Genomic DNA, 40,775 nt, shown 5'->3' with positions numbered 1-40,775 from the left:
AAGAGGACCTAGCCGCCTTCGCCCTGGCCCTCGAACTTTTTGATCATGCCATGGCGGCGAGGCGCGCGGAATTGCAGACAGGCCTAATGGACCCGGCGCGGGGCCCTGCCACCCTGGCCACCCGCCGATAAGAAAGCCGCGCCATGGTCGCGGGCGGCGCCTTCACCCATCTGCCCGCGGACGCGCGCGATTATAGGTGCAGCCCTCAATATCGCGCTGCCGCCGTCACCACGCCTCAGAACGTCAGGCCCTCGCGGCACCCGAGAGCAATTAATAGCGAGCTCGAGCGTTGACAGGCGTCTACCCAGCTGAACGTCAGCCGCAATCTACCAGTTCTATTCGGTATAGGCACGCGGTGGCCGGTTTTCCGCACTTTCGTTTGACGCCAAGCAACGTCGCGCCCGCTCGATCTGTGCGTCGGTAGCCCCGTGATTACGGGCGTATATCTCAGCCACTGACGCTGAATATTTCGCGACGTAGTATCGGACCTCGCTGCAAGAGATGCGCGCTGTGGGTCTGTGGTGTCGCGATGCGAGGGCTTCGGACCCCAGCGGAATCAACAAGAAGGCAACAGAGACCCCCGCCCGTACGATCATCCTCGCTGCCCCCTACATTCTGTCTCGTAAAGAGAGCAGGCCTTCGTGCAAACGACGCAAATTAACAATCGAGCGCCGGTGCAAAGTGCTGTGAGACTGTTGCTCGAATGCTTCGGTGCTGCACAGGCCAAGCCTGAACAAGAGCGTGAGCTCCTGAAGACATCGGTCGTTCGCGGCTATTAGGCACGTTGCCGCATATGCTACTAACTGTTCAGGAAGAGATTCACCTATGAGCTGGCTGGAACAAGAACAATGGGGAAAAGTGGCTGCCAAATCCGACGCCCTGAAATCCATTTGGTCAGCCATTGCCCTCCAACCTCAAAGCGCTTGTCTCTCTTCATGTGCGCTTGAAAAACCGGCGGGCGCTGGAAAGTATGAGAGAATTTCGGCGCACATTGCTTGAAAGCCTCCAGTCCCCGTCCTCCATCGATTCGCGCACCGCTCTAAATCATGTTTGTGAGGATCTGCGGATTATCGATGACGGACTGGAGCAACTCTCCTGAGGACTCGACAGGGCCGGCGTTCTTCCCTAAGTACGGCCGGGGGAGATTAAGGCCATGCTCAGTGTTGATAGTTACAGGGTAAAGGCGGTCGAATTCGATTATCTCGCGGCCGCGGCACGAGAGAATTCCCTTAAACGTCGGTTTATACTTCTTGCGGAGCAGCACCGCCTTTTGGCTGTCGTACGCCAGCGGATAGAAGAGACCGACGATAACGAGCAACGCTGATAGTTTCGGTCACACCACTATCGGGCTCCGGCTTTGATCACTTCACGCGCCCCCCCTCGCGGGGGTGCTGCGGTTCTTCAATCGCGGCACTTGTAGCACCTTGCCCTCCAGGCGCTTGGCGGTAGAGGTCGGGCAACCGCTGACGATGCGGAAATCGCCCTCACAACGCATTCAAAGGGGAAATCAATCTGATACCGCTGCTGCGGGTTTCGTGCCGAGCTTTTAGGAAGCTGCCCAAAGATGAATTAGAGGCGGCCAATCTTGGCGATTCCTTAGCCATTGGCACATCCTTTGCTGATGCTGCAGCGCTGGGAATTTAAGAACCCAGATTGAGACAGGGCGCCGTCGGGACACCTTCATTTCGAGCCCGGCGGCGTATCTTTTTGAGACTACCCCCGACAGCTCGTTCCCAGTCGTACGTCTACGCGATCGCGCAGGACCGGTTTGAGCCGATTCATAAAGCGGCATCAAAAATTCCTGCTGGCGGCACCGAGCCTAGGTTGATGAACATAACCCAAAGCGACTACCTCAAATGGGTTACTCGGACCCTTGTTGAAGCCACAATGCTCGCGGGCTAGCATTTGGTGTTTCTAAAGATCACGAATTTTCGCCATGCAGACAGCATTGATCATTGCACTGATCTCGACCGCCGTTCTCGGCCTGTTGGTCCTGACATTACGATTTGGATTGAGCTGGGCATTCTCGCGCACGCTAAAGAAGCGTTGAGACGATCGTTGGTCTCTGAGTCTCAAGGCGAAGAGTTGATTGGATTTTGTGTATGAGCTTCCAACGAATTTCAGATGAGAGCTTGGCGCTCTATTACGAAAGCATCCGCCGTCAGGCCGACGCCGACCGAGGTCTTAGGCACCACTTTACGGCCAGCCCAAGTGTCCGCGATCGGGCGGAAAAGCTGCGCGAGGAACTGGACAGGCGAAAGCTTCAATACTCGCCTATTCGATGGCCCACCTAGCCAGCTGATTGTTATTTCCGAAGCGAATAGACCTGAGGGTGGGACAGGATGTCCGTCTATGACCCGTTGCGCCAGAAGCTGGAGACCATCCAAGGGGCAAGCCTCCGCCTATCTTTCGCCGATCTCGAAGCCATCCTCGGAAAGCCCCTTCCCGTCTCGGCCTACAAATTTACGGCCTGGTGGGGAAACAATTGCAAGGTCGGGCATGCGCAAACTCTAGCTTGGTTAAGGGCTGGATTTAAGGCTCGTAGCGTTTCCTTGAAGAACCACACCGTCGAATTTCACCGCGTCGACAAGTCCCGGTCCGGTAATCGCCAGTCCGGCACCGTCTAGTTCCCCTCAGCTTTCACCGCTGGTCACATGCACTTCGAGACGTGTCGGCGGATCGATCGAGACGACCTGCTGATATTTAGCCGGGTCAAGCGAGCGCGCGAGCCGGCCGCCAGAGCTGCGAAAGCTAAGAAGCCGGCGGCGGCCAAGTCGCGCCAAGGCAAGTTAAACCGGTCACTCGAATGCGTCTTTTGCCAGCATCCGCGATGGGTTGCTTAGGTGAAGTCTTACGGCTGCCCTGATCCCCCGGCAGCGCCATAGACTTGGCCTGTCGCAAAACTCGCATCTGCTGCGGCGAGTTGCACGTAGATCGAGGCAAGTTCGGCCGGCTGACCGGGGCGGCCAAGCGGCGTCAAGCCGCCGAATTTTTCGAGCTTCTCCATCGAGGCGCCCCCAGACACTTGGAGAGGCGTCCAAATCGGTCCCGGCGCGACGCCGTTGACGCGGATGCCTTTCGGACCCAGCTGCTTAGCCAGCGACTTAACGTAGTTCATGGTCGCGGCCTTCGTCTGCGCGTAATCGTAGAGTTCTGGAGACGGGTCGTAAGCCTGCTCGGAAGTCGTGCCGATGATGCACGAGCCCGGCTTGAGATGCGGCAGCGCTGCCTTGATAATCCAGAAGGGAGCATAAACGTTAGTTTTCATGGTCGCGTCGAAGTCCTCGGACGACACGTCAAGGATCGACTCACGGCTTTGCTGCCGCGCGGCATTGCAGACGATGATGTCGAGGCCGCCAAGTCCCCAAAGGGCCTGTTCGACCAGATTTTTGCAGAACACCTCGTCACGCAGGTCGCCGGGAAGAGAGAGCCCGGTGCGCCCTTCCTTCTTGATGAGGGCGATTACCTCCTGTGCATCAGGTTCCTCGTTAGGAAGGTAGTTGATCGCTACGTCGGCACCTTCACGCGCATACGCGATTGCAGCGGCGCGGCCCATGCCTGAATCGCCGCCGGTGACCAGCGCCTTCCGGCCGGCCAGCCGGCCGGAGCCATTGTAGCTGGTCTCTCCATGGTCCGGACGTGGCTCCATGCTACCAGCGAGGCCCGGCCAGGACTGCGATTGTTTCTTGAACGGCGGCCTCGGATATCGGGTTACGGGATTGATGAGATCCTGCTCGGCCATGTCTGTAGTTCCTTTCGCTGTCGAAAATGCCGGTGAAGCCGCGACAAGCGCTGCGCTCGCAGAGTGAACGACATGCCGGCGAGATACTGTCTGTCCTGATGCGCCATGACCTCGCCGCGACTTCGGGCTTTGCTGTCTAAACGAGCCGAGCGGACCATGGTTGCTAAGACGAGAAGAAGCGTCTGCGACCTGCCATCGCAGAACAACCCACCCTAGGGTGCGTCTCGTGAAGGGCCTCGAGCGACATCGCATGGATCGCTGGAAGGCTCCTGCTAGCAGCAGAAGCGCGGTCGCGCGCTTTCCACAAGCATGCCTTCGAGACCAATGGATGGGAATACTTTCGCTACCGCGTCATCGTCGTGAAGAAGGCCCGTGCTCCTCATCCGATACTGCGCATGAGGCCTCTCCTCATCTCTATGCGCAGCGCTTCGATGTTCGGATAGAGGTCGCGGGAGCCGGCGCAGTGCGGATACATGGCGGCCATGATCCTCTGCGACACCTTTTCAGTGCTAGGAACGAGCTCGTTAGACCGGCGTTTGACCTCCTAACCATGCAACCCCAGGAGAGAGCAATGGCAGAACGTGAGACAGGAAGTCTTATCGCCAGTGACAAGGTCGAAGGCACCGCCGTCTATGGAGCCGATCAGCAGAAGATTGGCAGTGTCGAGCGCGTCATGATCGATAAGGTGTCGGGCAAGGTCGCCTACGCGGTCCTGAGCTATGGCGGCTTCCTCGGCATCGGCGATGATCACTATCCGACGCCGTGGTCAAGTTTAACCTATGATACCAATCTCGGCGGTTACCGAACCAACATCACCCGAGCCCAGTTGGACAAAGCGCCGCGCTATACCAATGACAATGACTGGAGCTGGAATCGCGAGAACGACCGCCGCGTCTACGACTACTATCAGGCCTCGCCCTATTGGTAGCAAGGCGAGATCAACTGTACTGATCAGGCCCGTATACTGGTCAAGCCCGGCGCCTCACGCGCCGGGCTTTTGCGTAGGAACCGGACGGGCCCCCGCGGTTTGTCGTGTCGATTTCGACATCTGGAGGCGCGCCATCAGCAAAACCAAAATCCTGCAAAACCTTTTTCCATGACACCCTCAAGGACATCAGCCTATATCGGCGTTCGCTGATTTCCGTTTCGCTTTTTTCTTGATTGCATCAATTGCATCGGGAGCGCTGGCCCGCTTAACCGATCTTCTCTTCCTCGTCCGCAAGCATGTGCCAGCGCTTCGCGACCTCGAGCAGTGTTTGTTTGGCAATTTGATCCTGAGCGGCTTCCGCCATAGCTTCGGCCTCTCGTGCTTTCCGTCGATATTCCTCAGACCTTATGGACATTTCGCAGCAACGTAGCGGCTGCAAAATGGTTTCCCTTCAAAAAAATAACCCCGCCGAGGCAGGACAGTCGGTTCTTCCTTAACGCCCACCGTGGACGCAATCGCCGCGGTGATCGGGTCGGACGCCCGGATGATAGTCTCTGCATACTGTGTCAAAACTTATCCATCGCATTTTTAAGGCAGTACCTGCCCTTTAATGCCAACCGGACACAAGCTGAATACAGAGATTCACCCGCAGAGCGCACCGCGCGAAGATACCGGCAGCTCTTCATCATACATGTGCTTGTTTCTGCTTCGCATCACCGCGTAACATTCGCACGCGATCTTCTCAAGTTTCCTTCGGTCGATCTCCAGCATTCCACGTCGGTCAAATAAGATGCCGCCCGCGGCTCGAAGCTTGCGTATCGTCAGGGTCACCGTTGTACGGCGCACTCCGAGAAGTTGTGCTAGCGCTCCGTGCGTGAGCTGTATTTCGCTGTGCCCGACACGGTCGTGAATCTCAAGCAACCATCGAGCCGTGCGGCATTCCACCGGATGCACCGCATTACAAGCCGCCACGGTATTGAGCTGTATCAGTTGTGTGCGGAGATGAAGGCGGAGGACGTGCCTAATCGTGGCGCTTTTCTCAAAGGCAAGCTTCATCTGGGTGACAGGGACCTGGAGCGCGGTCACGGGCACATAAGCAGTTGCCGTGACTGGCGATCGCGAGGGACTAAGAAGCGCGAGAGCGCCAACCGCTCCTTCCGCGCCCATGAGAGTTGACGCGACTATGTGTCCGTCGGTCATTTCAACCAGGAACGCGATGACCCCGCTGAGAGGAAAACAGACGTGCTTGAACTCATCTCCCGTTCGCACCAGAACAGCATCAAAGTCGAACGACGTCTTCTGAATGTGGGGAGCAAGCAAGTTCAGGTCCGCGGGCGAAAACGCCGCTAAAAGCCTATTCCCAAGGCCAACCTGGAGCGCCATCGCGGACGTTCCCTTAGAACAACCGTAGTTAAAACCCCCAGTTCAGGGGGCACGTTCCTATTACTGGCCAACTTTCTGTGTGCGTGGGGCCCAATTGCCTCGGGTCAGGGCTGCCCTCGGCCGCCGACAGACCCGGTCGCGCAGGTCAGCCGCCGGGCTCGAACCGCTTCGGCGCTGATGCCGCTAGCAAGGAAGCTTCTAGTGGCGCGGGAGCTCCGTGGTGACAGCCCATCGTCTCTTACCCGCGCACTGGGCCACCTTGGAATACGCCTTCGCCTGCTTGGTCAGTTCGTTCAGCCTTGAGACCTAGCTCCGCCCGCTTCACTGGCTCTAGTCACAACGAAGGGCCGCTGCGAGCGGCCCTTCCTGTTCGTCAGCTTTCCCTTAATAATCAATCGATCTCTTCAATGATGCGACGCTCATGGGGCTCGACGATGTAGGTACGGCTGTCCCGATTGATGTACTGGTACTCGCGAAGAGACGGCGCATCCCGATAGACCTCTTCCGGGAACGTCTCGATTTCCACGCCCTCGGGCACGCGCTCGCCGGTCCGGATTTCGGTGCGGACCGTGCTGCCGGTTGTGCGACGCTCGCGTTCGACCGGCCGCGCCTTAGCGTGCTTGCGGATCACCTCGCGATCGCGATCGCTAAACGTCGTCTTGCGCTGCTCGGTGCGCGCCGGGGCGGACGCGGTCGAGCGGCCCGAGTACGGCAGGACGGTCACGATCTTGTAGCTGGACGGCTCCACAATCACGATCTCGTCCTTCACGAGAATGAAGTTGTAGCCGCGATACTGCGGCACGATTTCCGCGATATCGGCTGGCAGTGGCTGCAGGCGGACGTCGCGCGGCACGATAGTGCCCACAGACAGCGAGAAGTTCACGTTGGTCAGCGGCTGCACGTTCAGGTGCGAAATCGACGCACTAATGCGCGTCCGCTGCTGATCGTTGATGTTGACCGACGCATTCACGTTGGTGTTCGAACCGCGATCGGCCGCATTCTGCTGATTGTTCGGCTGCTGGGCCGTGTTAGCTGAACCGCTAGCCGCGGGCGACTGCGCCTGGTTGCCGCCCGAGGCGGGCGGGTTCGCGCTCTGCGTCTGGTTGTTCGAGTTCGGAGGAGGATTGGTCTGCGCCTGATTGGAAGGCGTCGTGGTCTGGTTAGAGGGCTGACCGGTCTGCGCCTGGCTGGCGGAGGTGTTCGACGATGGCGCCTGTGTGGTATTGCTGCCCGTGCCGGAGTTGGACGTCTGGCCTGCAGCGGTCTGACCGGTCGAGGACGGAGACTGCGTCTGGGCCGAATTCGTCGGAGAATTGGTCTGCGCGGATCCCGCAGACGAGCTGGACGGGGTTGTAGACGTGGAAGACGACGGCGACGAGGTGGATGTGGAGCTTTGCTGAGGCTGCGTTGTGCGCTGATTGGAGCTCGACGTTGTCGAAGAAGACTGTGCCAGAGCCGAAGTCGCGATGGCGACGGCCGCCGTTGTGACGAAGAATGTACGCTTGTTCATCTGAAACCTCCAAAATGCGGACGTCGATCAACCCTCGAACCAGGGGTGCGGTTCCTGTTCGGGAAATCGCGGTAAAGCGGGCCAGCATATCTCCCGAAACCACGTGAAATCCCCGCTGTAGCGAAATGGCACGGCTCATTTAGCGTCGGGAACAATCGGAACTTCACTCGCGCCTCTTCGTTGGCAGTCGCTACTTTTGAAACCGTTGGAGATGACACCATGAAGAAACTGATCATGTGCGGCGCTCTCGCCGCTTTCGCCCTCGGCACGCAGGCCGCCAGCGCAGCCGAGTTCTACATTGTTCGCGACGCGACCACGAAGAAATGTACCGTCGTCGACACCAAGCCTACGACGACGACCACGACAGTCGTGGGCGATGGCGTCTACAAGACCAAGACGGAAGCCGAGTCTGCTGTGAAGACCACCAAGGTCTGCACCGAGTAGTCCCGCATCAGCAATTGGCTATTTCCTGGTTCACATGCCTGAGCGATTGAAGCTCCCACGAACGGCCCGCCCGGCACTCTAGGCGGGCCGTTTTTTCAAAGGCAGCTTCAGCACCTCCTCAACGAAAAGGGCCTCCTGATGGAGGCCCTCAACGTTGCGTTTTGTTAATTGTAGTCTGAGTACTTGAACTGTGGGAGTGCCTTCAACTGCTCCTTGTTGCCGCTCATAACGGCGTGATCCGGTACCCAATCGTTCGTGCTACGGTTCGTGGTAGTCGTCGAGGCGGCGCCGGTGGTCGTCTCGCGGGTCGTCGTCGAGGTGCCGGTTGAACTGGTTCGGACGGGCTCTTCGACGAACTTCAGCTTATCCATCGAGACCGCGATGTCGTGTTCGCCCATACCGAGGAAGCCGCCGATGCCGATGACTACCGCGTTGATCTTGCCGCTCTTGTCGACGAGCAACTCGTTGATGTCGCCGAGCTTCTCGTTGGCTTCGTTGTAGACGTTCAGGCCCATGAGCTTTGAGGCTCGCCAGTTATCCTTGAGAACCATCTTCGCATCGACCGGTTGAGCAGTGGCAGCCGGCGCAGCGCGATCGGCCGGTTGAGCGGATTGCGCAAACGCAGCGCCGCCGATCACGGCAGTGCCGAGCAGAGCGACGGCAAGAAAGCTTTTCATAGATTTTCTCCTCCAGGTGTAATGCGCACCTATACAGATGCCGGCCCTAACGCCCGGATTTGCCACTCGTTCCCGAATTCCGAACGGGCATGGCTTCGATCCATCGGAATCAGCAGCCCTTATCGACGTTCGGTGGTCACGACCCGAACGGAGATCCCCTTACCTTGGGAGCGGAGGCAGTCCTGCGAAAAATGTGGCCAAACTTGCTTTGCGCAGTCTGCCGTTTCCGCGGGGGATTCGCGGACCGGCCGGATCTGCGGCTGCGGAGAAGGTACTTCGTCCGCGAGAGCTGGCATCGCGAGAAGGACAAAAGCTGCCGTCCCGGAAAGGATCAGTTTCATGAGGCCTCCTGATGTACGATGAACGACTTGAGCCCGTAGCCGTTCCGGTCGTGATCAAAACGAGACGCTTTTCGACTCCTTCGCGCCCACCCGAGTAGTTTGCTCACGCGTGGCGTCATCGCGAACGACCAGCTCGCGATACTGGCGTTCGTATTCACGTGCCATTCTGCTCGCGATGAAACGCTCTTCGAACCGAGCGCGAACCATTCTTCGGTCGAGCCGGCCCACTTCGCTTACCGCTCGGATCGCCTGCTCCTCGCCGTCCACGATGAAGCCGGTCACGCCATCCTCCACCACCTCTGGCACCGATCCAGAGCGGTAAGCGATCACGGGCGTCCCGCACGCCATTGACTCGATCATGACAAGCCCGAAAGGCTCGGGCCAATCGATCGGAAACAGCAGGGCGGCGGCATCCGCGAGGAACGGCTGCTTCCGGATTTCGTCCACCTCGCCCACGAGCTGGATCGCCTCGCCGTCGATTTCGGGTTCAAGCTTCTTCTTGAAGTAGGCCGTCTCCGCGCGAGGTATCTTGGCCGCAATCCGCAGCGGCATCCGCACAGCGCGTGCGATACGAATTGCGACTTCAGGCCCCTTCTCGGCCGTCAGCCGCCCTAGAAAGGCCAGGTACGAACCCGGTTCGTAGGATGGCCGAAACTGGTCCTTGGGCAGACCGTGCGGAATCGTGGCCATCCAATTCGCATCTGCAGCGGACGCCGCTGGTTATTGGAGATGGAGACGAAGGGGGCCTGCGGAAAAGCCCCGATCACTTCGGATAGCCCTACAAGGTCGAGCCGGCCGTGCATGGTCGTTAAAAACGGCACGCCGATCCGGCTCAGGACCGGCAGCGGCAGCCAGTCGATATGGGAGTGGATCACGTCGAATTCGCGTGCGCGCTCCGCGATCGCTTCGATCATCAGCGCGCTGGCGGCGTTCGGATCGACGCCCCTCCGTCCCAGGCGGAGCGCGCGCGGCCACACTGCGTGGAGCTTTGCCTTCGTATTTGAATCCCCGCTTGCGAACAGGGTGACGTCGTGTCCGAGATCAACCAGTTCGTCCACCAGCCAGGCGATCACCCGTTCGGTACCACCGTACAGCTTCGGAGGAACGCTCTCGGCCAATGGGGCAACCTGAGCGATCCGCATCGAATTAAATCCCGAATATGGTCCGCAGGCCCAACACAATGCCCGCGGAAATGAGAAACGAAATCGCGAGCAGCGTCCAAATGGGCCTTGTGCTTCCGCGGGCTACGCAGGCGACGAGCATTTTCATACTCATCAACATTCGTCCTCATCAACATTCGTCGCCGGTTGCTGGTTCAGGTAAGCTATCCCGAAGCTGGCGAGTTCTTCGGTATCGCCCTTCCCCTCCTCCCATCTCCCGTGCAGATGGCGCCGCAGCAGGCACCGCCGGCTGTCGCGAGTGTCGACCTCTGGATGCCTCGCTCGGTAGACTGCCCAAGCTGTCTCCGTGGCGTTCTTCAAGACGACTTCGTCGACCATGCTCACTCTCCGGAGATCGAACCCAGTCGCTAACCAACTTGATGCACTCCGGAAAGTTTCCGGTTTTTCCCGACCCTAGACGAAGAGAGGATTACGAACGCCCTCGCACGCCCCGACCAAGGCATCTCGGCGCTCGCCTGCGCAACAGAACACTTACCTAGATTTCCCGGTCAGCGGGCGCGAGCAATTCATAAGTGCAAAAGTGAACACAAGCTTCTGAGCCAGCGAACACAGTCTTGGTCCTTCCGGAGCGGCCTTAACTGTCCGAAGGCAAATCTTTCAATTGAGCTTCCAGCTCTTCGATTAGGCGCCGGATGGCATCCAAGGTCTGCGGGTCGGTGATCCGTTCGGCAAGAAGTCGGTAGCCTAGGATCCGTTCAATTACTTCCCTCCGCCTCTCGCCCATTGCCGCCAAGCGGTCCGGATTGATTGTGTTCATAACGACCTCAATAGCAATCTCATACTCGATGGATGCCTAGGGCAGTGCAGTGATGGCAGCCGTCAAGTGATGCTGCCTGGTGCAGATCTCGGCCTCTACCCTAGTGAGATGCTGGGCATGCAAAGCTCCGCAAAACGCAAAACGCCCGCATTGCAATCCAAGTTCCTCTGCCCTCTCCTCCGCTACTCCATGATGAAGGGAAAATTTGCGAACCGGATGACGCGACGTGATGCACGACCGGCTGCGGCTAGGAACCGGCACGGCATGGGGGGCGGGTCACCGTCGTGTCCACCATCGCCAGCCGTCCACCGATGATCGCTGACGAACTTCGCCGGCAGGCAAACGTTTTCGTCGACCTGGCCGCACTGAGAGCAAGGATTGCCCGGCAATCGTCCTTGCGGCGCCGCTCGATGCCAGAACGACCCGGCGCGACTTTGGACTCCCGGAGGAGGTGCGAACATGCAGTCGACCTGGACGATACTGAAGCGCGCGGTGAGCGGATACATCGCGCACGAGGCTCTGAGCCGCGGCGCGGCCATCGCCTTCTACGTCGTGACCTCGCTAGCACCCGTCCTGCTCATCGTCGTCGCCATCGCGGGTCTCGTCTTTGGCGATGATGCGGTACGAGGCAGCCTCGTAAAGGAATTGGGCGGACTGTTCGGGCTGCAGGGCGCCGAGTTCATCCAAACAATGCTGGCCAAGTCGAGCGACAAGACCTCGGGCGCGACGGCGTCCATCGTCGGCGTCCTCGCCGTGCTCGTCACGGCCTCCGGCGTGTTCAGCGAGATGCAGGCCGGCCTGAATAGGACCTGGGACGTCGAAGCCCGCGATCTGCCGTGGTTGTCCTTGCTCCGGGCCCGCGCCGCAAGCCTTGGTTTGGTGGCCGCCCTCGGCTTCCTGCTGATGGTCTCGCTTGCCGCAAGCGCGATGTTGTCGGCGTTCGGCACCTACCTCGGGGATAGGAGCGCTCTCGCTCCCCTGCTCTTGGCAGCGCTCAACACCATCGTGTCCCTCGGCCTGTTCAGCGTACTGTTCGGAGCGATATTCAAGGTACTTCCCGACATCGATCTCGGGTGGCGCGACGTCGCCGTAGGAGCGCTTGCGACCGCGGTGCTGTTCGTGGTCGGCAAGTCGCTGATCGGGTGGTATCTCGGCACGACGGCGGCGAGCTCGGCTTACGGCGCCGCCGGCGCCCTTTTGCTGGTGCTGCTGTGGTCGTACTACTCCGCTCAGATCCTTCTGTTCGGCGCTGAGATCACGCGCGCCATCTCAGGGCCACCGCTTCGGCTGGAAGAGGACGACCGAAAAATACCTAACGGAGCAGCGGTGCCCGACCTTCCGCCACCTGACCAGTCCGAGGGCTGGCGGCCCGCATAGGTTGGGTCGCAATCTCTAGTCGGCACCGCCTTTCTTGCGGAAGGGGCTTCGGCCCAGTTGGTTCGGAAGTGACCACTCAACCAAGCATGTTGGTCACCTTCGAGACTAGTCGTCGACGACTTACGTTGGATTCGCTAATCCATTGCTATGGACTAAGTCAGCTAGTGACTGAGCAGCGATACAGGTCCCGCCAAAACTCAAGGAATTGCGTAGCTCATCCCACGAGCTTGTGTCGCGATCGAATTAGAACTTCAGCGTCGTACGCAGGCCAAGGACAGTCGCGTTATGAAGAACCTTGCCGGGCACAGCGCTCGATGGGCTGGTGGCACCTCCGCCCGGATGGATGATGTACTGGAGATTGGGCTGCAACGTCCATCCATCTCTGATCTGGTATTGATACACGGCTGTGAGCAGCCCCTCGAAACTTCGCATCGGCCAATTAGGACTAACAAGCGCGCGATAATCGGCATCCAGCGCTTGTGCGCGTTTTGACACGTGCGCGTAGCCGGCCGCAATGCCGAACTTGTCATCGGGGCGCTGGTCGCTGAGTCCAATGAATTCGATGCCGGCGTCGACATAGCGATCGATCAGATTGCGGTCCGCTGGCGCGCCCGAGACGCGCGCAAAAATGCCGATGCCGCGATCATCGCTGTTCGGCACACGATAGAGTTTCTGCTCAAACACCATCCAGCCACCGATATCGCCCGCTAGGAGCAAGGGTTCGCCGCTGCTGGTTGGCGACGCTAACGAGACACCATTGGACGAAAATCTCTGATCGGCGAAAGACCCAAAATGTCGCCAGCCGCCGAACTTGATTTGGCCAGCGGGATTCGGATCGCCCTTTGTGTTGTTCCAGGCATACTGGATCTGACCGAGCAGGAGGGGCGGATCGTTGACGCGGAAATTGACGCCATACCGGTTGCGCTCCTGCGGATCGCCAAGGCCGGGCCCAGCCTGGTCGCCATCGAAGATGCCACCGAGCACAGACAACTGATCAGTGACGTTGACGAGAAGCCGGGCTCCCATCGCGGCCAAGGGAGGGGATGGACCGCCGCTCGGCAGATCCAGCGAGGTGATTGCCGGCCAGCCCATCGAGGCGTTCGTCAGCACGTCGGTATATTTGGTGTTGAAGAACTCGCTGTCGGCAGCAAGCTGACCGGCCTTGAGCGAGACCTTCTTGTTGCCCCACTGCTTTTCGAAATAGGCCTCGTAGAGACGCGTGGACGGCAACGCCTCGATGCCGCTGACCACGAAATAATTCTGCAGGCTCCCGCGAGATAGCCCACCGCCATGAATCTGGAACATGTTGGCATGGAATGTCAATTGGTCGAGACTAGCGAGCTTTTGAAGGTCTACGTCAACGGCCAGATTCAGGCGGCCTTCATACACAGATCCCTGTTTCAGCCCGCCCGTGGGGTTGCCCAGAACTTCGCCAATGTAGGTCGCCGCAAACTTGACGCCATATTTTTGCAGGGGATTGGGGAGGAGACCAAGCGTCTTTTCCTCCACGGTACTTTCGCCCGTGTCGGGATCGGCCGGTTTGTCGTCGTCGGTCTTCTTGTTTTCCTGACCGGACGCCGTCGCCGCCGTAAACAGCGTGGCGGCGAGAAGCAATTGCCCAAGGCTTCTTTTCGTGCGGCTCACAGCTTCGATCCTGATGGGCGGGACGCCCGCCCATGGGGCCATGTGATCCGGCTTAATTCAAGCCTGTTGATCTAAATGGAGAATTCGCCTGGAAGATCGAAAGTCTAACCTAAGTTAAACGCGTCAAAAAGTTCCAATACCGCAACAACCGGGCAACTCAGTCATAGACCGGCCAGCTTGCGAGGATACATTCAACCGGCGCCACCTCGATCTGCAGGCTGAAGCGCTTGGTGTAGAGATCGAGCAACGCATCATGACTTTCATCGGATGAGCTACAGAGCGCGTCCTCGGCGAGGATCACGCGATAGCCGATATCGACCGCCGCTAGCACGGTAGCTAGCACACAAACATCGGTCTCGCCGCCGGATACGATCAGCGTGTTGACCTGATGCTCATCCAGAAATGCTTGCAGCTTTCCTAGGGCAAAAGCGCAATAGGCCTGCCTGTCGATTATCACCCCTGGCGGCACGAAGCGGGCCAAGGCGGGCATCAATTCGAGCAATTTCGGATCAAGCTTGTCGCGCGTGACGCATTCCCATTTCTCGTAATAGGCCTTCCATACGCCGCGCGCTTCGGCTTGGTTGCGGACCGGAATGAAGCGCGTAAAAACGGTGCGCTGCGGTGCATGGGCGATCAGCCTGACCGCCTCGGGTAGCATCCGCTCCATCCAGGGAGTTGCCCATGGAGCGCCGGGTGCGAACAGTCGCTGCATGTCGATGCAAAGATGGACAGCGTGTGAACCGAGCGGTGCAAGCAGCTGCCCCATGACTAGCGCGTCCTACCGAAGCCGCTCAGCCGCCGCATCACGCGCTCGAGGAGCGCGCCGATCGCCAAACCTGCGACCACGTCGCTCGCCCAGTGAGCCAGCAAAATGATGCCTGTCGAGACAAGCACGGCACTCAGGGCCCAGACGAGGTTTCTCTTCGCGCGCGGCAATTCGGTGGCGGCGGAAGCAAGGGCTCCAACATGCAGGGCGTGGCCTGAAGGAAACGCATCCAGCGCCTTGCCCGAGAGTGGAATGCCATGCAGATGGCCGCGCACCGTGCAGCGATCGGGCCGGACCTGATCGAACTGAGTTTTCAAAAGGTGCGGCAACGCGATCGCGGCAAGCGTCGTCAGCAGAACATGATCGCTTGCCCGTCGCTGCCCGGGTGGCTTAAAACGCGACCAGAGCCACCATCCGACAGCAAGCGCCGTCAGGAAATGTCCATCGGCTCCCCACGTGATGATCGAAGACAAGTTTTCAGGCAGGGGCCGAGTATTGCGCGTTATCGCACGCGCGAGTTCGATATCGGCGGACAAAGGATGGACGCGTATAGCCATCGATCGCACTGGCCTCCTGTCGTAAAATGCCACTATCGCCCTGCACCAATCCACCTAACGAAAACGATTGGAAGCAGAGGCGGTGCCGGTCTTTCAATCAAACGCCGCGAAAACCGTTCCTGGGAAGGAACGGTCCCACGGACGAATGCGTTGGACGCGCGGGACAGATGATGGAGGAGAAAGCCATGGGCTTTGGACGAGGCGCATTGTTGTGGCTGCTAGGCATACCGCTACCGATCATTCTGCTGTTGGCGATCTTCTGGCACCACTAAGCCGGCGTGCGAAGAAGCGTCGCGGATGAGAAACCAGGTCACGTGAAATCGCAGCTCAAGCGGCGCGGGCGTCCGCGCCGCGCGTGAACTCTGACCGTAGAGCCCTCATTGGCTTCTTGACGAGGCGAACAGGGCGCTTGGCGAGCCGTCCCACTCCCGAGGAACGCATGACAAGGGCTGACGCCAAAGAGCCCGATAAAAGTACAAGTCTGCTTAAGCGACTTGGACCTGGACTGATCACCGGTGCATCGGACGATGATCCCTCTGGCATTGGCACTTATAGTCAGGCCGGCGCACAGCTTGGTTTTGGCATCGGATGGACGATGCTTCTCAGCTATCCCCTGATGGTGGCGATCCAGGAGATTTCCGGGCGCATCGGCCGCGTGACCGGTCACGGCATTGCCGGAAATGTCTGCCGCAACTTTCCTAACTGGGTAATCTGGTCTCTGGTTGGTCTTCTCTTTATCGCGAACACGATCAATGTCGCAGCCGATCTCGGCGCCATGGCGGATGCGGCGAAGCTGGTGATTGGTGGCTCGTCGATCGTCTATGTTGTTTCCTTCGCGATCATCTCGGTGCTGGCGCACATTTTTCATCGCTTATCAGCGTTATGTCGCGATCCTCAAATGGCTGACCCTGGTGCTTTTTGCTTATGTAATCGCGCTGGCGGTCGTCAAGGTGCCCTGGACTGATGCCCTCAAGGGACTATTCATCCCGAAGATCGAATGGAGTGGCGCCTTCCTGACGACGCTGGTCGCCATCCTTGGCACCACGATCTCGCCCTATCTATTTATCTGGCAATCTTCGCAAGAAGCCGAGGAGCAGCGCATCGATCCCAAGAAAAAGCCGCTGAAGGAAGACGCGCGTTCTGAAGAGCGCGAACTTTGGAGAATTCGCCTCGATACGATGATCGGCATGGCTTTCTCGAACATCATTGCTATCGCGATTATCATCATGACGGCCGCCACCCTGCATCAGCAGGGAGTAACCGATGTCGAGTCATCGGCTCAGGCCGCCGCGGCTTTGAAGCCCATTGCGGGTCCTCTTGCCGAACTAGTTTTTGCGCTCGGCATCATTGGAACGGGGATGCTCGCTGTTCCGGTGCTCGCGGGATCAACGGCCTATGCCATTGGAGAAGGGCGCAAATGGCCAGTTGGTCTTGCCCGCAAGCCGAAGCAGGCTGTGGCATTTTACTCGGTGCTTGCCCTCTCGGTCGGTCTCGGCGTTGCGCTTAATTTCACTCCCATCGATCCGATCAAGGCGCTTTACTGGAGCGCGGTTATCAACGGGGTGCTGGCGGCGCCGGTAATGACCTTGCTGATGCTGCTGGTCCGGCGCCGCGAGGTAATGGGGAAGCTTGTGATCGAGGGCTGGCTATACTGGCTCGGCTGGGCGTCGACAGCCGCAATGGCTCTCTGCATCGTCGGCATGGCAATTAGCATGCTGATGCCGACAGCGTCCTAGAAGCAGCGTGCGAGGGGACGTGGCGATGGCTAATGGGTTGCGGCTCCTGATCGGCGGCTTGTCATTTCCCTGTTTGCGACAGAGAATTATTTCGGGGGATCCAGTTACGCAGTTCGTCTTGAAATATTAACGCGCCGGCCACCTCTAGCCTTTTGTCTAAGTGGGCTTTTGCTTATATTTTTGAACTTGAGCGGCCCAGGGTTAGGGCGACTTCACCTTTTCCCGCGCGGCGTCGGCAGCATCCATCCCGGCCTGCTTCACCCGATCGAGCGCTTCGGCCCCGACGTCGCTGAGTTCGGCCTTCAACGTATCGGAGGCTTCGCGAAGGCTTTGCGACACCGCGCCGGCGCGGATATTCAAGTCGTCTTTGACATCATCGCTGAGCTCGCCCACCCACTCGTTCTCGAGGTCGGAGGTCCTGAACGCACCCGCAATTGCCGCCCCTATTGCTAACCCCACGGCCCCAAGGACGAGCGGTTGCCGTTCAAGCATGTCGGCGAGCGATGATTGCGCTTTCGTAAGAGCCTCTTTTGCAGGCGTGCCGAGGTTCTCCCGGGCATAGGCAACGCCTTCGTCGAGCCGGTCCTTGATCTTGTCGGCCGCTCCGGACATGGCGTCAGAAGCTGCGTTACCTGCCTCGCGCATGGTTTCGTGGAGGCCCATGGATTCGCTGTGATCCATTTCGGGCGCGGTCGGGGGAGCCGCGGTCTGTCGGAGCCCGGACGCGGCCGCGCGAACATTGCGAGCGCCGACATCGACGATCGGCGAAGCAGCGGCTGTCGCAGACCGCGCCGCGCTCTTCAGCTTCTCATCGCCTGCCAACAGCCAGAACGCGCCGCCTCCGATGAGCGCCGCGGCAAGCGGATTGTCCCGCACCGCCGTCACCAGACTGTCGAAAAAACCTGCCTTCGTGCTCCTCATCGTACCATCCCCTTCACGGTATCCTTGTCCTTCTCGAGCTGCCGGATGGTCTCCTGCGGCGCGAGATTGCGGGCATCCAGCCGGTTGATGCCGATCGCGAACAGCACGCCGGCGATCACCATGGCCAGGATCGCCGACGTCAAATACGCGATCGGTTGCGACCACCCTGCGGCGATCAACGCGGCCGATAACGCGAACAGGGCCATGACCAGCGCAGGGATCACGAGCACGGCGCCGCCCGCGATGAAGCCGAGCGCGCCACCGACCTTTTGAACCTTCTCGCCGAACTCGGCCTTCGCGAGATCCACTTCGTTCTGGAAGAGCTTGGCGAACTGAGATAGCGCGTCGCCGACCAGCGTGGAGATTGTCCGAAGATCGTTCTGGCTAGTCCTGATATCGTTCTGGATGCTCATGGCACGTTGCTTCGTTGTGAGGAGGACGACTGCTCATTGCCCGGCTGTTTCGATGAGGAGGACTGCCCGGAAGCCCTGAGGAAACGAACTGCCGCAAAGCCTGCAAGCACGGAGATCCCAAGGAACGCGGCCGGCTGTCGCTTCGCAAAATCAGTGGCGCCGTCAACGAGATCGCGGAAACTTCCGTCGCGGATTTTTTCGGCGGCCTCGTCGACATATTCGGCAGCGGAATTGATGCCGCGGGCGGCGAACGGCGCATTGCTCTCGAAGGCGCGGGCCGCTTCTCGAATGTTCTCGGCAAGGCGTCCGACAAAATCCGCGCCCGACTGTTTCTTGTCGCTCACATGACCTTCGATCTGCACCGCCGTCCCGGAGGCCACGTTTTTGGCGCCGTCAGCCGCCTCCTTGAACTTGTCCCGCGCCATATCGGCCGAGGCGCGCATGGCCTCGCCGGCGCGCTGCTTCACCTCGGCGCCGGCATCGGCCACCTGATCCTTTAGGCTTTGCGAAGAGCCGGCATTCTGGTTTTGCGTGAAATTCGTCTCTTTAGTCAGATCAAGATCGCTCATGACAGTGTCTTTCAGGTGTTCGGGTTAGGGGAAGGACCAAACGCCGCTCTGACGACGTCGTCGGCAGCCTCCTTGAGCCTTTCGGTTAAGTTTTCCGTCATGCGGCTGGCATGCCTGCCAAGATCAGCCTCGCCGACGCTTCTCGCAGCCGCGTCGGCCGCGGACATCGTCGCATCCTTGGCTGCCTCGAATCCTGATTGCGCAGCCTCGCCCGCCGCCCGTCTCACGCTGTCGCTCGCTTGGCCCATCGCGTTTGCCTCGGCTTTGGTCTTGGGAAGAGCGGCCGCAAGGATAGCGCCGATCGCAATGCCGAGGCCGCCGATCAGGGCGGCGTTGTCGCCGATGACCTGGCGGGCCTTTGCCGGCGCGGTGGCCGCAGCGTCCTTGGCCGCTCCTGCCGTATCCTTGATGGCATCCACGCCGCTTCTGAGCTTGTCACCGATCGTGCCGCTGGCCTCCGCTGCTCGGCTCCGGAGATCTTCCGCCGCGCGCGCGGCTGCATCTTGTGCTTCCCCGGACATGCTAGTGGCTTGCCTCTGGACCGAAGCGAAGCGGTCGCCGGCCTCATCCAATATCCCTCCCGCCTTCTCCACCACAGGTGCAGCCGCTTCCGCGGCCCGGTCGCGCACCGTCTTCGAGGTCAAAGCAAGGCCTGCGCCGATCATTAGGAGAGGCAGCGGAAAACCTCGTGCTAGGCGCAGCAGCGGGACTGCAACGGCCGTGCCCGCGGCGACCGCTTGCATCGGATTGTCCATGGCGTGTTGCTTCAGCGCCTCGACCCAACTGGAGGTCTTGTCGCTGATGTAGCCGGAAACTTCGGACTTGATGTGTTGCGGTGAGACCTTATGGCGGATGTCTTCGGCGGTGTCCGATATCTGCTCCCTCAACCGGTCGACCGTTGCCGCAAGTTCTGCGCGGCTACGCTCGGACTCACGCCTCAGCTCTTCCACTGATCGCGTCATGGCGTTACCCTCTTGGATGTTTGTTCGGTTCTTTCGGGACGAACTCACGCTTTGTTGAATCGTTCCTTACGCGGTAAAGCGCGCTCGCACTAACACCGAAGAACATGACGGACCTGTCCTTCGGCATCAGACGCATCGCCCCGACGTCTGACCTACGCCTAAACGATTGCACGGGTATGGACGACCAGGCCGCGACACCGTGGGCCGTGCAGAACGAGGACAGCGAATGGGTGCTCACACGGAGAAGGGCCTGGTCATCAAGCAGTGCGGGCGCCACTTGGCGGCGAAAACCACACGGCGGCATGCACCGCACCCGTTCCGCTGGATCGCGGCGCGTTGCAACCGGCTCAACCGTCCTTCAGCGCGTCCTTGACTTGCCGCGCCGGCCAGGTTTCGCCGGCAGGTCTCGCGCGGACCTTCGCGCCGCCGCCGATCAGTTCGTGGGAGGCGATCTCGTCATCGCTTTCGACCACCGTCAACTCGGTCTCGGGCTTCCAGTCAAGCGTCAGATCGAGATCGCCCGGGAAGATCTGCCACTTCGAGCCATCATCGAGTTCCACGATGTGGCTCTGCGAGTGCGCGCGAATCTTCATTGTTTAAGCGGCGTCTGCATGCGGCTGCTGCGGGACACGTTCGACGAACCCGGAGCGTCGCAGCCGCCCGTCCTCGCCGTGACCACACTTAGCACATCTAAGGCGCACGTCCTGATGAGCATAGGCCGATTTCGGCGGGCCGGCGGCCATCGGCCACGCGCCGCAATTGGGGCACTTCACCAAAAGGGTATCAGTCTCGATCATCCGCGGCTCCATAGCTGCACCCCATTCGGACCAACGTACGGCAGTTGGCTTGGTTTCCGTGCAGGCCCCATCTGCTGGTCGGCCCGCTCCTTCACAAAAAGCGGCCGTGCTCGATCAGTGGCAACAAACAGCAGGCGCCGCCGATCACACAGGCTGCGGTAATGGCAACAACAGCAATACAGCTCCTTTTTCCGACCAGCCAAACCATGGAGCCGCCCGAATAATCACCGGTCGGTGCAGACCTTGGTCCTTTCACTGCGGATTCGACTTCCGTTTTGGTCTTATAGACATCGCCAACGACCACTATGGTGATAGTCGTCGGCTGGTGCCGACCACCGTGCACTCTTGGTCGTGGCAGCGTTCGCGGCCTGCGCACCGATGCGGGAAGCGAGGTAACGGGAGTGGTGCTGACCAGCTATTCCACCGATCGTGACCTCGATGCTCTCTTGAAATGACCGAACGTGTTTGGAAGTCTCACGGCATCCGATCTTCGACACGTGCTTAGGCGCGCTTGACCCGCGAGCCGCCTCTTACTCAAGCGCGTGAGAGAACGAATAGTTAGCGAGGACCGGATTTACCACTCGTGCACAAAGGCCTCCGGCGTCATTGCGGAAGCCCGTTTTGACTATGAAGGCTCGGGTCTACTATTTGCATCTACCCTTTTTGTTTTTCTTCTGCGCTCTTTCCATCGGAGCTTCTGGAACGTTCTTCGAAGCGATCAGCACCTTTGGCTTGATCGTGCCCCGTCTTGCTCTCATCTTTCACTTCTTCCTTGGCAGTTGCCTCACGCAAGCCTTCAGCGTCCCGTTCTCCCGCTTTTGATGATTTTCGTTCGTCATCCATTGATTGCTCCTTTCTGATAAGACGTGTCTCCACGATGCTTTTTTGTCTATCTCAGCTCAGACGCAACAATTTCCAATCACATCGCCTGAACAATGTTCCGATTTCCGTTTAAGCTGGTGCGCCTTCGGACGTAGACCTTAGTCGAGCTCGGTCCATGTCCGCTGAATAGCGCCGCCGACATCGAAGCTTACAAAGAGCATTGCCCGCGTCGAAAGCTGCCCTCGGCGGCTAGCGTAATCTTGGTAGGGCGCGGCGCTCAGGGCTTGGGTCCGCTACGGGCCCACAAGCTAATCTCAGTCGAGTTTAGTATTCAGGTCAGCGTTGGGTCCAAGAGCAGACCCAGGTCGGCGATGGACTGGACCGAAGATCAGGAGCGCTGGACCTCAAAGCTATCTCGACGGCATGCTGAATTCGCAAATGAGATGTTGTGGAGGAAGTTGGCCATCCATTGGAAGAATTCGGAGCATCCCCCCTTCCAGCGCTTCCAACGGAAGAGAGCGGCTCTCTCGAAAGGGGCGGGTCCTCACGCCTTGCTCGGAGCTGGGACCACCGACGTGGCAGAAGCAAGAAGGGCCCCTCGCCGCCGACTCAATAAGCGCAAGCTATCCGCGTGAGCAGCAATCGATTAGCGCATCCCAAATTCGATCAGCTTCAGCGCGGTAGTCAACATCCGGAGTGATTCGGTCGGTGTACCATTGAACGGTCTGCGGCCTCTGCTGCGCCGGCGTGATCCAGCGTTCAGAGATCGGATCGTACCATCGGCCGATGGTGCTGAGCTGAAGTACACTCATGGCTCGAACAATATTTAGTGCTCGTGACGACTTAACGCCCCTTCATGCGTAGTGTTCCTCGCGAAGATCGGGCGGGACCGCGCATTCGAATCAACTTCACGGGCGAAAACGGCGGCGCTGCCCCTGTTCACCAGATAGGGCCACTCCGACGCTTAGACGAACTTTGGGAGCGCGGCCCCGCAAAAAGCCAACTTAGGGCGGCCTGACCCGCAATTTCGCGGACGAAGAGGCAAAAAACGCCGACCAGAACGATTTTTGGATGATGATCTGACCCTATCCCCTGGATAAGGTCAGACTCTCACCTCTGGCGAGCCGTAAATGCCCATCTGAGAGCGTAGCAGCTACGACGCAAACGAAATGGTCGATGTCTGAACGTCGGCAGAAGCGATCCGCAGTCGACGCTCGCCTTTTGTCTAAGCGGGATTTTTGTTTTTATTTCTGAACTTTTTGCGTGTGAACCACCCGGTCGTCGACCCGCGTCCCCAGACTTTTGACACCCCCCTACCCTGCCCACTCATTAACGGTGCAATCAAAAGTCAGCGGGACCTTCGCAGTCAAACTTGCATGGATCGCTTACGCGAGCCATGCGCCAAGCAACGAGCTCTTCGAATGCTTGGTGGTGCAGGTTTGTTGCGGAGGACATAGGCGAGCAATCCCGGCGATTTCGCGCCGAGATGCTTCCTAAGTCCTCAGCGATCATGCTCGGCGGAGCCAGGCCCGTCGCTATCGGATCCCGTGCATCCGATGGTGCTGCACAGGTCGCGTCTACTTACGGCGATCATCCATCTCGCCGGCAGCCGCCCTCATCCGGCGTAACGAACTCGACAATGAAGCCGCAAAGATCGGTGCCTTTGGTGAACGACGGCAGGCTTTGCGTCTTGAATGCGGCCTCGATGATGGCGCGGAAATCCTTATTGGGGGGGCACCGCTAATCGTGAGGGCGCGTTTGATTTGAAGACCAAGGGTCCGGACCTTGCTGGCATCGTCGAACGCAACGACCGGCCGAGTTTTGGACCTTTCTCCGTTTGGAAGTACGAAATTTGAGAGCGATATGGCGGAGAGAGTGGGACTCTCTTCCCCTTCGCTGCAGTTGCACGAAAATCCGCGGGAAACAAGGATTCGCGAAAAACCGGTTCGGCTTCTGTGACCACCCCTGTGTACCACCTGTCGGCGATTTAGGCCGTCATTCTCAGTTGATTTCGAGGCGCTTCAGGATGGCCAATCGATCAGCGCTTGTCGTCCTGGAGAGGACGAAGTGCGAGGCTTCCGCCTGCACCGTCGCGAGCGACGACCACAAAGGCTTGTCCGACAACAGCCTTGCTTCTGCAGCTCACCGCCCGCCGCTCTAGGTATCTCCAAAGTTGGAGAGCGCGAAGGCGACGAGGAGACCGACGACAACGAGCACGCCGGCCAGCTTCTGTTCGCCTTCCACGGCTTCGGGCACCATGGTGTTGACGACCATCGTGAGGAGAGCGCCTGCGGCGGCGGCGCTTACGGCAGCGACGATCTGCGGGGAAGCGCCACCCAGGAAAGCTGCTCCCGCCGAAGCGGCCACGCCCGAGAGGACGGCGATCGTCCCCCAAAGCCCGAAGATGTAGGCCCGGGATCGACCGGCCGCTTGCATCCCGAGCGCACTGGAAAGCCCTTCTGGAAAATTGGACAGGAAGATAGCTGCCAGCATAGGGATGCTGATCCCTTTCCCGTTCAACAGCCCGAGTCCCAGGACGACGCTTTCCGGAATGCCGTCGAGGAGCGAGCCGATCGCGATCGCCAACCCTCCGCCCTGTCCGGCGTTCGCCTGCTGGTCCCCGGACCGCTTGCGGGAATGCGCGCCTGCTCGAGAGACCGCCCAATCGGCAAGAGCATAGGCTACAGAGCCCGCGACCGCACCGGCCACAATGGGCGAAATCCCGCCTTCCTGATATCCGTCTTCCAAGAGGTCGTAGGCCACGGCAGAGATGAGCACGCCGCAGCCGAACGACATGATTCCCGCGGTGACGTAGCGAGGCATTTTGAGCACGAATGCGACGGCTGCTCCCAGGAGCAGCGATGAGGCGCCAAGCAGCCCCCAGAGGCCAGCGGTCAACCAGATGGGCATCGGAGCTCCGCTATTCGCGACCTACGGGCCTAGAGACCTGGCTTGCGCCCTTCACCCGTGTCTTGGTCGCCTTCACCGCCGAGCGGCGCTTCAGAACCGATGCCAAGGCGCGCGCCATCTTGCGCGCGATCTTGCCTGCAGCCATTGCGCGTGCGCCGTTTGCCAAGTTCGCTCCTCCAATTTCTGATGTAAGTGATGCGACCAGCGGTTCTCGTTTCGCTTATGCCCTATCCTCCGCTTGCGAAGCCGGGGAATAGGGTCATGCCGCCGTCGATGAACAGCGTAGCGCCGGTGACGTAATCGGCGGCCTCGGAGACGAGCCAGGCAACCGCCTGCGCGATGTCATCCGGCTCTCCGATGCGCTTGTAAGGCACCAGCGTCATCAGGCTTTCATACGCTTCCCTTGTCTCCCAGGCGGCCCGATTGATGGGCGTCCGGATGGCGCCGGGTGCGATACCGTTAACTCGGATGCCGATGGGAGCGACTTCCTGCGCGATGCTTCGCATCATCTGCATGACGCCGCCTTTCGACGCCGCGTAGTTCGCATGTCCGGCCCACGGTATCTCCTGGTGGACCGAACTCATGCAGACGAGCTTGCCGGCGGAGGCCGAGATATCGCTGACGATGCCCCTTCTCTTGAATTCGCGGACGGCCTCGCGGGCACAGAGGAACTGGCCGGTGAGATTGACGCCGATGACCTTGTTCCACTGTTCGAGGGTCATCTCGTGGAAGGGTGCGTCGCGCTGCAGGCCGGCGTTGTTCACCGCGATGTGCAACGTGCCGAAATGATCGATGGCACGGGCGAACATCGACCGGACGTCATCCTCGTTGCTGACATCCGCCTTGATTGCGATCGCTTTGCGGCCGCAGCTCTCGATTTCGTGCACGACCTCGTCGGCCGATGCGGGATCGACGACATAGTTGACGACGACGTCGGCCCCGGATGCGGCCAATCCCAGCGCGACGGCGCGGCCGATCCCTGAGTTGGCGCCGGTCACCAGCGCAGGCTGCCCCTCCAGCGTCACAGGAAAGCGGACGCGTGGTCGCGAACGAGCGCCCGGACTTGCCGGAGCGGCCGGATCGGTCGAATTTTTTGCCATGGTGGACCTCCTAATCGGAGCCCGCGGCTTCCTCTCCCTTGCTGGGAAGGGCCTTCCTGCTGCCGCGGTGCTCCGAGGGTTTTTCGCGGTGGGTGAGGTTGTGGGCGGTATTGACGAGGGCTATGTGAGAAAAGGCCTGCGGGAAGTTTCCGACCAGGCGGCGGCGCGAAATGTCGTATTCTTCGGAGAGCAGGCCGACGTCATTGCGAAGCGCGAGAAGCCCCCGAACAATTCCTTGGCCTCGGCGTCGCGGCCGATCAGATGGTAGTCGTCGGCGAGCCAGAAGCTGCAGGCCAGGAACATGCCTTCCCCCGGCGGCAGACCATCCTTCGTCGCACCCGTGTCGTAGCGGCGCACGAAGCCGTCCTGGAGCAATTCCCGCTCGATCGCTTGGATCGTCGAGATCACGCGAGGATCCTCCGGTGACAGAAAGCCTACGGCCGGGATTAGCAGCAGACTCGCGTCGAGCTGCGGCTCGCCATAGACCTGGACGAAGGTTTTCCGCTCTTCGTCGTAGCCCTGCCGGCACACCTCTTCGTGGATCGCGGCTCGTTGCGCTTCCCACTCCTCGACCGGGCCCTTCATGCCGAATTCGGCAGCCGACTTGATAGCCCGATCGTAGGCGACCCACGCCATGATCTTCGAATACGTGAAGTGCTTCGCGCCGCCCCGGACCTCCCACATGCCCTCGTCCGGCTTGCTCCAGATGCTCTTGAGATGGTCGAGCAGCGCGCACTGGACCGCCCAGGCGCGCTTGTTCTCGCGCAGGCCGCCGCGGTGGGCCTGATAGAGTGCATCCATCAACTCACCGTAGACGTCGAGTTGAAGCTGCGTGTGCGCCGCGTTTCCGATCCGCACGGGCTTCGAGCCCTCATATCCGGGGAGCCACGGCACTTCCCACTCCGTCAGCCTGCGTTCGCCCGTCACGGCGTACATGATCTGGAGCTGCTGCGGACTCCCCGCAACGGCCCGGACGAGCCAATCTCGCCAGGCGCGCGCCTCGTCAAAGAACCCCGCCCCCATCAGGGCGAGAAGCGTCAACGTGGCGTCTCGAACCCAGCAGAAGCGGTAATCCCAATTTCTGGGGCCTCCGATTTGCTCCGGGAGCGAGGTCGTCGCGGCGGCGACGATGCCGCCGCTGGGCCCGAATGTCAGCGCTTTGAGAATTATCAGAGATCGCTGGACCGCCTCCGAATATGGTCCAGCCGTCTTGCAGCGGCTGGACCAATCGCGCCAGAAATCCTCCGCCTGTTTCAGAGGAGACGCAGGGTCCTCGGGAGCGGCGGGATCCTGGTAGGATATCTGATGGGAAAGGACGAAAGCCACGGTCTCGCCGCGCGCGACCGAGAACGAGCCCACGGTCTTCATGGCTTCGCCGCGCATCGGCACCGCGGTCCTGAGCAGCAGCATCGACGCGCCCGCGACCATACTGACCGCGTCGTCCTCAAGGCGGCTGACCCAAGGTACGCTGGTCCCGTAGTCGAAGCGCGCGACAAGTTCGCTGCGCATCTCGACCTCGCCCTCCAGTCCTTCGACGATTCTGACGACCTTCGAGAGATCCGTCTTCGGCGGCATGAGATCGATGAGGCGGACCCGGCCCTGGTCGGTCGTAAAGGTCGTCTCGAGAATCAAGGTGCCCGGTCGGTAGCGTCGCTCGCTGCCCGAGCGAGCCTTGGGCACACCTTCCAGTATCCGTTGTGCTCATCGCCGAGTAGCTTCGCGAAGCAGCTGTCCGAATCGAAGCGGGGGACGCAGAGCCAGTCGATTGACCCGTCGCGCCCGACCAGACCCGCAGTCTCACAGTCGCCGATCAGGGCGTAGTCTTCGATTCGAGCCATGCTGGGGAATCCAACCGGAACCTTTGCCCTCCAGTTCCGCAGATCCGAGTGTGGACGTTCATACTTTCGGCTGAGGTCTAGTGGTCGATGCGCCCTACGGGGAACCCGCGAACCTCTTCGCCCGTTCTCTCGAAATCGGAGGGTCTCATGAGTGATAGGCGGAAGAAAACGGAAGGCGGCACCGCCCACTTCTTCGGCGAGTTTGCTACCCGCACCTCGCAGGCTGCGGGGCGCGCGTCGACCTTCGTGCTCGCGGCCCTGGTGGTGGTCATCTGGGCGGTCACCGGTCCGTTGTTCGGCTATTCGGACACGTGGCAGCTGGTCATCAACACCGGCACCACCATCGTCACCTTCCTGATGGTCTTCCTCATTCAGAATTCCCAGAACCGCGACAGCGCAGCCCTGCAGGTCAAGCTCGACGAATTGATCCGCGTCGGGGCGGCGCGAAACTCCCTTGTCGGTATCGAGCATCTCACGGACGAAGAGATCGAAGACCTGCGGGAGAAATGCGAATCGCGCGCCAAAGCGGAAAAGACGGCGAACGAGCGTGTGAAGACGACCGGACGACGGGCCCGCCGCGCCGCCGAGCAGGCTGCGAGTTAATCGGTGCGGCACCGATACCGCGAAGGGCGTTACGGCCGCCCGCAACATGGTACAGGTAGGTCGTCACGATAGAAGGAAGGTGCTCTCGAGACGTAAGTGTGTCCTTGGCCGATCACCTGCGCGAAGCGACGAGAGCTACGCTCCGAAGGGTGTTAGCGGCGTTCTAGCCGGGCATTTGCGTAGCGAGCCGACGCTGAGTTGAACCGCTGCATACCGATTTCTCGAATGGTCAGCTCGGAAAGTGCGACCGCATCGGTCACTCCGCGCTGATGAAGTTCGAGCATCTTCCTTGCGACGAGGGCGCAAAAGGAGTCGTCGCGATCGACGAGTTCGAGTTTTCGGAGAGCGGCCCTGAAGGCCAACTCCAAAGCGTTTTGCTGTTCGGGCGGAATGGTGATGTCTGCCAGCAAGCGCGTAATCGGCATGGTTGTGCTCGACGCGGTGCAGGCGGGAGCGCAATCGGTCTCTCAGCCACCGACGCCTACGGGCAAAGCCATCGGTCGATGATGATGGAAGTATGTACCTCTGGAATGCGAAAGACGCGTCCTATCTTTCGATACGACGGTGACGGCCGGGCCTTGGAACTCACGGGCACTGTGGTCGTTGCTTGGCCGCGGCAGCAGTAGCGAGGAGTGCACGTGAATCGACGTCAGCTTGTTCAAGGGACGGCGTTGTTGCCGACGTTGCTGCTCGCTTCGCGCAGCGGCTTCGCCGCTGCGTCGGACGATGCCTTCGGCCCGTCCACAGTGAGGGATCTGGCCCGTGCTGTGGCAAGCAAGCCGTTCGAGACGCCCGACGAGAAGCTGCCCGGCGGGTTGAAGGACCTCGACTACGATCAGTACCGATCGATTCGCTTCCTGCCCGAGCGGGCCCTCTGGCGCGGCGAGAATCTGCCGTTCGAGGCGCAGTTCTTCCATCGCGGCTTCTTCTACAAGAACAGGGTGAACATCTTCGAGGTCGCGGATGGAAAGGTCGCCGAGATCAAGTACCGCAAGGCGGACTTTTCCTTCGGCGAGAAGGTCCCGGCGTTCGAGGAGACGAATCTCGGGTTCGCAGGCTTCCGCATCCACTCGCCCATGAACCGTCCCGACTATTACGACGAGGTCTGTGTATTCCTGGGCGCGAGTTATTTCCGCGCTGTGGCCAAGGGCCAGACGTACGGGCTCTCCGCCCGCGGACTCTCGATCGATACGGGCGAAGCCAAGGGCGAGGAGTTTCCGCTCTTCAAGGCCTTCTGGCTCGAGCGGCCGGCGTCGGGTGCAACCTCGATGGTCATCCATGCTCTGCTCGACAGCAAAAGCTGCGCGGCAAGCTACCGCTTCACCGTCCGGCCGGGCGAAACCACGGTGTTCGACGTCGAAATGTCTGTCTATCCGCGCGTCGAAATGCAGCGGGCCGGTCTCGCGCCCATGACCAGCATGTTCTTCTATGGTCCGAACGACCGCAACGACATCGACGACTTCCGTCCGTCGGTCCACGACTCCGACGGCCTGGCGATCTTCAACGGCAAGGGCGAAAGTCTTTGGCGCCCGCTCAGCAATCCGCGCGATCTGCAGATCAGCACCTTTCAGGATCTCAATCCCCGCGGCTTCGGGCTGATGCAACGGGAGCGAAACTTCTTCGCCTACCAGGACATCGAGTCCAGCTTCGAAAAACGCCCAAGTCTCTGGATGGAGCCCATCGGGGATTGGGGCGAGGGCGGAGTCACGCTGTTCGAGATCCCGACCAAGGAGGAGGTCCACGACAACATCGCCGCGTTCTGGCGGCCGAAGAACCCGCTGCAGGCCAAGGGCGAACACAACTACACCTATCGGCTGCACTGGGGCCCGGATAGCCCGAAGCCGCATTCGCTGGCGCGCTTCACGCGAAGCGGAATAGGGGCGCGGGGCGAGGATGCCCGCCTCTTCGTCCTCGATCTGGTCGGTGAGAACCTGAAGGGCATCGATCCTGCGGGCGTCAAAGGCGTGGTGACGGCGGAGAAGTCCGAAGTGAAGAACATCGTCACGCAGCCCAATCCCTACACCGGTGGCTGGCGGCTCAGCTTCCAGTGCCAGGTGAAAGGCGAGCCGATCGAGCTGCGTGCGTTTCTGACCGAGGGCGACAAGCCCTTGTCGGAAGTCTGGGTCTACCGATGGGCCCCCTGACCACGGCGACGCGGCCGGTCGCCGGCGATATCGCGACGGAGCGTCTACTGCCTCGCGAGACGCCGCTTCCGATGGCTCCTGGCGACCTCGGGAAGGGCCGGGTCCCCGACCGCGTTCCTGCGGCGGTGGGCTCCGCGATGGCCTGGCGACGCGGCCTCATTCTGCTCGCGACGGCGGCTCTCACGGGTGCCGGGGGCTTTGAGATGTATCGCGTTCTGGAGGTCGGCGGCGTCACCGTACTGGAAGCCATGGTGCTGGTGCTGTTCCTCGTTTTGCTCGCCTGGGTGGCTTTCTCGTTTGCCTCCGCACTCGCCGGGTTCTTCGTGCTGCTGACCCATCCGACCGCGGTAGATGCGGAGCTGCCTGCGATCGTGAGCCGCACTGCCATGCTGCTTCCCACCTACAACGAGGACCCGCACCGATTGACGGCGCGGCTTCGCTCGATGATCGAATCCTTGGAGGCGACCTCGCACGGGGAGCTGTTCGACTGGTACGTTCTAAGCGACAGCACCGATCCGGACATCTGGGTCGCCGAGGAGAAAGCGTTGCTCGCGCTACGGCAGGCGGTGGGGACGCCGCGACTGTACTATCGCCACCGCGCCGACAACACGGCGCGGAAAGCCGGCAACATCTCCGAGTGGATCACGCGGTTCGGCGCCGTCTACGACTTCATGATCGTACTCGACGCCGACAGTCTCATGAGCGGACAGACCATCGTCCGGTTGGTCCATGCCATCGAGGCCAATCCGACCGCGGGGCTCGTCCAAACGCTCCCGACGGTGGTCAACGCGCGAAGTTTGTTTAGCCGCGTCCAGCAATTCGCGGGCCGGCTGTACGGGCCGATGATCGCCGCCGGCGTGGCCTGGTGGCACGGCTCGGAAGGCAACTATTGGGGCCACAACGCGATCATCCGCGTGAAGGCGTTCGCGGAAGCGGCGGCGCTGCCGCAGCTTCGGGGACCCAAGCCGTTCGGCGGGCACATCCTCAGCCACGATTTCGTCGAGGCCGCGCTGATGCGGCGGGCCGGCTGGGGCATCTACATGCTGCCTACGCTAGGAGGAAGCTACGAAGAGGTCCCGCCATCGCTGCTCGATTTCGCGGCGCGCGACCGGCGCTGGTGTCAGGGCAATCTTCAGCATCTCGCCGTGGTGCCCGCTCGCGGTCTCCATTGGGTATCGCGCCTGCATTTTATGGTGGGGATCGGGGCCTATCTAACGGCGCCGCTGTGGCTGCTATTCCTGCTGCTGGGGATGCTGATCTCGCTCCAGGCCCGCTTCGTGCGCCCGGAGTATTTTCCCAAGGGCTTCTCCCTCTTTCCGACCTGGCCGGCCCAGGATCCCGTGCTCGCCATTTGGGTGTTCGTCGCCACGATGGGACTGCTGCTGTTGCCGAAGCTGCTCAGCCTCGTCCTCGTTTGGACGCGTGGCCCGGTGAGGAACCAATTCGGCGGCGCGTTGCGGACCTCGGCCGGAGTTCTCGCTGAGATCGTCGTCTCCGCGTTGATGGCGCCCGTCATGATGATCTTTCAGTCTATCGCGGTGATCGAGATCCTGGCCGGCCGCGATGCCGGCTGGCAGACGCAAAGGCGGGACGACGGGACGGTTGAGCGCCGGGAGCTGTATCGGAAATACGGCGTCCCGACCTTGTGCGGTGTTGCCATGGCCGCGAGCGCCTACGCCGTTTCGCTCCCGCTTTTGCTGTGGATGTCGCCGGTCATCGTCGGGCTGCTGTTCGCGGTGCCCATCGGTGCGCTGACGGCCAGGCCCGCGCCCGGAAAATTGTTCGCCACCCCTGAAGACCGGGAGCCGCCGTCAATCCTGCGGCGAGCCAATGAATTGAGTGCGGCGGCGGAAGTCGGCATCAAACCCGCTCTCGTGGAGCTTCGCGAAGCCCCCGAGCTGCTGGCCTTCCACATCGCTCAGCTGCCGCCTCCTCGCGCCGCCCGGCCCGATACGGTCGACGTCAACCTGGCGATCGGCTGTGCCAAGGCGGATGTGAGCGAGACGTTCGAGGAGGCCATCGCGCATCTGTCCTCGCGGGAGGTCTTCTCGATCCTGAACGACCGCTCGTCGCTTTCGACGGTGTTGCAGAAGCCCTAACACACACACCGAATGCTTGGCGGGCGTCGCTCGTCGGGCCAATCCTTGATCGGGCAACTTCCCGCGCCCTGCGCGACTTGGCGCCCCCGCTCCGAGTCTCGGGAAAATCTGGTAATTATGCTGCCGTCGCCCGGAACCTTGCCATCATCCGCGGGTTCTCGCATGCCGCATCTGGCGGCGAGGAGAACAACATGAACAAGCTGCTACTGACGACGGCCATGGCCGCGCTGATCTCGTCGGGCGCGATGGCGCAGTCGACGGTCGTCACCACCACCGGCGCCGGTCACGCGGCAGCCGTGCAGATCGAGCCGGAATACCGCACCAAGATTCGCACCTACGTCACCGAGCACAAGGTTCGTCCGGTGCAGCAGAAGATCGTGGTCGGCCAGCCCGTGCCGCGCGAAGTCGAGCTCGAGGCGGTGCCCGCCGATTGGGGTCCTTCGCTCACGAAGTACCGCTATGTCTACTCGGGCGAGCGCGTGATGCTGGTCGATCCGTCGACCCGCACGGTCGTCCAGGAGATCGACTAAGCCTTCCCGGCGGGTCGCTGATCGCAGCGGCCCGCCACCCCATCCGGCCCCGCCGATACCTTGAATTCCCATTTGCTAGCGGCCGTCCATGCCGATCATTCGTTATTTCGCCTTCGTCGGCGGGTTCTTGCTGGCGCTGCTCTTCGCTGCGGATCGGTACCTGCCCGCTCCGGTCGAAGCCGCCGCCGTGGCCGACCCCGACAGGACCATCATCCGCATAAAATCGGCGAGGAGCATCCCGGAGAAGATCGTCTTCGACACCACCCCGCGCACCGACGTGCCTATCATCGCGCAGACCGATCCGCTCCCTGACGAACCCCAGCAGCAAGTGCGAGAGGCCATAGCCGCAATGCAGGTGGAGCGGCCGGCCGAGGTAAGGAAAGAGGCGCCTATGCGGGCCGCCGCAACGGCCCGCCCGCATCCGAAGCGATCGGCAAAGCTGCAGAAGCGGACACCCGACCGGCGTCTCGCCTTCGAGCGGACCGGTCCATTTGCCGGCAGATGGTGGTGAGCGGAAGCGTGCCTGGGTTCAAAGAAAAAGGCCGCTCACCTCGGGGTGCGGCCTTCGTCGCCTTCACATGCGCCCGCTCTCACCAGTGGCGGTGGTGCCGATGCCAGTGATGACGAACGACCGGATAGGAACCACGATAGTAGGCGTAGGCGCTCTTCGCGCTCCACTTCTGCCACAACTGCGGTCAGGAGCATCACCCCGTCTGGCTCAAGACCGTCCGCGGCGATCTTCGTGAAGGAACGCGAGAACCGCGCGTACTCGTTCACCAGATTGCGGCTGAGATCGAAGACGTTCATCCCTTCTTCCCCCGGCTCCTGCGTGTCTCGTTCCGCTGAAGCCATTCCTTGGCGGCCTCTTCCAGCATCAACGATGCTGTCTTGTCACGCCGCGCGGCCGCAGACTTGATCGGGCGAATGACGTCTGGATACATACTCGTCAAAAACTGCCACTTTTCCCCGCCCGGAGGCCGTGTCCGTCTAGTGACCGACTTCTTGTCCGCCATTACCTTGCCCACGCGTTGTGCGGTGGCTTGAACCGTCCCATGGGTTGCAGAGCGCGGCAAGTGTTAATCACCGGCGGCTTTTCGGATTCTGCGTCATCGCGAAGCGGTGGCGGAGAGAGTGGGATTCGAACCCACGGTACGTTATCCGCTGGTTTTGGTCGCATGCGCGGCGTTCCTGCCGCGCAAACCGCCTATCTGGGTCGCTCGTCTCGTCGTGTTTCGCCGCGTCGATTGGTATCGACGCCCTGCTCCGCTCCCCGGCGCCGGCTATCGGCAAGCTCCGACAGCTCCTTCTTCAACACATGCCGGCGGGTTTCAACGGCAGGCATGTCGTTAACGAATTGCCGGATTTGTCTAGCTAGCCCTTCATCTGCTGCCCCTCCAGAGCGCTGTAGCTCGGCCGCATAGTCGAGATATTGCCGTCTGATCGCATCCTGACGCGACTTAATCTGCTCGTCCCAAGGGTGTTTGGCAATCCTGCCGTCCCTCACCTCCGAAAGCACCTCCTTACGAGCGAGCCGATCGACATCGGGCGTGATCTTTCGCTTGCGCAAAGCGAGCACCGCCGCGCGATCAGCCTTTCGGACGCGTCCGCGGGTTCGCCGCGGTGTTGCCTCCGCTGCGATGCCGCGAAGCCCGAGTTCGCCTGCAAATCGTTCACGCCAAGCTTGAAGATCCGCCTTGCGCGGGTTGAGGCGCTTGCCGTCATGGCCAAGAGACCGGACGGTCAAGTGCACGTGGGGATGCTTGTCATCCAGGTGCAGGACGAAGACATAGTCGTGATTGTAGCCGAATGCCTCGATGGCAAATGCCCGAGCTGAATCCTTGACCGCGACGGCATCGGTTCCGGCCGGCATCGAAAGAATGATGTTGATCGAAAGCGATCCATCGCGGCGGCGCTTGTCGTCGAGACCGGCATCATCCTCCCAGCGTTCCTGCAGGTCTTTCAATCCGGAATGACCCGCCAGCGTCGCGCCCTGCTCTGTTTCCGCATCGAGCTCGCCGTTTCGCGTGATGTATGCGAGGTGCGACTTGAGATGTGCCACGCCCTTGGTGCGCCCGGTGATCTTGACCATCACCTCTGGTGCTCGGCGCACGATGCGTTCGAGCTTTGCACGCATCGCCGGCGTAAGTCGGCCAGGAACGGCCGGATCGGGGATATCCCACTCGGCACGCCGCGGGCGCCGATTGGGCGTTTCCCAGACATACGAGATCGGTGGAAGTTCGGAGGCCAGATCGGTCGCCCGCGTCGAACGCCGGCTCATGACCGTCCATCCCAATAATCGGCGTTGCCGTGCAGCGCGTTACGCAATTGCGCGAGCTCTCTTTCGATAACCTGTTTGGCCTCTTGAATTACTGACAAATCGGGCTCAACCGCCCTGCCCTGCAGCACACTGGTGTTTGTGGCACGCGCAATCTGATTGATGTTGCCGCCGATCCGGTTGAGCTCGCGCACGATCGCGCGAAGCACCTCATGTTCGTTCGAGGAATGCTGCACGGGCGATCCCAACCGCGAGCGTACCAGCGCGACAATCCAGCCGGTGCGTGTCATGCCACGCTGATGTGAAACTTCCGCGAGTTGCTGCATCTCGCTCTCGCGAAATCGAACCGTCACCTTTTCCGGACGTCCGACCGGTAACGCCAAGATGCGCGGCGCTGGCGCCGCTAGCGCATCAGCAATGAGACGCCGCAGCAGCGCGGACTTACCGCCCTGGGTAGCTGCAAATGCTGAGAATTCCGCCGCAACTTCGTCGGAGACGCGAAGCGAGATCAGAGCCATGCACTCCAATCCCAATCGCGATGTAATACATCGCTGGCGCGAAGCCTATCCTGCACTAGAAAGCAAAAAAAAGTGCCTCTTGCTGTTGGTTCAAACCAATACTCTTTGTGTCGAGGACTCGCCACGGCGAGGCGGTGGACGCGCCCTACCCTCTCTACCAGATTCTGCCCAGGTCGTCCCTTTGACGGGACAACCACTTTGAACACCGATCCGACGGCAAAGGAATTGAAGGCACTAACTGACGTCGGAGATGTGGACCGCGACTTTCCAGCAGCCTGCGGCCTCTCTACGGCGCTATGGGGGGCGCGTTCGGCCTTCGGCTGCTGCCCTAACGCGCCATCCTTCGGATGGAAAAGTCGCTCCGTCGGCGCACGCCGATACACTGTCCCCGCGACCGCAAAGATGCCGAACGAATTCATCTCGACAGAATCTCCTCGATCGTGAGCGCCGACGCCGGAACTTCTTCTTCGTGGTCCGCACCATCAACCAACACCACAGCGTGACGGGAGCCCTGCGTCGCGGGTCGATCCACAACAAGCCGTCCGACCCGGTTCTGATACCGAACCCTGATTGCCAGCAAAGCCGCCGAGCTCGATTGTGAGACTGCCCAAGTTTTTTGGGGTTGCTGCTCGGCTCCTGCTTCTCGCTCTTTCGTCGCGGCGCGCGGAGACATTGCTTCCGGGAAGGGGACGGATCTTCCGGGGTAGGGTGGTCCAGCAGGCAATTCGTTCTGGGCATTGATGCAGCCAGCTGCGGCGCGCACGTCCCGGGCCAATTGCCGAGCCTGCGCGTCGGTGAAGCTCTCCTGCGCCGCGCATAGCCGTTCGATCTCGTCGGGATGTGTGCGCCATGCCTGGTAGAGTTCATAAAGAGCACGGATCGAACTGCCCTCGAGTCGCGCCCGAAGGAAGTCCGGCATGCTTTGAACCGACGCGTAGCGCGACACCCAATCTCTTGGCTTGCCTAACTTGCGCGAGATATCCGCCTGAGTATCTCCGGCGCTCAATCGGTCTGCGATGAACCTCGCGATCTCGGGCGCGCGCAAATCATCGCGCTGAATATTCTCGATCATCTGCGCGTATCGGTCTGGCAAATCGACGTCTTGAATGAACGCGGGTATTTCACGCAGCCCCGCACGCTGTGCAGCGCGGTACCGGCGCGCGCCCATAGCGATGACGTAGCGTCCATCTTCACTAGAACGGCGAAGCACGATGGGTTGCAGCACTCCGTGTTCAGCAATCGATTGAGAGAGCTCTTCCAATTCTTGTTCGCTGAAGTTGCGGCGTGGTTGATCGGGGTCTTCATCAATGCAGTCGATCGCGACCAAAAGCGGCCGCCCGGTTGCTGCGCTAGGATTTGCAGCGGCGTCGACGAGCTCCTTAAAGCTGAGATCGAGCGTCATTGGTCGTCTCCTGATCCAAGCTGCTCTACGATCTTGGCCAGGACTGCGCGGATTTCCCGGCCCGCCTCTTGGGCCGAGCGACGCTTCAAGCTCCACACCGGCACTCGCTCGGCCACAGCTTCGGCATAGCCGTCCCTTGCCACAATTTGGCCTGGGAACACGTACTTGCCCGCTTCGCGCAACAACTGCTCTAGGTGGGTTCGTTGACGAGGCGACTTGGTATTAAAGTTCGAAGGCAGTAGGCCGAGGAATCTCGTGTCCTGGCGACCGTATCGTCGTTGAACACCGATGACGGTCTGCATCAGGCCTTTGACGCCTCTTACGGAATAGTCTTCCAGATAAATCGGCGCCAGCACATGCGAGGCGGCGACCAGGCAGGCGACGCTGCGAAGGCCAAGCGATGGCGGGGTGTCGATCACACAGACATCGAACCGGTCGGCGGCATCGGCGAGATTTTGCTGCAGGGTCATGACCGCAACGGCATTGCCGCGATCGATATCGGTCAACGAACTGTCGGCTGGCGCCAGCGTGATGCCGCTATTTTCGCCAGCGGCAAACCGGGCCGCCGGCTTGAAGAGATCGGCCGCCGAAATCGACCCTGTATGCCGCTTCAGCGTGTCGGTTGCATTGCCCTGCGCGTCAACATCGATCATCAGGACCCGGCGGCCAGCTTCCGCCATGAACCAGGCCAGATGCACTGCAAGTGTCGTTTTGCCGACGCCGCCCTTTTGATTGTTGATGACGATCGTATTCATCGGTGACCATGTTCTTCTGAACCGTATTGCGCCTGCTGGCACGATGTCGATGAAACCGGCCTCTTCGCCCGAGTGTTGGTTTGAACCAATACCCGCCACGGACCGGCGCCTTCCGGATCATCTTCAAAGCCACACGCAAAATCCCCTGCCAGAAGAGTCAGGTCGGCTAAAGGAACCGCTCCGGGAGCAGAAAGCAGTCCTCGTAGGTCGACAAGCAGCCGACTTGTCATCTTAGGGCGGCGGGCCTCCCGACCGTGTGGGTTCGAAGCGAGACCGGTCGAAGCGGTTCATGATCGCCTTGGCTACTGGAGCAACTGAATGCCTAGGCGATCGGACCTCGTCGCCATTTCAAAGCTGATCTGCGATCAATCAGCGCAGCGCGCGGCAGATCACCCTTTTTTGGGCGTGCTTGGGATCGCTGGCGCCTTGTTCATCTATTGGCTCAAGCAACGCGGCTGACCGCCTCCCTGAAAGGAGCGGCCAGCCCCGATAAACCAAACAGAGAATTTGACTAATCTAAGCATCAACTGAACCTGTCCTTACAAACTTGGCACTTGCTTCTTTCGTCGAACCTCCTGTCGTCTACGGCGAATGGAGGTCAACGCGATGCGAAGGCCGAAATTGGTTGAACATGCCGCCACCGAAATTCGAGCGGCCCAGTATGTTCGCATGTCGACTTCGGAGCAGAAGTATTCAATCGGCAACCAAGCAGCAAGAATTGCAGCCTACGCCGCGCGGCGGAATATCTCGATCGTTCGGACTTACTCGGATCCGGGAAAAAGTGGGGTGCAAATAGCTGGTCGTCGGGGTCTGCAAGATCTCATACGAGATGTGCAGCTCGCCAGGGCCGACTTCAGTTGTGTACTTTTCTACGACGTCACGCGCTGGGGACGCTTCCAAGATGTCGACGAGAGCGCCTACTATGAGTTCATCTGCAAGCAGGCTGGTATTAGCGTTCACTATTGCGAGGATGATTTCGAGAACGATGGCAGCTTTGCGTCTGACATAGTCAAGGTGAACAAGCGCGCAGCAGCAGCTGACTTCAGCAAACAACTTTCGAGGAAAGTGTTCTTCGGGCAATGCAACGTCATCACCCCCGGCTACTGGCGGGGTGGTCCAGCAGGTTATGGACTACGGCGCATGCTCATCAACGAGGCCGGCAAGCCGGTGCAAATCCTTGAGTACGGCCAGCGGAAGAGCCCCAAGAGCCAGCACGTCATCTTGGTTCCCGGTCCAAAAGCCGAGATCAGGATCGTCCAGAGCATTTTCGATCTGTTCGTGAACAAGAAGAAGTCAAGACAAGCGATCGCCGAGCATCTGAACGCAAAGAGACTTCTCAATGCGCGCGGAAACGCCTGGACGATGCAGACAATCAGCAACACCCTGGAGGGAGAGAACCTAGAAAAAGAGATGCTCGACCGCTCCACCCGGATCCTCTCGCTAGAGCCAGGGTGAATACAAGGACGTGCTCCACCCTGGCGGAGACTCAAGCGCTTAATCCATCAAAATAACCAATGCCTTAGCCTTATTCTGGGCCAATTTCAGCGGAAGCCTGCCCTTCGCTGGGTTGGTCGAGGATCAATCAGTGTGGATCAGGATTATAGCCGTCGGAATCGGCTTGGTCGCAATGGGCGCCGTTGCAGCACTTGGGAGGAATCCCGCGCCCCTGCCTGCGGCAGCCTACCCAGTTGCGGAGACCGCGGCTAAAGCCGACCGGCTCCCGCTCAACGCTGAGTACCGTAGTACAAATGAAGGCATCATAGACGCCCCGCCTTCCGTGGTCTTAGCCACGGCAACCCCGCCGACCGAAATCGATTTAGTAGCGCCATTTCCCCAGCCTAAACCGGCTCGTCAATCTCCACCGCGTATCATCTCTCGGCACTGGCATGATCCAGCCGCCTCAAGGTTCAAGCTGCGAGAACGCGTGGCGATCAGCAGAAGATGGCAACCAGTTCGGCCCGAACAGGCAAAGCAAGTTGTCGAGGCGAAAAACTGCAGCGAGATCGGACTGGACGCCTTCCTCCGATCGGTCAATCTCAAGCCGCGCTGTTAATGAAACGGCCCGCCCATCACAGAGGCGGGTCAGGCCTGAACGTGACGGATCCCTCGGCGCAATGCGTCGAGAATGCATAAGGGCTCGCCGAGCTTCGCTTCTCCAAGCCTAGGAGCCATGGTCAGGCGAGGAACTGCTCGGAGACCCGCAAGTTCCACTTAGGAGGAAATGGCGGCAGGAGTTGCGGCAAGGGCGTAGGAGCGATGTACGGAAAGCAAATGCCCTCCTCCGATAGCAGCAACAGGCAAGATATTCAGCGGAGAAAGACCCGCTCCCTGCTGCTGGTTCTGGCCGTCGGATTCGCGGTTTTTTTGGCCGCTGCCGGAGCGCTCTACTACATCCTGCAGCCCACGACGCTTCGGATCGCCGTGGGGCCGACCGGTAGCGAGGACCACGCGGTGGTCGAGGCCATGGCCGAGGCTTTTGCCGACGAAAGCCGAACCGTTCGGCTGTCCACGATCTCGGCCGCTGGAGCGGCCGAAGCGCTGAGCCTTCTGGGCAATGGAAAAGCCGACCTCGCGGTCGGCCGCGCTGATCTGAGCATGCCTTCTGACGCGCAGACGCTCGCTGTGCTGCGCAAGAACTACGTCGTCCTGTGGTCGTTTTCCGGACCAGACGGCAAGGCCGCGAGGAAAAGGACCGCGGTTAAGATCGCTGAGGTCGCCGATCTCGCCGGTCACAAGGTGGGCGTTATCGGTAGGACGGCAGCAAACGCGTCGGTTCTGCGTGTCATTCTCAGCGGGTCCGGCGTGGAGCCGGACAAGGTCGCTGTGGCGCAGTTCGGCACGGACGAGATCGAAACGCTCGCGCAAGATCGCACCATCGATGCGTATCTCGCCGTGGGCCCGCTCGACAGCAAGATCACAGCCGACGCGATCGCAGCAACAGCACGCACGCGCGGCGCGCCGAAGTTTCTCTCGATCGACGCCTCTGAAGCCATCGCGTTGAGGCACTCGCGCTATGAAGCTGAGGAGATTCCACCAAGCGTCTTCAACGCAAAGCCGGCATGGCCCGAGGAAAA

The 40,775-nt window shown here is 60.5% G+C and carries 37 protein-coding genes and 4 pseudogenes; 14 read left to right on the top strand and 27 right to left on the bottom strand.

What is annotated here, in order from left to right; all coding sequences use genetic code 11:
• Window positions 1–825 precede the first annotated feature (825 nt).
• A complete protein-coding gene (locus JQ604_RS39555) occupies window positions 826–999 on the top strand; it encodes a hypothetical protein (RefSeq protein ID WP_212366173.1) in 174 nt (57 codons plus the stop codon).
• Between the two features lie 1,343 nt (window positions 1,000–2,342).
• Window positions 2,343–2,627 carry a DUF7662 domain-containing protein gene (locus tag JQ604_RS39550; RefSeq protein WP_212366172.1) on the top strand — a complete coding sequence of 95 codons (285 nt, stop codon included), beginning with the start codon at window positions 2,343–2,345 and terminating at the stop codon, window positions 2,625–2,627.
• A 224-nt stretch (window positions 2,628–2,851) separates the two neighbouring features.
• Here the strand turns inward: JQ604_RS39550 and JQ604_RS39545 are convergent, their stop codons facing one another.
• A complete protein-coding gene (locus JQ604_RS39545; RefSeq protein ID WP_212366171.1) occupies window positions 2,852–3,742 on the bottom strand; it encodes an SDR family oxidoreductase in 891 nt (296 codons plus the stop codon).
• A 571-nt stretch (window positions 3,743–4,313) separates the two neighbouring features.
• On the opposite strand from JQ604_RS39545, the gene JQ604_RS39540 reads away from it, so the two are divergent.
• Window positions 4,314–4,670: a PRC-barrel domain-containing protein gene (locus JQ604_RS39540; protein ID WP_249159363.1), complete on the top strand. Its 357-nt coding sequence runs from the start codon at window positions 4,314–4,316 to the stop codon at window positions 4,668–4,670.
• Between the two features lie 642 nt (window positions 4,671–5,312).
• Here JQ604_RS39540 and JQ604_RS39535 read toward each other — a convergent pair.
• Together JQ604_RS39535 and JQ604_RS39530 are read right to left on the bottom strand one after the other, a co-directional pair.
• Window positions 5,313–6,053 (bottom strand): Crp/Fnr family transcriptional regulator, encoded by a 741-nt coding sequence (locus tag JQ604_RS39535; protein WP_212366169.1) that lies wholly within the window; start codon window positions 6,051–6,053, stop codon window positions 5,313–5,315.
• Window positions 6,054–6,444: 391 nt separating this feature from the next.
• Window positions 6,445–7,563 carry a DUF1236 domain-containing protein gene (locus JQ604_RS39530; RefSeq protein WP_212366168.1) on the bottom strand — a complete coding sequence of 373 codons (1,119 nt, stop codon included), beginning with the start codon at window positions 7,561–7,563 and terminating at the stop codon, window positions 6,445–6,447.
• A 219-nt stretch (window positions 7,564–7,782) separates the two neighbouring features.
• Between JQ604_RS39530 and JQ604_RS39525 the strand changes: the two genes are divergently transcribed.
• A complete protein-coding gene (locus JQ604_RS39525) occupies window positions 7,783–8,007 on the top strand; it encodes a hypothetical protein (RefSeq protein WP_212366167.1) in 225 nt (74 codons plus the stop codon).
• Between the two features lie 164 nt (window positions 8,008–8,171).
• Here JQ604_RS39525 and JQ604_RS39520 read toward each other — a convergent pair whose 3' ends face one another.
• The 4 genes and pseudogenes from JQ604_RS39520 to JQ604_RS39505 form a co-directional block, all read right to left on the bottom strand.
• Window positions 8,172–8,684, bottom strand: coding sequence for a PRC-barrel domain-containing protein (locus JQ604_RS39520; RefSeq protein WP_212366166.1), 513 nt, complete (start codon window positions 8,682–8,684; stop codon window positions 8,172–8,174).
• A 395-nt stretch (window positions 8,685–9,079) separates the two neighbouring features.
• Window positions 9,080–10,167, bottom strand: a pseudogene (locus JQ604_RS39515) (glycosyltransferase family 4 protein).
• Window positions 10,168–10,299: 132 nt separating this feature from the next.
• Window positions 10,300–10,524, bottom strand: a complete 225-nt coding sequence (locus JQ604_RS39510; RefSeq protein ID WP_212366165.1) for a hypothetical protein — start codon at window positions 10,522–10,524, stop codon at window positions 10,300–10,302.
• A 256-nt stretch (window positions 10,525–10,780) separates the two neighbouring features.
• On the bottom strand, window positions 10,781–10,963 hold the full coding sequence (locus JQ604_RS39505; RefSeq protein WP_212366164.1) for a hypothetical protein: 183 nt from the start codon (window positions 10,961–10,963) through the stop codon (window positions 10,781–10,783).
• A 260-nt stretch (window positions 10,964–11,223) separates the two neighbouring features.
• Here JQ604_RS39505 and JQ604_RS41800 point away from each other — a divergent pair.
• Window positions 11,224–11,364, top strand: a pseudogene (locus JQ604_RS41800) (NYN domain-containing protein); the annotation flags it as partial.
• A 58-nt stretch (window positions 11,365–11,422) separates the two neighbouring features.
• The gene (locus JQ604_RS39500) at window positions 11,423–12,340 is read left to right on the top strand and encodes a YihY/virulence factor BrkB family protein (protein ID WP_212366163.1); all 918 of its coding nucleotides are present in this window, start codon (window positions 11,423–11,425) and stop codon (window positions 12,338–12,340) included.
• Between the two features lie 243 nt (window positions 12,341–12,583).
• On the opposite strand, the gene JQ604_RS39495 is transcribed toward JQ604_RS39500, so the two are convergent.
• From JQ604_RS39495 to JQ604_RS39485, 3 genes are all read right to left on the bottom strand, one after another.
• Window positions 12,584–13,984, bottom strand: a complete 1,401-nt coding sequence (locus JQ604_RS39495; RefSeq protein WP_212366162.1) for a carbohydrate porin — start codon at window positions 13,982–13,984, stop codon at window positions 12,584–12,586.
• Window positions 13,985–14,141: 157 nt separating this feature from the next.
• Complete coding sequence (locus JQ604_RS39490; RefSeq protein WP_212366161.1) at window positions 14,142–14,750, bottom strand: cysteine hydrolase; 609 nt, start codon at window positions 14,748–14,750, stop codon at window positions 14,142–14,144.
• Window positions 14,751–14,752: 2 nt separating this feature from the next.
• A complete protein-coding gene (locus tag JQ604_RS39485; protein WP_212366160.1) occupies window positions 14,753–15,307 on the bottom strand; it encodes a phosphatase PAP2 family protein in 555 nt (184 codons plus the stop codon).
• A 439-nt stretch (window positions 15,308–15,746) separates the two neighbouring features.
• Between JQ604_RS39485 and JQ604_RS39480 the strand changes: the two are divergent.
• Window positions 15,747–17,043 (top strand): annotated as a pseudogene (locus tag JQ604_RS39480) (Nramp family divalent metal transporter).
• Window positions 17,044–17,244: 201 nt separating this feature from the next.
• On the opposite strand, the gene JQ604_RS39475 reads toward JQ604_RS39480, so the two are convergent.
• From JQ604_RS39475 to JQ604_RS42260, 11 genes and pseudogenes are all read right to left on the bottom strand, one after another.
• Entirely contained in the window at window positions 17,245–17,964 is a 720-nt protein-coding gene (locus JQ604_RS39475) for a hypothetical protein (RefSeq protein WP_212366159.1), read from the bottom strand.
• Complete coding sequence (locus JQ604_RS39470) at window positions 17,961–18,377, bottom strand: phage holin family protein (RefSeq protein ID WP_212366158.1); 417 nt, start codon at window positions 18,375–18,377, stop codon at window positions 17,961–17,963. Before JQ604_RS39470 ends, JQ604_RS39475 begins: the two co-directional genes overlap by 4 nt.
• The gene (locus tag JQ604_RS39465; RefSeq protein ID WP_249159359.1) at window positions 18,374–18,820 is read right to left on the bottom strand and encodes a hypothetical protein; all 447 of its coding nucleotides are present in this window, start codon (window positions 18,818–18,820) and stop codon (window positions 18,374–18,376) included. Before JQ604_RS39465 ends, JQ604_RS39470 begins: the two co-directional genes overlap by 4 nt.
• Window positions 18,821–18,957: 137 nt before the next feature.
• Window positions 18,958–19,908 carry a DUF3618 domain-containing protein gene (locus JQ604_RS39460; RefSeq protein ID WP_212366156.1) on the bottom strand — a complete coding sequence of 317 codons (951 nt, stop codon included), beginning with the start codon at window positions 19,906–19,908 and terminating at the stop codon, window positions 18,958–18,960.
• 347 nt (window positions 19,909–20,255) lie between these two features.
• Complete coding sequence (locus JQ604_RS39455; RefSeq protein ID WP_349631190.1) at window positions 20,256–20,468, bottom strand: hypothetical protein; 213 nt, start codon at window positions 20,466–20,468, stop codon at window positions 20,256–20,258.
• A gap of 891 nt (window positions 20,469–21,359) precedes the next feature.
• Entirely contained in the window at window positions 21,360–21,548 is a 189-nt protein-coding gene (locus JQ604_RS39450; protein ID WP_212366154.1) for a hypothetical protein, read from the bottom strand.
• A gap of 2,136 nt (window positions 21,549–23,684) precedes the next feature.
• Window positions 23,685–24,437: a ZIP family metal transporter gene (locus JQ604_RS39445; protein ID WP_212366153.1), complete on the bottom strand. Its 753-nt coding sequence runs from the start codon at window positions 24,435–24,437 to the stop codon at window positions 23,685–23,687.
• Window positions 24,438–24,447: 10 nt separating this feature from the next.
• Window positions 24,448–24,582 (bottom strand): hypothetical protein, encoded by a 135-nt coding sequence (locus JQ604_RS41955; protein ID WP_283818057.1) that lies wholly within the window; start codon window positions 24,580–24,582, stop codon window positions 24,448–24,450.
• A gap of 82 nt (window positions 24,583–24,664) precedes the next feature.
• A complete protein-coding gene (locus JQ604_RS39440) occupies window positions 24,665–25,537 on the bottom strand; it encodes an SDR family oxidoreductase (RefSeq protein WP_212366152.1) in 873 nt (290 codons plus the stop codon).
• Window positions 25,538–25,547: 10 nt separating this feature from the next.
• Window positions 25,548–26,905: pseudogene (locus tag JQ604_RS39435) on the bottom strand (glycoside hydrolase family 15 protein).
• Window positions 26,906–27,165: 260 nt separating this feature from the next.
• Window positions 27,166–27,375 carry a trehalase-like domain-containing protein gene (locus tag JQ604_RS42260; protein WP_433996332.1) on the bottom strand — a complete coding sequence of 70 codons (210 nt, stop codon included), beginning with the start codon at window positions 27,373–27,375 and terminating at the stop codon, window positions 27,166–27,168.
• Between the two features lie 147 nt (window positions 27,376–27,522).
• Here JQ604_RS42260 and JQ604_RS39430 point away from each other — a divergent pair, with 147 nt between their 5' ends.
• Entirely contained in the window at window positions 27,523–27,978 is a 456-nt protein-coding gene (locus JQ604_RS39430; protein WP_212366151.1) for a low affinity iron permease family protein, read from the top strand.
• Window positions 27,979–28,130: 152 nt separating this feature from the next.
• Here the strand turns inward: JQ604_RS39430 and JQ604_RS39425 are convergent, their stop codons facing one another.
• Window positions 28,131–28,403: a hypothetical protein gene (locus tag JQ604_RS39425; RefSeq protein ID WP_212366150.1), complete on the bottom strand. Its 273-nt coding sequence runs from the start codon at window positions 28,401–28,403 to the stop codon at window positions 28,131–28,133.
• A 258-nt stretch (window positions 28,404–28,661) separates the two neighbouring features.
• Between JQ604_RS39425 and JQ604_RS39420 the strand changes: the two genes are divergently transcribed.
• The 4 genes from JQ604_RS39420 (at window position 28,662) to JQ604_RS39405 (ending at window position 33,262) form a co-directional block, all read left to right on the top strand.
• Entirely contained in the window at window positions 28,662–30,122 is a 1,461-nt protein-coding gene (locus JQ604_RS39420) for a glucan biosynthesis protein G (RefSeq protein WP_249159368.1), read from the top strand.
• Complete coding sequence (gene mdoH / locus JQ604_RS39415) at window positions 30,110–32,221, top strand: glucans biosynthesis glucosyltransferase MdoH (protein ID WP_212366148.1); 2,112 nt, start codon at window positions 30,110–30,112, stop codon at window positions 32,219–32,221. Before JQ604_RS39420 ends, mdoH begins: the two co-directional genes overlap by 13 nt.
• 191 nt (window positions 32,222–32,412) lie before the next feature.
• Window positions 32,413–32,751: a DUF1236 domain-containing protein gene (locus JQ604_RS39410; RefSeq protein WP_212366147.1), complete on the top strand. Its 339-nt coding sequence runs from the start codon at window positions 32,413–32,415 to the stop codon at window positions 32,749–32,751.
• Window positions 32,752–32,839: 88 nt separating this feature from the next.
• On the top strand, window positions 32,840–33,262 hold the full coding sequence (locus tag JQ604_RS39405) for a hypothetical protein (protein ID WP_212366146.1): 423 nt from the start codon (window positions 32,840–32,842) through the stop codon (window positions 33,260–33,262).
• Window positions 33,263–33,297: 35 nt separating this feature from the next.
• Here JQ604_RS39405 and JQ604_RS39400 read toward each other — a convergent pair whose 3' ends face one another.
• The 5 genes from JQ604_RS39400 to JQ604_RS39380 form a co-directional block, all read right to left on the bottom strand.
• Window positions 33,298–33,558, bottom strand: coding sequence for a hypothetical protein (locus JQ604_RS39400; RefSeq protein ID WP_212366145.1), 261 nt, complete (start codon window positions 33,556–33,558; stop codon window positions 33,298–33,300).
• 397 nt (window positions 33,559–33,955) lie between these two features.
• Window positions 33,956–35,029 (bottom strand): relaxase/mobilization nuclease domain-containing protein, encoded by a 1,074-nt coding sequence (locus JQ604_RS39395; RefSeq protein ID WP_212366144.1) that lies wholly within the window; start codon window positions 35,027–35,029, stop codon window positions 33,956–33,958.
• A complete protein-coding gene (locus tag JQ604_RS39390) occupies window positions 35,026–35,544 on the bottom strand; it encodes a plasmid mobilization protein (protein WP_212366143.1) in 519 nt (172 codons plus the stop codon). Before JQ604_RS39390 ends, JQ604_RS39395 begins: the two co-directional genes overlap by 4 nt.
• A gap of 415 nt (window positions 35,545–35,959) precedes the next feature.
• Window positions 35,960–36,946 carry a ParB/RepB/Spo0J family partition protein gene (locus tag JQ604_RS39385; protein WP_212366142.1) on the bottom strand — a complete coding sequence of 329 codons (987 nt, stop codon included), beginning with the start codon at window positions 36,944–36,946 and terminating at the stop codon, window positions 35,960–35,962.
• A complete protein-coding gene (locus tag JQ604_RS39380; protein WP_349631189.1) occupies window positions 36,943–37,800 on the bottom strand; it encodes a ParA family protein in 858 nt (285 codons plus the stop codon). The genes JQ604_RS39385 and JQ604_RS39380 overlap by 4 nt, the downstream gene beginning before the upstream one ends.
• 507 nt (window positions 37,801–38,307) lie before the next feature.
• On the opposite strand from JQ604_RS39380, the gene JQ604_RS39375 reads away from it, so the two are divergent.
• Window positions 38,308–39,156, top strand: coding sequence for a recombinase family protein (locus JQ604_RS39375; protein ID WP_212366141.1), 849 nt, complete (start codon window positions 38,308–38,310; stop codon window positions 39,154–39,156).
• Between the two features lie 816 nt (window positions 39,157–39,972).
• On the top strand, window positions 39,973–40,775 hold an 803-nt coding region (locus tag JQ604_RS39370), incomplete at its 3' end, for a TAXI family TRAP transporter solute-binding subunit (RefSeq protein ID WP_212366140.1).

Source organism: Bradyrhizobium jicamae, from assembly GCF_018130695.1.
Taxonomy (GTDB): domain Bacteria; phylum Pseudomonadota; class Alphaproteobacteria; order Rhizobiales; family Xanthobacteraceae; genus Bradyrhizobium; species Bradyrhizobium jicamae_B.
Note: the sequence above shows the minus strand (reverse complement) of the source record. Positions and strands in the feature narration are given on the sequence as shown.

Bases quoted from the DNA above. Each gene is read 5' to 3' on its own strand.
- JQ604_RS39555 (WP_212366173.1), top strand. From the start codon at position 826: ATGAGCTGGCTGGAACAAGAACAATGGGGAAAAGTGGCTGCCAAATCC.
- JQ604_RS39550 (WP_212366172.1), top strand. From the start codon at position 2,343: ATGTCCGTCTATGACCCGTTGCGCCAGAAGCTGGAGACCATCCAAGGG.
- JQ604_RS39545 (WP_212366171.1), bottom strand. From the start codon at position 3,742: ATGGCCGAGCAGGATCTCATCAATCCCGTAACCCGATATCCGAGGCCG.
- JQ604_RS39540 (WP_249159363.1), top strand. From the start codon at position 4,314: ATGGCAGAACGTGAGACAGGAAGTCTTATCGCCAGTGACAAGGTCGAA.
- JQ604_RS39535 (WP_212366169.1), bottom strand. From the start codon at position 6,053: ATGGCGCTCCAGGTTGGCCTTGGGAATAGGCTTTTAGCGGCGTTTTCG.
- JQ604_RS39530 (WP_212366168.1), bottom strand. From the start codon at position 7,563: ATGAACAAGCGTACATTCTTCGTCACAACGGCGGCCGTCGCCATCGCG.
- JQ604_RS39525 (WP_212366167.1), top strand. From the start codon at position 7,783: ATGAAGAAACTGATCATGTGCGGCGCTCTCGCCGCTTTCGCCCTCGGC.
- JQ604_RS39520 (WP_212366166.1), bottom strand. From the start codon at position 8,684: ATGAAAAGCTTTCTTGCCGTCGCTCTGCTCGGCACTGCCGTGATCGGC.
- JQ604_RS39510 (WP_212366165.1), bottom strand. From the start codon at position 10,524: ATGGTCGACGAAGTCGTCTTGAAGAACGCCACGGAGACAGCTTGGGCA.
- JQ604_RS39505 (WP_212366164.1), bottom strand. From the start codon at position 10,963: ATGAACACAATCAATCCGGACCGCTTGGCGGCAATGGGCGAGAGGCGG.
- JQ604_RS39500 (WP_212366163.1), top strand. From the start codon at position 11,423: ATGCAGTCGACCTGGACGATACTGAAGCGCGCGGTGAGCGGATACATC.
- JQ604_RS39490 (WP_212366161.1), bottom strand. From the start codon at position 14,750: ATGGGGCAGCTGCTTGCACCGCTCGGTTCACACGCTGTCCATCTTTGC.
- JQ604_RS39485 (WP_212366160.1), bottom strand. From the start codon at position 15,307: ATGGCTATACGCGTCCATCCTTTGTCCGCCGATATCGAACTCGCGCGT.
- JQ604_RS39475 (WP_212366159.1), bottom strand. From the start codon at position 17,964: ATGAGGAGCACGAAGGCAGGTTTTTTCGACAGTCTGGTGACGGCGGTG.
- JQ604_RS39470 (WP_212366158.1), bottom strand. From the start codon at position 18,377: ATGAGCATCCAGAACGATATCAGGACTAGCCAGAACGATCTTCGGACA.
- JQ604_RS39465 (WP_249159359.1), bottom strand. From the start codon at position 18,820: ATGCGCGCCTCGGCCGATATGGCGCGGGACAAGTTCAAGGAGGCGGCT.
- JQ604_RS39460 (WP_212366156.1), bottom strand. From the start codon at position 19,908: ATGACGCGATCAGTGGAAGAGCTGAGGCGTGAGTCCGAGCGTAGCCGC.
- JQ604_RS39450 (WP_212366154.1), bottom strand. From the start codon at position 21,548: ATGGATGACGAACGAAAATCATCAAAAGCGGGAGAACGGGACGCTGAA.
- JQ604_RS39445 (WP_212366153.1), bottom strand. From the start codon at position 24,437: ATGCCCATCTGGTTGACCGCTGGCCTCTGGGGGCTGCTTGGCGCCTCA.
- JQ604_RS41955 (WP_283818057.1), bottom strand. From the start codon at position 24,582: ATGGCTGCAGGCAAGATCGCGCGCAAGATGGCGCGCGCCTTGGCATCG.
- JQ604_RS39440 (WP_212366152.1), bottom strand. From the start codon at position 25,537: ATGGCAAAAAATTCGACCGATCCGGCCGCTCCGGCAAGTCCGGGCGCT.
- JQ604_RS42260 (WP_433996332.1), bottom strand. From the start codon at position 27,375: ATGGCTCGAATCGAAGACTACGCCCTGATCGGCGACTGTGAGACTGCG.
- JQ604_RS39430 (WP_212366151.1), top strand. From the start codon at position 27,523: ATGAGTGATAGGCGGAAGAAAACGGAAGGCGGCACCGCCCACTTCTTC.
- JQ604_RS39425 (WP_212366150.1), bottom strand. From the start codon at position 28,403: ATGCCGATTACGCGCTTGCTGGCAGACATCACCATTCCGCCCGAACAG.
- mdoH (WP_212366148.1), top strand. From the start codon at position 30,110: ATGGGCCCCCTGACCACGGCGACGCGGCCGGTCGCCGGCGATATCGCG.
- JQ604_RS39410 (WP_212366147.1), top strand. From the start codon at position 32,413: ATGAACAAGCTGCTACTGACGACGGCCATGGCCGCGCTGATCTCGTCG.
- JQ604_RS39405 (WP_212366146.1), top strand. From the start codon at position 32,840: ATGCCGATCATTCGTTATTTCGCCTTCGTCGGCGGGTTCTTGCTGGCG.
- JQ604_RS39400 (WP_212366145.1), bottom strand. From the start codon at position 33,558: ATGAACGTCTTCGATCTCAGCCGCAATCTGGTGAACGAGTACGCGCGG.
- JQ604_RS39395 (WP_212366144.1), bottom strand. From the start codon at position 35,029: ATGAGCCGGCGTTCGACGCGGGCGACCGATCTGGCCTCCGAACTTCCA.
- JQ604_RS39390 (WP_212366143.1), bottom strand. From the start codon at position 35,544: ATGGCTCTGATCTCGCTTCGCGTCTCCGACGAAGTTGCGGCGGAATTC.
- JQ604_RS39385 (WP_212366142.1), bottom strand. From the start codon at position 36,946: ATGACGCTCGATCTCAGCTTTAAGGAGCTCGTCGACGCCGCTGCAAAT.
- JQ604_RS39375 (WP_212366141.1), top strand. From the start codon at position 38,308: ATGCGAAGGCCGAAATTGGTTGAACATGCCGCCACCGAAATTCGAGCG.